Source organism: Mesorhizobium sp. AD1-1 (genome assembly GCF_020164655.1).
Lineage (GTDB): Bacteria > Pseudomonadota > Alphaproteobacteria > Rhizobiales > Rhizobiaceae > Mesorhizobium > Mesorhizobium ciceri.
Genome location: NZ_JAIUGP010000010.1, coordinates 166,539 through 221,562 on the forward strand (window position 1 = coordinate 166,539; position 55,024 = coordinate 221,562).

At 62.4% G+C, this 55,024-nt stretch carries 58 protein-coding genes, 1 tRNA gene and 2 pseudogenes (2 of these 61 only partly in view); 32 read left to right on the forward strand and 29 right to left on the reverse strand.

The features are described 5' to 3' along the window. The 8 genes from LB519_RS19815 to LB519_RS19850 form a co-directional block, all read right to left on the reverse strand. Positions 1-91, reverse strand: partial view of a BMP family ABC transporter substrate-binding protein gene (locus tag LB519_RS19815; protein WP_013531647.1) — the start only. It extends 977 nt beyond the left edge of the window; 91 of the gene's 1,068 nt are visible here — the first part of the coding sequence; its start codon is at positions 89-91; the stop codon falls past the left edge of the window. A 49-nt stretch (positions 92-140) separates the two neighbouring features. Then, complete coding sequence (locus tag LB519_RS19820) at positions 141-1,061, reverse strand: ABC transporter permease (RefSeq protein WP_224620922.1); 921 nt, start codon at positions 1,059-1,061, stop codon at positions 141-143. Beyond that, positions 1,061-2,191, reverse strand: a complete 1,131-nt coding sequence (locus tag LB519_RS19825) for an ABC transporter permease (RefSeq protein ID WP_013531649.1) — start codon at positions 2,189-2,191, stop codon at positions 1,061-1,063. Before LB519_RS19825 ends, LB519_RS19820 begins: the two co-directional genes overlap by 1 nt. After that, the gene (locus LB519_RS19830) at positions 2,188-3,765 is read right to left on the reverse strand and encodes an ABC transporter ATP-binding protein (protein WP_063168006.1); all 1,578 of its coding nucleotides are present in this window, start codon (positions 3,763-3,765) and stop codon (positions 2,188-2,190) included. The genes LB519_RS19825 and LB519_RS19830 overlap by 4 nt, the downstream gene beginning before the upstream one ends. Before the next feature lie 133 nt (positions 3,766-3,898). Further along, complete coding sequence (locus LB519_RS19835; RefSeq protein WP_013531651.1) at positions 3,899-4,876, reverse strand: quinone oxidoreductase family protein; 978 nt, start codon at positions 4,874-4,876, stop codon at positions 3,899-3,901. A gap of 57 nt (positions 4,877-4,933) precedes the next feature. After that, a complete protein-coding gene (gene pcsA / locus LB519_RS19840; protein WP_024503276.1) occupies positions 4,934-5,740 on the reverse strand; it encodes a phosphatidylcholine synthase in 807 nt (268 codons plus the stop codon). Positions 5,741-5,763: 23 nt separating this feature from the next. Beyond that, a complete protein-coding gene (locus tag LB519_RS19845) occupies positions 5,764-6,378 on the reverse strand; it encodes a DUF1326 domain-containing protein (protein WP_013531653.1) in 615 nt (204 codons plus the stop codon). 14 nt (positions 6,379-6,392) lie between these two features. Further along, positions 6,393-7,331 carry a DUF2182 domain-containing protein gene (locus LB519_RS19850; protein WP_224620923.1) on the reverse strand — a complete coding sequence of 313 codons (939 nt, stop codon included), beginning with the start codon at positions 7,329-7,331 and terminating at the stop codon, positions 6,393-6,395. A 70-nt stretch (positions 7,332-7,401) separates the two neighbouring features. Between LB519_RS19850 and LB519_RS19855 the strand changes: the two genes are divergently transcribed. Continuing rightward, a complete protein-coding gene (locus tag LB519_RS19855; protein ID WP_224620924.1) occupies positions 7,402-8,613 on the forward strand; it encodes a UbiH/UbiF family hydroxylase in 1,212 nt (403 codons plus the stop codon). Here LB519_RS19855 and LB519_RS19860 read toward each other — a convergent pair. Then, on the reverse strand, positions 8,590-9,552 hold the full coding sequence (locus LB519_RS19860; protein ID WP_224620925.1) for an AEC family transporter: 963 nt from the start codon (positions 9,550-9,552) through the stop codon (positions 8,590-8,592). The genes LB519_RS19855 and LB519_RS19860 overlap by 24 nt on opposite strands. A 125-nt stretch (positions 9,553-9,677) precedes the next feature. On the opposite strand from LB519_RS19860, the gene hspQ reads away from it, so the two are divergent. Then, positions 9,678-10,001, forward strand: a complete 324-nt coding sequence (gene hspQ, locus LB519_RS19865) for a heat shock protein HspQ (RefSeq protein WP_027161605.1) — start codon at positions 9,678-9,680, stop codon at positions 9,999-10,001. Positions 10,002-10,074: 73 nt separating this feature from the next. Here hspQ and LB519_RS19870 read toward each other — a convergent pair whose 3' ends face one another. Further along, complete coding sequence (locus tag LB519_RS19870; protein ID WP_013531658.1) at positions 10,075-10,704, reverse strand: invasion associated locus B family protein; 630 nt, start codon at positions 10,702-10,704, stop codon at positions 10,075-10,077. A 260-nt stretch (positions 10,705-10,964) separates the two neighbouring features. On the opposite strand from LB519_RS19870, the gene LB519_RS19875 reads away from it, so the two are divergent. Both LB519_RS19875 and LB519_RS19880 read left to right on the forward strand, forming a co-directional pair. Continuing rightward, complete coding sequence (locus LB519_RS19875) at positions 10,965-12,785, forward strand: extracellular solute-binding protein (protein ID WP_224620926.1); 1,821 nt, start codon at positions 10,965-10,967, stop codon at positions 12,783-12,785. Between the two features lie 17 nt (positions 12,786-12,802). Further along, complete coding sequence (locus LB519_RS19880; protein WP_224620928.1) at positions 12,803-13,483, forward strand: DsbA family oxidoreductase; 681 nt, start codon at positions 12,803-12,805, stop codon at positions 13,481-13,483. 38 nt (positions 13,484-13,521) lie between these two features. Here the strand turns inward: LB519_RS19880 and LB519_RS19885 are convergent, their stop codons facing one another. After that, a complete protein-coding gene (locus LB519_RS19885) occupies positions 13,522-13,950 on the reverse strand; it encodes a hypothetical protein (protein WP_224620929.1) in 429 nt (142 codons plus the stop codon). A gap of 590 nt (positions 13,951-14,540) precedes the next feature. Here LB519_RS19885 and LB519_RS19890 point away from each other — a divergent pair. Both LB519_RS19890 and mgtE read left to right on the forward strand, forming a co-directional pair. Then, a complete protein-coding gene (locus LB519_RS19890) occupies positions 14,541-16,433 on the forward strand; it encodes an ABC transporter ATP-binding protein/permease (RefSeq protein ID WP_224620930.1) in 1,893 nt (630 codons plus the stop codon). Between the two features lie 273 nt (positions 16,434-16,706). Next, positions 16,707-18,071 carry a magnesium transporter gene (gene mgtE / locus LB519_RS19895; protein WP_064993196.1) on the forward strand — a complete coding sequence of 455 codons (1,365 nt, stop codon included), beginning with the start codon at positions 16,707-16,709 and terminating at the stop codon, positions 18,069-18,071. A 60-nt stretch (positions 18,072-18,131) separates the two neighbouring features. Here mgtE and gor read toward each other — a convergent pair whose 3' ends face one another. From gor to rpiA, 3 genes are all read right to left on the reverse strand, one after another. Continuing rightward, positions 18,132-19,523, reverse strand: coding sequence for a glutathione-disulfide reductase (gene gor / locus LB519_RS19900; RefSeq protein ID WP_063167999.1), 1,392 nt, complete (start codon positions 19,521-19,523; stop codon positions 18,132-18,134). A gap of 116 nt (positions 19,524-19,639) precedes the next feature. Next, positions 19,640-20,242 (reverse strand): DUF2059 domain-containing protein, encoded by a 603-nt coding sequence (locus LB519_RS19905; protein ID WP_013531665.1) that lies wholly within the window; start codon positions 20,240-20,242, stop codon positions 19,640-19,642. Continuing rightward, complete coding sequence (gene rpiA, locus LB519_RS19910; protein WP_063172140.1) at positions 20,229-20,960, reverse strand: ribose-5-phosphate isomerase RpiA; 732 nt, start codon at positions 20,958-20,960, stop codon at positions 20,229-20,231. The genes LB519_RS19905 and rpiA overlap by 14 nt, the downstream gene beginning before the upstream one ends. Before the next feature lie 319 nt (positions 20,961-21,279). Here rpiA and LB519_RS19915 point away from each other — a divergent pair, with 319 nt between their 5' ends. Next, complete coding sequence (locus LB519_RS19915) at positions 21,280-21,963, forward strand: phosphoglycolate phosphatase (protein ID WP_063167998.1); 684 nt, start codon at positions 21,280-21,282, stop codon at positions 21,961-21,963. Between the two features lie 139 nt (positions 21,964-22,102). Beyond that, positions 22,103-22,177: transfer RNA gene (locus tag LB519_RS19920), tRNA-Val, on the forward strand. 403 nt (positions 22,178-22,580) lie between these two features. On the opposite strand, the gene LB519_RS19925 is transcribed toward LB519_RS19920, so the two are convergent. Beyond that, on the reverse strand, positions 22,581-22,934 hold the full coding sequence (locus LB519_RS19925; protein WP_013531688.1) for a hypothetical protein: 354 nt from the start codon (positions 22,932-22,934) through the stop codon (positions 22,581-22,583). Between the two features lie 311 nt (positions 22,935-23,245). On the opposite strand from LB519_RS19925, the gene LB519_RS31435 reads away from it, so the two are divergent. The 3 genes from LB519_RS31435 to LB519_RS19940 all read left to right on the forward strand — a co-directional run bounded on the left by LB519_RS31435 (position 23,246) and on the right by LB519_RS19940 (position 24,499). After that, on the forward strand, positions 23,246-23,479 hold the full coding sequence (locus LB519_RS31435; RefSeq protein ID WP_127224137.1) for a GcrA family cell cycle regulator: 234 nt from the start codon (positions 23,246-23,248) through the stop codon (positions 23,477-23,479). Positions 23,480-23,605: 126 nt separating this feature from the next. Next, positions 23,606-23,863: a PepSY domain-containing protein gene (locus LB519_RS19935; protein ID WP_063172137.1), complete on the forward strand. Its 258-nt coding sequence runs from the start codon at positions 23,606-23,608 to the stop codon at positions 23,861-23,863. A gap of 153 nt (positions 23,864-24,016) precedes the next feature. Further along, entirely contained in the window at positions 24,017-24,499 is a 483-nt protein-coding gene (locus LB519_RS19940; protein ID WP_164755311.1) for a hypothetical protein, read from the forward strand. A 3-nt stretch (positions 24,500-24,502) separates the two neighbouring features. On the opposite strand, the gene LB519_RS19945 is transcribed toward LB519_RS19940, so the two are convergent. Both LB519_RS19945 and LB519_RS19950 read right to left on the reverse strand, forming a co-directional pair. Further along, complete coding sequence (locus tag LB519_RS19945; protein ID WP_224620932.1) at positions 24,503-26,392, reverse strand: murein L,D-transpeptidase; 1,890 nt, start codon at positions 26,390-26,392, stop codon at positions 24,503-24,505. 210 nt (positions 26,393-26,602) lie between these two features. Further along, a complete protein-coding gene (locus LB519_RS19950; protein WP_013531692.1) occupies positions 26,603-27,349 on the reverse strand; it encodes a 3-oxoacyl-ACP reductase family protein in 747 nt (248 codons plus the stop codon). A 99-nt stretch (positions 27,350-27,448) separates the two neighbouring features. Between LB519_RS19950 and LB519_RS19955 the strand changes: the two genes are divergently transcribed. Both LB519_RS19955 and LB519_RS19960 read left to right on the forward strand, forming a co-directional pair. Continuing rightward, complete coding sequence (locus tag LB519_RS19955) at positions 27,449-28,063, forward strand: TetR/AcrR family transcriptional regulator (protein WP_224620933.1); 615 nt, start codon at positions 27,449-27,451, stop codon at positions 28,061-28,063. A 55-nt stretch (positions 28,064-28,118) separates the two neighbouring features. After that, positions 28,119-28,514, forward strand: coding sequence for a rhodanese-like domain-containing protein (locus LB519_RS19960; protein WP_224620935.1), 396 nt, complete (start codon positions 28,119-28,121; stop codon positions 28,512-28,514). A gap of 13 nt (positions 28,515-28,527) precedes the next feature. Here the strand turns inward: LB519_RS19960 and LB519_RS19965 are convergent, their stop codons facing one another. Further along, on the reverse strand, positions 28,528-29,436 hold the full coding sequence (locus LB519_RS19965) for an alpha/beta hydrolase (protein WP_027161593.1): 909 nt from the start codon (positions 29,434-29,436) through the stop codon (positions 28,528-28,530). A gap of 47 nt (positions 29,437-29,483) precedes the next feature. Between LB519_RS19965 and LB519_RS19970 the strand changes: the two genes are divergently transcribed. Then, positions 29,484-29,936: a MarR family winged helix-turn-helix transcriptional regulator gene (locus LB519_RS19970; RefSeq protein ID WP_013531696.1), complete on the forward strand. Its 453-nt coding sequence runs from the start codon at positions 29,484-29,486 to the stop codon at positions 29,934-29,936. A gap of 18 nt (positions 29,937-29,954) precedes the next feature. On the opposite strand, the gene LB519_RS19975 is transcribed toward LB519_RS19970, so the two are convergent. Next, entirely contained in the window at positions 29,955-30,566 is a 612-nt protein-coding gene (locus tag LB519_RS19975; protein WP_224620936.1) for a pyridoxamine 5'-phosphate oxidase family protein, read from the reverse strand. A 65-nt stretch (positions 30,567-30,631) separates the two neighbouring features. After that, positions 30,632-30,985, reverse strand: a complete 354-nt coding sequence (locus LB519_RS19980; RefSeq protein WP_224620937.1) for a gamma-butyrobetaine hydroxylase-like domain-containing protein — start codon at positions 30,983-30,985, stop codon at positions 30,632-30,634. A gap of 199 nt (positions 30,986-31,184) precedes the next feature. On the opposite strand from LB519_RS19980, the gene moaA reads away from it, so the two are divergent. The 12 genes and pseudogenes from moaA to LB519_RS20040 all read left to right on the forward strand — a co-directional run bounded on the left by moaA (position 31,185) and on the right by LB519_RS20040 (position 40,457). Beyond that, entirely contained in the window at positions 31,185-32,180 is a 996-nt protein-coding gene (moaA, locus tag LB519_RS19985) for a GTP 3',8-cyclase MoaA (protein WP_013531699.1), read from the forward strand. A 90-nt stretch (positions 32,181-32,270) separates the two neighbouring features. Continuing rightward, on the forward strand, positions 32,271-32,705 hold the full coding sequence (locus tag LB519_RS19990; RefSeq protein WP_224620939.1) for a hypothetical protein: 435 nt from the start codon (positions 32,271-32,273) through the stop codon (positions 32,703-32,705). A 119-nt stretch (positions 32,706-32,824) separates the two neighbouring features. Then, positions 32,825-33,184, forward strand: a complete 360-nt coding sequence (locus LB519_RS19995; RefSeq protein WP_013531701.1) for a hypothetical protein — start codon at positions 32,825-32,827, stop codon at positions 33,182-33,184. Between the two features lie 221 nt (positions 33,185-33,405). Next, positions 33,406-34,326 carry a DMT family transporter gene (locus LB519_RS20000; RefSeq protein WP_013531702.1) on the forward strand — a complete coding sequence of 307 codons (921 nt, stop codon included), beginning with the start codon at positions 33,406-33,408 and terminating at the stop codon, positions 34,324-34,326. Positions 34,327-34,381: 55 nt separating this feature from the next. Next, positions 34,382-35,008: a molybdenum cofactor guanylyltransferase MobA gene (mobA, locus tag LB519_RS20005; protein ID WP_224620940.1), complete on the forward strand. Its 627-nt coding sequence runs from the start codon at positions 34,382-34,384 to the stop codon at positions 35,006-35,008. Next, on the forward strand, positions 35,005-35,514 hold the full coding sequence (mobB, locus tag LB519_RS20010; protein WP_024503305.1) for a molybdopterin-guanine dinucleotide biosynthesis protein B: 510 nt from the start codon (positions 35,005-35,007) through the stop codon (positions 35,512-35,514). Before mobA ends, mobB begins: the two co-directional genes overlap by 4 nt. A gap of 157 nt (positions 35,515-35,671) precedes the next feature. Further along, positions 35,672-36,457 carry an ABC transporter substrate-binding protein gene (locus LB519_RS20015; protein WP_013531705.1) on the forward strand — a complete coding sequence of 262 codons (786 nt, stop codon included), beginning with the start codon at positions 35,672-35,674 and terminating at the stop codon, positions 36,455-36,457. Positions 36,458-36,537: 80 nt separating this feature from the next. Further along, the gene (locus tag LB519_RS20020; protein WP_024503306.1) at positions 36,538-37,257 is read left to right on the forward strand and encodes an ABC transporter permease; all 720 of its coding nucleotides are present in this window, start codon (positions 36,538-36,540) and stop codon (positions 37,255-37,257) included. After that, on the forward strand, positions 37,254-38,075 hold the full coding sequence (locus LB519_RS20025) for an ABC transporter permease (protein ID WP_224620941.1): 822 nt from the start codon (positions 37,254-37,256) through the stop codon (positions 38,073-38,075). The genes LB519_RS20020 and LB519_RS20025 overlap by 4 nt, the downstream gene beginning before the upstream one ends. A gap of 112 nt (positions 38,076-38,187) precedes the next feature. Then, entirely contained in the window at positions 38,188-39,057 is an 870-nt protein-coding gene (locus tag LB519_RS20030) for an NAD(P)-dependent oxidoreductase (RefSeq protein ID WP_024503308.1), read from the forward strand. Between the two features lie 9 nt (positions 39,058-39,066). Continuing rightward, positions 39,067-39,763: pseudogene (locus LB519_RS20035) on the forward strand (DNA alkylation repair protein). 124 nt (positions 39,764-39,887) lie between these two features. Then, entirely contained in the window at positions 39,888-40,457 is a 570-nt protein-coding gene (locus tag LB519_RS20040) for a DUF3299 domain-containing protein (protein ID WP_013531710.1), read from the forward strand. A 27-nt stretch (positions 40,458-40,484) separates the two neighbouring features. Here the strand turns inward: LB519_RS20040 and LB519_RS20045 are convergent, their stop codons facing one another. The 4 genes from LB519_RS20045 to LB519_RS20060 form a co-directional block, all read right to left on the reverse strand. Then, positions 40,485-40,976 carry an Lrp/AsnC family transcriptional regulator gene (locus tag LB519_RS20045; RefSeq protein WP_006205209.1) on the reverse strand — a complete coding sequence of 164 codons (492 nt, stop codon included), beginning with the start codon at positions 40,974-40,976 and terminating at the stop codon, positions 40,485-40,487. A 108-nt stretch (positions 40,977-41,084) separates the two neighbouring features. Further along, positions 41,085-41,765, reverse strand: a complete 681-nt coding sequence (locus tag LB519_RS20050; RefSeq protein ID WP_224620942.1) for a uracil-DNA glycosylase family protein — start codon at positions 41,763-41,765, stop codon at positions 41,085-41,087. Further along, the gene (locus LB519_RS20055) at positions 41,705-42,316 is read right to left on the reverse strand and encodes a glutathione S-transferase (RefSeq protein WP_024503312.1); all 612 of its coding nucleotides are present in this window, start codon (positions 42,314-42,316) and stop codon (positions 41,705-41,707) included. Before LB519_RS20055 ends, LB519_RS20050 begins: the two co-directional genes overlap by 61 nt. A gap of 43 nt (positions 42,317-42,359) precedes the next feature. Then, a complete protein-coding gene (locus tag LB519_RS20060; RefSeq protein ID WP_063167987.1) occupies positions 42,360-42,980 on the reverse strand; it encodes a thermonuclease family protein in 621 nt (206 codons plus the stop codon). Positions 42,981-43,055: 75 nt separating this feature from the next. On the opposite strand from LB519_RS20060, the gene LB519_RS20065 reads away from it, so the two are divergent. Continuing rightward, entirely contained in the window at positions 43,056-44,576 is a 1,521-nt protein-coding gene (locus LB519_RS20065; RefSeq protein ID WP_024503313.1) for a sensor histidine kinase, read from the forward strand. Positions 44,577-44,587: 11 nt separating this feature from the next. On the opposite strand, the gene LB519_RS20070 is transcribed toward LB519_RS20065, so the two are convergent. Further along, positions 44,588-45,583 carry a nicotinate-nucleotide--dimethylbenzimidazole phosphoribosyltransferase gene (locus tag LB519_RS20070; protein ID WP_063170237.1) on the reverse strand — a complete coding sequence of 332 codons (996 nt, stop codon included), beginning with the start codon at positions 45,581-45,583 and terminating at the stop codon, positions 44,588-44,590. Between the two features lie 197 nt (positions 45,584-45,780). Between LB519_RS20070 and LB519_RS20075 the strand changes: the two genes are divergently transcribed. Then, on the forward strand, positions 45,781-46,014 hold the full coding sequence (locus LB519_RS20075; RefSeq protein WP_024503316.1) for a DUF1289 domain-containing protein: 234 nt from the start codon (positions 45,781-45,783) through the stop codon (positions 46,012-46,014). Positions 46,015-46,021: 7 nt separating this feature from the next. Beyond that, positions 46,022-46,726: a TIGR02281 family clan AA aspartic protease gene (locus LB519_RS20080; RefSeq protein WP_013531717.1), complete on the forward strand. Its 705-nt coding sequence runs from the start codon at positions 46,022-46,024 to the stop codon at positions 46,724-46,726. A 10-nt stretch (positions 46,727-46,736) separates the two neighbouring features. On the opposite strand, the gene dusA is transcribed toward LB519_RS20080, so the two are convergent. Then, positions 46,737-47,735 (reverse strand): tRNA dihydrouridine(20/20a) synthase DusA, encoded by a 999-nt coding sequence (gene dusA, locus LB519_RS20085; RefSeq protein ID WP_224620944.1) that lies wholly within the window; start codon positions 47,733-47,735, stop codon positions 46,737-46,739. 115 nt (positions 47,736-47,850) lie between these two features. Between dusA and LB519_RS20090 the strand changes: the two genes are divergently transcribed. Beyond that, positions 47,851-48,912, forward strand: a complete 1,062-nt coding sequence (locus tag LB519_RS20090) for a site-specific integrase (RefSeq protein ID WP_224620945.1) — start codon at positions 47,851-47,853, stop codon at positions 48,910-48,912. Positions 48,913-49,886: 974 nt separating this feature from the next. On the opposite strand, the gene LB519_RS20095 is transcribed toward LB519_RS20090, so the two are convergent. Together LB519_RS20095 and traA are read right to left on the reverse strand one after the other, a co-directional pair. Continuing rightward, a complete protein-coding gene (locus LB519_RS20095; protein WP_224620946.1) occupies positions 49,887-50,090 on the reverse strand; it encodes a helix-turn-helix transcriptional regulator in 204 nt (67 codons plus the stop codon). A 129-nt stretch (positions 50,091-50,219) separates the two neighbouring features. After that, on the reverse strand, positions 50,220-53,267 hold the full coding sequence (gene traA / locus LB519_RS20100; RefSeq protein WP_224620947.1) for a Ti-type conjugative transfer relaxase TraA: 3,048 nt from the start codon (positions 53,265-53,267) through the stop codon (positions 50,220-50,222). 172 nt (positions 53,268-53,439) lie between these two features. Between traA and LB519_RS20105 the strand changes: the two are divergent. Further along, positions 53,440-53,765: pseudogene (locus tag LB519_RS20105) on the forward strand (conjugal transfer protein TraD). A gap of 1 nt (position 53,766) precedes the next feature. Beyond that, positions 53,767-54,024: a conjugal transfer protein TraD gene (locus tag LB519_RS20110; RefSeq protein WP_224620948.1), complete on the forward strand. Its 258-nt coding sequence runs from the start codon at positions 53,767-53,769 to the stop codon at positions 54,022-54,024. A gap of 5 nt (positions 54,025-54,029) precedes the next feature. Here LB519_RS20110 and LB519_RS20115 read toward each other — a convergent pair whose 3' ends face one another. Next, positions 54,030-55,024: the 3' portion of an amidohydrolase family protein gene (locus LB519_RS20115; protein ID WP_224620950.1), read on the reverse strand. 718 nt of this gene lie beyond the right edge of the window; the window shows 995 of its 1,713 coding nt (coding positions 719-1,713); its start codon lies off the right edge, out of view; its stop codon occupies positions 54,030-54,032.

The window sequence follows — 55,024 nt, forward strand, 5'->3', positions numbered from 1 at the left end:
AGCAGGCCTTCAGCTTGTCCGCGGCCTCGGCCGTCGCTGCCAGCGACATGGCGGCGGTCGTGGTCATCAGGGCAATAAGCAGTTTTTTCATCGTGTTACCTCTCTGAGTTAGCCTTGGAGCTTCCCGTTTGTTTTTGTTGTCAACGATCCGGAACGAATGGCTGCCCCAAGGAAGCCGGCGTGTTCATCATCGTCAGACGCTTGTTGCGCGAGATTAGAACGAGAACCACGACGGTTGCCAGATAGGGCAGCGAAGAAAGGAACTGTGAGGGCACTGGAATGCCAAAAGCCTGTGCATGAAGCTGGCCGATCCACACCGCGCCGAAGATGTAGGCGCCGGCCAGCACCCGCCATGGCCGCCAGGAGGCGAACACCACCAGCGCCAGCGCGATCCAGCCGCGGCCGGCGCTCATGTTCTCCACCCATTGCGGCGTGTAGACCAGCGAGAGATGGCCGCCGGCGAGACCGGCACAGGCGCCGCCGAAGATGACCGCGAAGTATCGGTAGCGGATGACCTTGATGCCAAGCGCATGCGCCGAGGTGTGGCTGTCGCCGATCGAACGCAGCGTCAGCCCGGTGCGGGTCTTGAACAGGAACCACATGACGGCGGCGGTCAGCGCGATCGAAATGTAGAAGATCGGATCCTGGCCAAACAGCAGCCTGCCGACCACAGGGATTTCCGTCAAGCCGGGAATGTCGAGGTTGGGCAGCCTTTCGCCGGGCTGGCCGACGAAGCTGGTGCCCATCATGCCGGACAAACCGAGACCGAGCAGCGTCAGCGACAGGCCGGTCGCCACCTGATTGGTGGCCAGCGACAGCGTCATGACGGCAAACAGCAGCGAGAACACCGCGCCCATGGCAATGGCCGCCAAAAGGCCGATCCAGGGCGATCCGGTGAGATAGGTTGCGCCGAAGCCGCCGACGGCGCCCATGATCATCATGCCTTCGACGCCGAGATTGAGTACGCCGGAGCGCTCGACCACCAGCTCACCGATTGCCGCGATCAGCAGCGGCGTTGCCGCGGTGGCGATGGTCAGAAGGATGTTTACGGTGATGTCCATCAACGGGCTTCCTTCAGCTTCGGTGCGGCTTCGAGTTTGGCCACGCCTTCTGGTTTGGTCAGCGCCAGGCCGACCAGACGTATGCGGTAGTGGATGAGCGTGTCGCAGCCGAGCACGAAGAACAAAAGCATGCCCTGGAACACCCGCGCCACCTTGTCGGAGATGCCGAGCGCGCTCTGCACTGCTTCGCCGCCGAGATAGGTCAGTGCCAGCACCAGTCCGGCGGCAACGATGCCAAGCGGGTTGAGACGGCCGAGGAACGCCACGATGATGGCGGTGAAGCCGTAGCCGGGCGAAATGACGGGCTGCAGCTGGCCGATGGCGCCCGAGACCTCCGAGATGCCGGCAAGTCCCGCCAGCGCACCCGACAGCAGGAAGGCAAAGAACACCATCCGGTTGAGGCCGAAGCCGGCGAAGCGTCCTGCCCGCGGGCTCGAGCCCAGCACGCGCACCTCGAAACCTTTCAGCATGCGGCTCATCAGGATCCAGACCAGCACCGCGGCGACCAGCGCGAAGACAAAACCCCAGTTTGCCCGTCCGGCATCCGGCATCAGTTCCGGCAACACGGCCGAATCGTTGAACTGGATGGTCTGCGGGAAGCCATGGCCCTGCGGATCGCGCCAGGGGCCGCGCACCAGCCAGTCAAGGAAAAGTTGCGCGACATAGACCAGCATCAGGCTGGTCAGGATCTCGTTGGTGCCGAAGCGCGTCTTGAGCAGAGCCGGGATCGCCGCATAGGCCGCACCTCCGACCATGCCAAGCAACAGCATCAACGGCAGCACCAGCGGGCCTTCGAACTGCGGAAACAGTACTGGAAGCATCGAGCCAACGATGCCGCCGAGGATGAACTGGCCTTCGGCGCCGATGTTCCAGATGTTGGCCTTGTAGCAAACCGACAGGCCGACGGCAATCAGGATGAGCGGCGCGGCCTTGATCGCCAGCTCATGCAACTGCCAGATTTGGCTGATCGGCTCGATGAAATAGATGTTGAACGCAGTCAGCGGATTGACGCCGAGCAGCGCGAACATGACGGCCCCGGCAATGATGGTCAGCGCGAAGGCGATGAACGGCGACAGGGCCGAAAACAGCATGGAGCGCTGCGGGCGTTTGACGAGTTCGAGGCGCATCATGCCGTCTCCAACGTGTGTTCGGCGTGACCGGGTTCGGCGCCACCCATCAGCAAGCCGACCTTCTCGAAGGTCGCCTCGGCGATCGGCATCGGCTTCGACAACTCGCCATTGTGCATGACGGCGATCGCATCCGAGATCTCGAACAGCTCGTCGAGATCCTGGCTGATCACCAGCACCGCCGATCCGCTGCGCGACAACTCGATCAAGGCCTGGCGGATGTGGGCGGCAGCGCCCGCATCGACGCCCCAGGTCGGCTGGTTCACCACCATGACGCTTGGCCGGCGGTCGAGTTCGCGGCCGACGATGAATTTCTGCAGATTGCCGCCCGAAAGAGCCGCGGCCTCCGGATCCGGCGCGCTCTTGCGCACGTCCATCGCCTCGATGATGCGTTGGGACGCGGCCTGGATGGCGGCGCTCTTGACCATTCCGCCGGAACCGACGAACGCCTTGCCGTCGGTGGCATGGCGCGACAGCAGCAGGTTTTCGGAAAGCTTCATGCGCGGTGCGGCACCGTGGCCGAGGCGCTCCTCCGGCACGAAGGCAGCGCCCAGCAGGCGCCGTCCGGTGATGGTGAGGCTTCCCGAATCCTTGCCGCGAATGCGCACCGAGGCGGCATCCTGCTGCAGCACTTCGCCTGAAACGGATTCGAAGAACTCGCCCTGACCATTGCCGGCGACGCCGGCGATGCCGATCACCTCGCCGGCGCGGACGTTCAGGTTGATGCCCTTGAGCGGGATCGAGAACGGCGTTGCCGGTTGGCGGCTGAGGTTGCGGATTTCGAGCAGCGGCTGCGCCTTGTCGATGCCCTCGACCGGCGCGCGCACCACGGCCTGCACCTCGTTGCCGACCATCATTCGCGCCAGCGAAGAGGCTGTTTCCTCACGCGGATTGCAATGGCCGACCACCTTGCCGTGGCGCAGCACGGTGGCGCGGTCGCAGATGCGTTTGACCTCTTCGAGCCGGTGCGAGATGTAGAGGATGGATTTGCCTTCCGAGCGCAGGCGCTCCAGCGTCTCGAACAGCTTGTCGGCTTCCTGCGGCGTCAACACCGAGGTCGGTTCGTCCAGGATGATGAGCTGCGGCGTCTGCAGCAGGCAGCGGATGATTTCGATGCGCTGGCGCTCGCCCACCGACAGGTCGCCGACCAGCGATTCAGGATCGAGCGGCAGGCCATAGCTGAAGGAAAGCGCCCTCGCCTTCGCAGCGATGCTGCTGATCGGCGAGCCGTCGTCCAGCGACAGCGCGATGTTTTCGGCCGCGGTCAGCGCCTCGAACAGCGAAAAATGCTGGAACACCATGCCGATGCCGAGCTTTTTCGCGACGCCCGGGCTGGAAATCCTGACGGCCTGACCGTTCCAGAAGATCTCGCCGGCATTGGGCTCCAGCGAGCCGAACAGCATCTTGACCAGCGTCGACTTGCCGGCGCCGTTTTCGCCGAGCAAGGCGTGGATCTCACCCCTGGCGATGTCGAGATCGATATGATCGCACGCCGTCAGCGTGCCGAATATCTTGGTGAGGCCACGCACCTCAAGCAGGTTCGTGCCGTCCTGATTTGCACTCACAGTGCCTCCCATCTGGTTAGCCAGACATGTTCTGTGTTCCCGCAGGCATGGTAGGCGCGGCCGGCTCTCATCGGAAAGCGGCACACGTCTTGAAAGAGCTTCAAGAATTTCAGCGGAAATTCAAGGGATAGCAAGGCAGAACGAACTAAGGGATGAGAATGGTCGTCCCTGTGGTCCTGCGGCCCTCGAGGTCGGAATGCGCCTTGCCGGCGTCCTTCAGCGCGTAGCGCTGGTTGATCTGGATCTCGACCGCGCCGCTGAGCACGACCTCGAACAGGGCGGCAGCAGAAGCGTCGAGGTCCTCGCGTTTTGCGTTGTAGACGAACAGTGTCGGCCTTGTTGCGAACAACGAGCCCTTCTGTGCCAGCAACGACATGCTGAACGGCGGTATAGGTCCCGAGGACTGGCCAAAGCTGACGAACATGCCAAGCGGCCGCAGGCAGTCGAGCGAAGCCGGAAACGTGTCGTTGCCGACCGAATCGTAGACGACATCGCATTTCTTGCCGCCGGTGATGGCGGCGACGCCGGCGACGAAATCCTGTTCCTTGTAGTTGATGACGTGATCGAAACCATGCGCCCTGGCGAGCTCGATCTTGTCGGACGAGCTGGCGGTGCCGATGACGGTGGCGCCGAGATGTTTTGCCCATTGGCCGAGGATCAGGCCGACGCCGCCTGCAGCGGCATGGAACAGGATCGTGTCGCCGGCCTTCACCTTGAACGTCCGCCGCAGCAGATATTCCGCGGTCATGCCCTTCAGCATCATCGCTGCGGCCTGTTCGTCGCTGATGCCATCCGGAACCTTGACCACGCGGCTGGCATCGATGACGCGTTCTTGCGCGTAAGCCCCCGTCGTCACGGCATAGGCGATGCGATCGCCCGGATTCAGCCAGTCGACGCCATGGCCGACCTCCAGCACCACGCCGGCGGCTTCGCTGCCTGGCACGAGCGGGAAGCCGCCGGGTGGCGGATAGAGACCGGAGCGATGGTAGACATCGATGAAATTGAGGCCGATCGCGGTGTGCCGGACCAGGATCTGCCCGGATCCCGGCTGGCCGGGATCAGCGTCCTCATAGGTCAGAACTTCCGGGCCGCCATTGGCATGAATGCGGATCGCTTTGGACATTGCTAGGCTTCCTGTGGGCTAGGCTTGTGGGGCCAGGCTCCCTGTGGGAGTGGCCGATCAGGCCTTTTTGGCACCGAGATTGGGAAAGAACTGCATGATGCCACCGATGCAGGCAAGATAAAGCCCGGTGATGGTGATGCCGATCTTGGTGAAGGTGCTGACCTGCTCGCCCAGCACGCCGATCTGATCGTAGAAGGCGGCGAGCGCCGCTTGGGCCAGGGCAAGCGCGCCGAAAGCGCACCACAATAGGGTCATCCCAAGGTTGATGCGCCGCAGCCGCACCACCCGCACCGGGTGGATGAAGTTGATCGGCACGAAAGTCAGGACGCCGGCCACCACCACCACCGCGAACGAAACCCATTGTCCGGGCTCGATGACGAACAGGGTGAACACCACCATGTTCCAGACCACCGGGAATCCCTTGAAGAAATTCTCCTTCGTCTTCATGCCGGTGTCGGCATAGTAGATGGCGCTGGAAACGACGATGATCGCCGCCGACAGGAATGACAGGCCCTCGCCCATGAAGCCGCGCTGATAGAGCGCGAAGGCCGGGATCAGCACGTAGGTCACGTAGTCGATGATGTTGTCGAGCAGTTCGCCCGACCATGTCGGCAGGATCTCCTTGACCTCGAGTTTTCTGGCGATCGGCCCATCGATGCCGTCGACGAACAGGGCCAGCCCGAGCCACCAGAACATTGCGGTCCAGCGCTCTTCACTTGCCGCCACGAGCGACAGGAAGGCCAGGAACGACCCCGAGGCGGTCAAAAGGTGGACGGAGAACGCCCTCGCCTGCGGCCAGGTGACCTTCTTCTTCGGGCGCGGAATCCGGTCCGTGATCTTTTTGGCGGCTTTTCGTGCTGCCAAATTCCTGGCCGTTGTGTTCTTGCTCACGGGCCCCGCCAATCCAGCTTGCAGATTTCGGCCGAACGGCCGGCGAAATTCCAGTTGCGGCCAAAAGCCCGCATCTTGCTCTTGTCGGACCTGGCCACGATGATCTCGGGCGCGATCCAGTATTCCGAATTGCTGATCACCGTATCCTTGTCACGGTCCTTGCCTTGGATGGGTGTGACCGCTCCGTCGATAATCCTGGGTATCTGGAAGATACGCGTTTTGTCACGCGTCTCATAGGTGATCGGCACCTGCTCGACACCGAGGAATTTGCCGACGAGGATTGAGAGCAGCGATGTGGTTCCACCTGCCTTGCCCGTGAAGATCTTTGTCAGCGCCTTGACCGCATAGACAGAGGCGCGGCTGTCGATGAACAGGCCCGCGGTCCAGTTGCCGCGGCTCATATAGCCTGGGATTTCCATGATCAGCCCAAGATTGAGCCCGGACAGATCGACCTCACCGAAATGGCCGGCATCGATGCGAAACCCGGCCCATGTCTGGCAATAGCCTTCGGTCGGCGGATGATTGCCAAGCGAGAGCACGCAAGGGCAAAAAACCGTGCAATTGCAGGAGAGTACGAGCTCTCCCTTCATCGCCCAGCTCTGGTCTGCCATCGATTTTCCCCCACTCACAGCGAGACTACTAGCAGCGCGGCTGCCCAGACAAGCAGTATCGCACCGGCCAGCCGGGTTGGAACCCTGCTGGCCGTTTGTTTTTCGATCAGGGTGAACAGGCCGATCAACGCCATCCAGAAAACGTTCATGACGCCAACGGCGAACATCACCAGCATCAAGGCCCAGCAGCAGCCCAGACACCACAGACCTTGCGCGACACCGAGCCGAAAGATGTTAAGGGGCCTTGCGCTCCAGCTCGCGAAAAGGATCGAGAACGGGTTCCTGCATTTCTTCAGGCAAGCTTCCTTCAGGCCGCTGAACTGGTAGAGGCCGGCAATCAGCAGAGCGAGCGCACCGGCAATGCCGATGACCGGATCGAGCATCCCGGCTGACGAAGCGAATGCATGGACGGCCAAGGTCAGCGCCGCGAACGCAATTGAAGCGGCGAGCCAGACGCTGAGATAGCCGGCGACCAGCAGCAGCGGGTGAACGACCGGTTCGCCCTTGATGCGTGCCGTGTCAGCGATCTCGCAATAGGTGCGTATCATCGGCGCCGCCGAAGGCAGCATCGTCGCGATCGCCATCAGGAACCACATCGAAACGAGCGCGCCGGCCCGCAAGCCGAGACCTGCGTCCAAAGGCACCGGTGAGAGGCACAGCACAAAGAACCGTTCCAGGAAATAGGGCAGCGGCAGTTGCGGCAGGCTGCGAAGGATCGTGTCGCCAGGGGCGCCGACGCCCGCAATCCCTGTTTCAGCCCCGCGGATTGCCATCGCCGCAAGAGACAGCCATGCAAGCAGGATGCAAGCGCCGACAACGACGTTTACCGTGACCCGGGGATTGCGCGCGATGCCGGCCATGGCGCGGCCGGCGCGGTCGAGATGGCTGAAGTCGTCCTGCTGGCCGGTCATGACATCCGAATGGGCCGAATCGCCGCGTTGATCAAGCGGCATGATCTGACCTATATGCTGATCGAACGGCAGGTCGGGTGGACCGCCTCGCATTGCAAGCCGGAAGCCGATCTTGGAGCATCAGCAAACTGCGCGGATACTGGTTGCCGGCACGGGGCCGGCAGGGCTGATCGCGGCACTGGGTTTTGCCGCCGAAGGTTTCCCGGTGACACTGGTCGGGCCGGAGGCCACCGCCCCCGATGGTCGCACGACGGCCCTGATGAACCCTGCCTTGAAAGTGCTCGACCGGCTCGGCGTGCTCGAAGCCGTCGTATCCAAGGCAGCGCCTTTGAAGGTGATGCGCATCGTCGATGCCACCAGCCGGCTGATCCGCAGCCCGGTCGTCACCTTCCGCGCCAGCGAGATCGACGAGGATGAATTCGGGCTGAATCTTCCCAACAGCGTCCTCACCCCGGCACTCGCCAGCGCCGTTGCCGCGCATGCCGGCATCGACTGGCTAAGGTCGATGGTGGCGAACTGGCATCTCGATGCCGAGCATGTCCGTGCCGGCCTCGCCGACGGCAGCTCGGTTGACGCATCGCTGGCGGTCGCCGCTGACGGACGCTTGTCACCGGCGCGCCAGGCGGCCGGCATCTCGACCTCGACCCGGTCCTACCCGCAGGCAGCTCTCGTCCTCAATTTCGGCCATAGCGGCGATCACGCCTTCACCTCGACGGAATTCCACACCGAGACCGGTCCGTTCACGCAGGTCCCGCTGCCCGGCAATCGCTCCAGCCTGGTCTGGGTGGTCAAGCCCGAGACCGCGACCGAGCTCGCCGCGCTGGACGATGCGACACTTTCTCAGCGGGTCGAACAGCAGATGCAGTCGATGCTGGGCCGGGTGGCTGTCGAGCCGGGCCGGCAGATCTACCCGCTATCGGCGGTGACGCCGCTGCGTTTCGCAAGGGATCGGGTGGCGCTGGTCGGCGAAGCCGCCCATGTGTTTCCGCCGATTGGTGCGCAAGGCCTCAACCTCGGCATCAGAGACATCGACGATCTAATTGGAATCGCTTGTGAAAATCGATCCGATCCGGGCGCAGCCAAGGCGCTTGCAGCCTACGATTTCAAGCGCCGCCCTGACATTCTGGCGCGCAGCAGCGCGGTCAACCTGCTCAATATGTCGCTGCTTTCCGACATGCTGCCGGCGCAGATGGCCCGCGTTGCCGGGCTCGGCGTGCTCGGAGGCTTCGCGCCGCTTCGGGCTTTTTTCATGCGCGAGGGGCTTCGTCCCGGCAGCGGTTTTGCCGCGCTTGCCGGCGGGTTAGGGAAACAGGTCCGGCGCTAGGATATTGTGCCGGATCAGGTAGAGCAGCCCGGTGACGGTCACCACCGACAGGCAGGTTGTGATCAGCACACTGGCCGACGCGCGCTGTACCCAGACGCCATACTGCTGGGCGATGACGAAGACGTTGGTTGCGGTGGGCAATGCCGCCAGAAGCACCGCCGAGAAGACCCATGTCTCAGAAAAATCGCCGATCCAGCTCAGCACGACATAGCAGAGCAACGGGTGCAGGATCAGTTTCAGCGCCGCAATCGGAACCATCTCATGCGGGACGCGATTGAGCGGCCTGAGCGCCAGCGTGACGCCCATGGCAAACAGCGCGCAGGGTGCGGCCGCCCGGGAAAGATATTCCAGAAATCGCTCCACCGGCACGGGCGGTCGAAAGCCGATATAGGCGGCGCCGACACCCAGGGCGGTTGCGATGATGAACGGGTGCAGCACGATCTTGCGCACCACACCCAGCGCAAGCCGGAGAGGAGTGGTCTTCTCGTCGCCCGACAGCGCCATCATCATGGGCGCGATGGCGAAATGCATGATGTTCTCGAAACAGAAGATCAAGGCGACCGGCACAGCCGCCTCCTCGCCGAAGGCCAGCAATGCCAGGCCCGGTCCCATATAGCCGATATTGCCATAGGCGGCCGCGAGCGCCTTGATGGTCGATTGCGCTATCTCGCCGCGCGAGGTCAGGACCGACCCCATGAACATCAAGGAAAATATCATGAAGGTCGAGACGACCGAGCCGAAGATGAAGCGCCATTCCGTCAGGTCTTCGAACGGCGTCTTGGCAAGCAGTTGGAAGAAAAGTGCCGGCAGCGCGACATAGACGATGAACGTGTTCATCCAGCCGAGCGCCTCCAGCGGCTGCCTGGTGATGCGCGCCACCAGAAACCCGACAAAAATCAAGCCGAAGAACGGAAGAACAAGACCGATGACGTCAGACATTTTTATGCTGGTCCGAAACCCTGGCGCCGGGCTAGCCCGTTGCTTAATAGGGCGTCAAGCGCCTCGGGATTGAATTGATGCGCGGTCTGCGCCAAATAAGCTCAAGGAATTCAGTGGTGAGTACGATGAAAACAGCCAAATTCGCAATCGGACAGGTGGTTCGCCACCGGCTGTTTCCATTCAGGGGCATCATTTTCGATGTCGATCCGCAATTCGCCAACACCGACGAATGGTACGAAGCCATCCCCGCCGACGTGCGGCCGCGCAAGGATCAGCCTTTCTATCATCTGCTCGCCGAGAATTCGGAGACCGAATACATCGCCTACGTCTCCGAGCAGAATCTGCTTGAGGATCAGTCGGGTGAGCCGGTCCGGCATCCGCAGATCAAAGAGATGTTCGACAAGAGGCCGGACGGCGGCTACCAGCCGAAACGGCAGTCCACGCATTAGCCTACTGGAAGACAATCACAAAAAAAGCGGGGCATGAACCCCGCTTTTTTGTTGGCTCGGCGATATCGGCCGATCAGTTGGCGGTCTTCGCCTTGTCCTGCTCTTCCTTGAGCTTCTTGGCGAAATCCTGGTTGTTCTTGGCGACGAAGTCCTGAAGCTTCTTCTGCCTGTCCTCGATGTCCGACTGCTGCAGCGCCGGGCCGTCATAGGCGCCGCTGAAGCCCTGCAGGGCGATCTTGATCGGATTGGGCTGGTTCTGGAAATTGACGGAAGTCAGCGTGATCGCCTGGCCTTTCTTGAATGCCGCGACGAGCTGATCGGTCAGCGGCACTTCGGCCACGCAACGATCCGGGAAGCAGATCACATAGTCGAGCTTCTGCGCCTTGCCGGTGTCGATCTGCAGGCCGATGCCGGGAGGCACCAGACGGCCGGTCGGAACCGTCACCTGGAACACCTTGCGGTTCACCTTGCCCTTGAGCTCGATCAGGCTGACGCCGGTGACCAGCTGGCCATTGCCGGCAGTGGTGATGTTCTGGACGTTGCAGATGTCGACGTCTTCCTGCTTGGTGCAGGCCTTGAACCAGCCTTGCGGAATCTGCTGCTGCTGCTGTGCGGAAGCGGCGGGAAGTCCTGCGCCGAGAAAGCCGACCACGCCAGCGGCCATGACCGACAGGCGGTACGCGTTGCTGTTCAGGCTCGTCATGTCGTGCACTTCCTCTCAAATGATCCCGGGACCGGCTTCTTCGTGCCGTGTGGTCCAGCTACCTGTTGCCGAAATGAGGCAACAGAATGACTTCGGAGGGCGTGTTACACTGCAAGCGAGGCCGAATCCAGCCCGGCGCCTGCGATTCTTGGCCGTGCGATTTGGGCCGTGCGATTTGGGCTGATGTATCTGGCCGGAGCGCGGTGGCGCCATGCTAGGGTGCAGTCCGAATCATCAAGCCGCCCAGTAAGGAGACGGTCATGGGCCGCGTTCTTGTTTGGCTGATCACCGCGATATCGTTTCTCGCCCTTTCGCATCAGCCGGCCGCATCGGAGCCGAAGCACGCCATCGCCATGCAGGGCGAGCCGGCGCTGCCGCCCGACTATACGCATTTCAACTACGTCAATCCCGACGCGCCGAAGGGTGGCTCGATCACCTATTGCGTCGTCGGCAGCTTCGACAATCTCAACCCTTTCATCCTGAAGAGCCTGCGCACCACGGCGCGCGGCATGATGGATACGATCTTCGGCAATCTGGTCTTCGAGCCGTTGATGCAGCGCAATGCCGACGAGGCTTTCACGCTCTACGGTTTGTTGGCCGACAGCGCCGACATGGATCCGGAGCGCAAGAGCATCGAGTTCCATCTCAATCCGAGGGCCAAATGGTCGGACGGTCAGCCGGTGACGCCGGAGGACGTGCTGTTCAGTTATGATGTCTACACCGACAAAGGCCGCCCGCCTTACAGCGACCGCATGGCCAGGGTCGCCAAGCTCGAAAAGACCGGCGACTACAGCGTGCGCTTCACCTTCAACGACAAGGCCGATCGCGAATTCCCGCTGATCATCGCGCTGACCCCGATCATCCCGAAGCACGCCTTCGACAAGGAGACTTTCGACAGGACGACGCTCAAGCCGGTGATCGGCAGCGGTCCGTATACGATCGCGCAGGTGCAGCCAGGCCAGCGCATCGTCTTCAAGCGCAACCCGGACTATTGGGGCAAGGATGTCCCCGCCAAGCGCGGTTTCGACAATTACGACCAGATCACCATCGAGTATTTCCTCAACGCCAACGCCAAGCTCGAAGCGTTCAAGAAAGGCCTCTGCGCCATCGATGACGACAGCGATCCGGTGAAGCGCGAGCGCGATCTCGATTTTCCGGCCTTCCACAAGGGCGACGTGATCGCCGAAACCTTCGACACCGGCATTCCGCCGGTGGTGACCGGTTTCCTGTTCAACACGCGGTTGCCGAAATTCGCCAACCCGGTCGTGCGGCGCGCGCTCGGCATGCTCTACGACTTCGAATGGGCCAACAAGAACCTGTTCGGCGGCAAATACACGCGCACGATGAGTTACTGGCAGAATTCCGAGCTTTCCGCGCTCGGCCATCCGGCCGACGACAGGGAGAAAGCGCTTCTGGCGCCCTACCCCGGCCGCGTGCCGGCCGATGTCATGGACGGCACATGGCGGCCGCCGGTGACCGACGGATCGGGCCAGGATCGGCGCGTCTTGAAGGCAGCTTTCGATCTGCTGAAAAGTGTCGGCTACCACGTGCAGAATGGAACGATGCTTGATCCCGAAGGCAAACCCTTCGGCTTTGAGATCCTGACCGCTTCGCAGGACGAGGAGCGCCTTGCCGGCATCTATCAGCGCACGCTGGAGAAGATCGGCATCAATCTCACCATTCGCAGCCTCGACGGCGATCAGATCCAGTCGCGCAAGCAGCGCTTCGATTTCGAGGTCTTGGTCGGATCGAGCGGCTTCAACAATTCGTTGTCACCCGGCATCGAGCAGAGCGGGCGCTGGAGTTCGACTGCCGCCCGGACGGAAGGCTCGTTCAATCTCGCCGGCGTCGCCGACCCGGCTGTGGACGCGACAATCGAGGCGATGCTGCGCGCCCGTTCCAAGGAGGATTATGTTGCCGCCGTTCGCGTTCTCGACCGGCTGCTGATCTCCGGCAACTACATGGTGCCGATGCAGTACAACACGCAGCAATGGATCGCCTACTGGAACTACCTGGAACATCCGCAAAAGACGCCCATATTCGGGTATCAACTGCCAACATGGTGGCGCAAACCCAACTGAGGGATCAGGAGATCGAGATGAGCGAATTGAACGCCATCACCGTCGATGTGGTGTCCGATGTCGTCTGCCCCTGGTGCTTCATCGGCCAGAAGCGGCTCGACAGGGCAATCGCGGCCGTCGGCGATGTCGACGTGCATGTCCGCTGGCGGCCGTTCCAGCTCGATCCGACCATTCCGCCCGAAGGCAAGGACCGGCGCGAATACATGCTGGCAAAATTCGGCAGCGACGAGCGCATCCGCGAAATTCACGCCCGCATCGAGCCGCTGGGCGAAGCGGAAGACATTTCCTTTGCCTTCGACGCCATCAAGGTGGCGCCGAACACGCTGGATGCGCACCGGCTGATCCGCTGGGCAGGGGCCGCCGGCGAAGCCATTCAGAACAGGCTTGTACGGCGGCTGTTCCAGCTGAATTTCGAGGAAGCCGCCAACATTGGCGATCATGCCGTGCTGGTCGAGGCGGCGCGCGAGGCCGGCATGGATGCGTCCGTGGTCGCCTCGCTTTTGCCGACCGAGGCCGATGTCGAGGCGGTGCGCACCGAGATCGCCACCGCGTCGCGCATGGGCATTTCTGGTGTGCCGTGCTTCCTGCTCGAGGACAAATACGCCGTCATGGGCGCGCAGGATGCCGATACGCTGGCCGATGCCATTCGCCAGGTTGCGACCGCCAAGGCGCGCGGCGAACTGGACAAGGCCGGCTGAGGCCGGCCGCCCTCTCCTCACCGCGACGGCAGCAAACGTTACTTCACCGTCGCTTTGGCCTTGCTGATGAAAAATCCATGGCCGTTCGTGGCCGTGCAGGTCAGTCCCTTGGTTGACGACTGGCACGAGAACGGCCCGGCGCTCCAGCTGTTGCCGTAGCCAAGCTTGTCGACATCGCTGCAGCAGCCCTGCTCGCCTGGGTTCTTGATCAGCGTTGCTGGCCCCTTTGGACCCAGGATAATCGTAAGGTAGCTCGGCTCGACGCGCGAGCAGCTCAGCTCCGGGCCGCCATCCCTCGGCTCATAGGTGCCGGTGCCGCCTTTGGGCGTGTAGATGCAGCCGATGTTGCCGGACGGCGTGTTGAACTCGATCTGGCCCTCGGCGCTGGCCGGAATGCTTTGCTCGCCGGCATGCGCCAAAGGTACAAAGGCAAAGAGGGACAGGATTGCGGCCGCGCGTGCAAGCATTGGGAGCTTCCTTGTTGAAGAACCGGACATGCATGAGTGTCGCCGATGCCGGGCAAGGTTCAATCCCAGGCGGATGAATTCCCTCAGCCGATCCGACAAGACGGAACGCGCCGCTCGATCGATTCTCCCGTCGATTCCTGCCCCCGGCAAGGACGACCACGGCATTCCTGGCGAGTCATGAACCGCAAATTTTCGAGCTCTCTGAGCCGTCCGCAGTGAGAAAACCGATCGCTCGACACGATTTCGAGTTCACGAAACCGTGTGAAAGCCTTCCCTAAGGGAAGCCGCATCAGCGTCACGACTCGATAGATCAAGCGATTGAAATTAAAAGCAATATCTGGCTTTTTGCCAACCGTTGTCGCTATATTTCAGCATGTAATCTGTTGCCTCACGGCAACGGCTGCCGGGGCAATCCGGTCGGCCAGGTTTTAAATTAATGGAAAATGATCAATTGGTGTTACCATCCGTAACAAAAGAAAAAAGGTTTGGGCGGGATAGTGATTCGGGTCGGTAGACCATCGCAAGAGTCAGTACCGGAAAAAACATCTCGCGATGCCGCAGGGCGATCGCTTCTGACGCCGGTGTCGTCGATGCGCAGCTTCTGGGGCCTGATGCGGGCCTACTGGGTTTCCGACCGCTGGAAGGAAGCCTGGACGCTGACGCTGGTGATCGCGCTGCTCACGGCGTTGTCCAGCAAGGCCGGTGTCTGGTTCGCCGAAGCCTCGGGCGAACTGGTCAATTCCATCGCCTTCTTCCATGACGCCGCCAACACCACGCCGCTTCGCTCGCTTTTGGTCAATGCCGGCGTCCTCGTGCTGCTGGTCGTACTCAAGGACGCTGGCTTCACCGGCATCCGCAACCTTGTCTCGGCGACGTTGCACCGCAAATGGCGCGGTTGGCTGGACAGCCGCTTCAATGAAGCGCTGCTGGACGGCAATCATACGCATTTCCATGCCCAGCACGCGTCGACCGGCAGCGGCGCACCGGCCCCCGACAACATCGACCAGCGCGTCCAGGAATCCATCAAGGACATGACCGGTGGCGCCATCGGGCTCGCCATGGGCGTGCTTGGCGTTGCCACATCGCTCTATTTCGTCGGCCAGAAGCTGCTCGAAAACTCCGTCGAGGTGAAGGGGCTGGAATTCCTCGGCAGCTATGGCAGCGCCATCCTCGCCTTCCTGGCCGTCGCCACCTACGTGCCGCTGAACACTTGGATCGCGGTCAAGCTCGGCGGCCTGCTCGAGCGCCTCAACGTCAGGATGCAGCAGGCCGAGGGCAGCTATCGCGGCGAGCTGACGACATTCCTGCGGCGGTCCTTCCACGTCGCGGCGTCTCAGGGCGAAGGCGTGCAAAGGACCATGCATGGCCGGCTTTATGTCGACATCGACGGCACCTGGACGCGGCTGAACATCGTCAACACCGTCTACATGTCGTTCGAGCTGATCTACAATTTCATCGGTGCCCGCATTGTCGCCTACGGACCGGGCCTGGTGCCGTTCATCCATAACGGTCTCGACCTCAAGGGCTACATAACCGGCTCCGAACTGGTCAATTCGCTGATCGGCCAGTGTTCGTGGTTCATCCACGTCATGCCCGCCATCGCCACGTTGCGCGCCAACAGCCAGCGTGTCACCGAGCTGGCCAATGCGATCGAGAATGTCCAGCATCCGCAGGAATTCTACAGCCAGACCGGCCGCTCCGACTTCCACTATGCCAGCCAGAACCCGGTTTTCGGCCTGACCATCCAGAAGCTCGAACTGGCGCATCAGGGCGAGGACGCGACGCCCTTTCTCAGCGCCGCCAATCTGCGCTTCCGGCGCGGCGAATGGACTTTCCTGAAAGGCGAGTCCGGTTGCGGCAAGACCTCGCTGATCAAGGCGATCAACGGCCTGTGGCCCTATGGCCGCGGCACCATCGTCTTCCCCGAGGGCGTCAAGAGTTTCTATGCCGCCCAGGAGGTCAAGCTGCAGCCTGTGTCGCTGAAACAGTTGGTCTGCCTGCCGGGCTCCGAGCACGACCATGGCGATGCGCAGGTGGCGTCGGCGCTGCACAAGGCGGGGCTCGGCGACTTTATCGAGCACATGGCCGGCGAAAGCCGCGAAGGCAAAAGCTGGGACCAGGTTCTGTCGGGCGGCCAGAAACAGAAGCTGGTGGTGGCCCGCATCGTGCTGCAGCAGCCGGGATTGCTGTTCCTCGACGAGGCGACCGGCGCGCTCGACCCCGATGGCAAGGTCGCCTTCCACCAGGCCATCAAGGACAACTGCCCCGATGTCACGGTGATCTCCGTCATGCACGAGGCGGTGGCGCCGAGGTCGATGACGGGCAGCGAGTTCTATCACAGCATCGTCGCGATCGCCGACGGCGTCGCCACCAAGAAGCCGCTGGTTCCGACCCTGCCCGCCGAACTCACCACCATTCTGGTGCAGCCAAGGCCGGTCGAGGACAAGTGGCTGCGCTTCTCGCGCCGGCTGAAGCAGAAATAACGGTTATTCCGCCCTGGTCTGCCTGGTCGAACGGCGGCCGGTGATCACAGTCTCGCGATCTTGCCCGCTCGTCGGCATTTTCCCTCCTCACCGCGATTGACACGGCAAGGCGCGCTCCTATGTTGCGCCCGCTTGCAGATAGTAAAAATGCGAACCCGCAAGCGGAAAGGTCACCGCGCCATGCCTGGCGACAGTCACAGTCGAACGCAACAGCCGTCCGCCCTGACGTGACCTCACATGGTTCATGTCCTGCCGGACGGCAAGGAGTGAGCCATGAACGAATTTACCACGGTGGCAAGCGACGAGGCCGTCGCGATTGCCCGTATCCTAGCCAACGATCACGTCGCCGACATTGTCGAGGCCCTGAACAGGGAGCCTCGAGAGACCGCGACGGAACTGCTCTGTGAAGTGACGTTCGAACGTCTGGTCGAGATCTTCGATCAGCCGGAACTCGACGGCGCGTCGGAACTCATGGAGGCGCTGCCGCGCGCCAAGGCGGGCAAGCTGCTCACCGCCATGTCGGTCGACCGTGCCGCCGACATTTTGCGCGAGCTCGACGAGCCGGCGCGTTCCGAGCTGCTCGGCGGACTTGCGCCGCCGCTGCGCGCAACGCTGCTCTCCATCCTCGGCTATCCCGAAGGCAGTGCCGCATCGATCATGACGACGGAGTTCGTCAGCGTGCCCTCGGACTGGAGCGTCGGGCAAACGCTCGACTACATCCGCAAGGTGGAGCGGACGCGCGAGACCGTCTATGCGATCTATATCGTCGATCCGCAAACGCACCTGCTTGTGCGCTCGACGGGCCTGCGCCGGCTGATCACCGGTGAGCCGGACGATTCGATCATGACGGTGGCGCCGGATCATCTTCCGGTGACGGTCGGCCCGCTGACCGATCGCGAAACGCTGGCGCAGACGATCTCCAAATACGATCTGCTCGCCGTTCCGGTCGTCGACCATGGCAAGATCCTCGGCATCGTCACCATCGACGACATCATCGACACGATGATCGCGGAGACGACCGAGGACGTGCACCGTTTCGGCGGCATGGAGGCGCTGGACGAGCCGTACATGAAGATGAGCTTCCTCGCCATGATCAGGAAACGCGGCGGCTGGCTGTGCGCGCTGTTCATCTCGGAGATGCTGACGGCCAACGCCATGCAGAGCTATGAGGGCGAGCTGGAGAAGGCGATCGTGCTGACGCTGTTCATCCCGCTGATCATGAGCTCCGGCGGCAATTCCGGCTCGCAGGCGACCTCGCTGGTCATCCGCGCGCTGGCCTTGCGCGAGATCGGCCTTGGCGACTGGTGGCGGGTGGCGCTGCGCGAGCTACCCACCGGCCTGGTGCTGGGCGCCATGCTCGGTGTGGTCGGCGTCTGCCGCATCGCGCTCTGGCAGTATATGGGCTTCTACGACTATGGCCCGCACTGGCCGCTGATCGCCACCACGGTGGGTGCTGCACTGGTCGGCATCGTCACCTTCGGTTCGCTGTCGGGGTCGATGCTGCCGTTCGCCTTGAAGCGCATCGGCTTCGACCCGGCCAGCGCATCGGCGCCGTTCGTTGCCACGCTGGTCGATGTCACCGGGCTGGTGATCTATTTCTCGGTGGCGCTGGTGATCCTGCGCGGCACGCTTCTGTAGCAACCATCTCCGCCGTGGCATGACCTTGCCGCGGCGGAGTTCCTCAACCAGGATTTGCCGTCAATCGACCCGCTCGCCGTCCTTCACGCGATAGGTCGGCTTGTACATGGTGACCAGTTCTTCCGCCGCTGTCGGATGCACGGCCATCGTACGGTCGAAATCGTCCTTGGTCAGGCCGGCCTTCAGCGGGATGCCGAGAAGCTGCGCCATCTCGCCGGCGTCCGGCCCCAATATGTGGGCGCCAAGCACTTTCTTCGACGCGCCATCGACCACCAGCTTTATCAGCATCTTCTCGTCGCGCCCGGACAGGGTGTGCCGCATCGGCCGGAATGTGGCGCGGTAGATCTCGATGTCGGAAAAGCGTTTGACGGCGTCGTCCTCCGACAGGCCGACAGTGCCGATCTCGGGCTGTGAAAAGACGGCGGTCGCGATCGTCTCGTGATCGGGAGCGGTCGGATTTCCCTTGAAGGCGGTTTCGATGAAGCACATCGCCTCATGGATCGCCACCGGCGTCAGCTGCACGCGGTTGGTGACGTCGCCGATTGCCCAGATGTTGTCGACATTGGTGCGGGAATATTGGTCGACGGCGATGGCGCCGGTCTTGGTCATCTCCAGTCCGATGCCTTCCAGGCCCATATTCTCGGTGTTGGGAATGCGGCCGATGGCCAGCATCACCTGGTCGACGGTCAGCACCTCGCCACCGCTGACCAGCGCGTCGAGCCGGCCGTCCGGCCGCTTGCGGATCCATTCGGACACGGAATGGCAAAGGATCCTTATCCCCTTCTTTTCCATGGTTTCGTGCAGCATGCGCCGCAGGTCCATGTCGAACCGGCTGAGGATCTCCTTGCCGCGATAGACCAGCGTCGTGTCGACGCCGAGACCATGAAAAATGTTGGCGAACTCGACGGCGATGTAACCGCCGCCCTCGATCATGATCGCCCTGGGCAATTCCTTGAGGTCGAAAGCCTCGTTGGAAAAGATGCAATGTTCGTGGCCGGGCAGCGCCGGATGCGCCGCCGGGCGGCCGCCGGTGGCAATCAGGATCTGGTCTGCTGTGACGGTGCGATCCTCACCCAGGAGATGCACGACATGCGGATCGACGATCATGGCGCGCGAGTGGAAGGTCTCGCCGCCGGCGCCCTCGACGTTCCTGACGTAGATCGCCTCCAGCCGGCTGATCTCGCGATCCTTGTTGGCGACCAGCGTCTGCCAGTCGAAACTGGCTTCCGGCACCGTCCAGCCATAGCCGGCGGCGTCGGCGAAGTGCTCGGGAAATTGCGAGGCATAGACGTAGAGCTTTTTCGGTACGCAGCCGCGGATGACGCAGGTGCCGCCATAGCGGTATTCCTCGGCGATGCCGACACGCTTGCCGAGAGCCGCGGCGACGCGGGCCGCCCTCACCCCGCCCGAACCGCCGCCGATGACGAAAAGATCGTAGTCGTAACCAGCCATGACGCGGCTCCCAGGCTTCAGAAATGTGTCAGACAGGTAGGCCGCAAAACGGCAAAAGAAAAGCCCGGACAGGCCGGGCTTTCGCAGTAGGCCGCAAGGCCATTTGAAAATGCGGGTCAGTTGTTGTCCGCGGGGGCCGCACCGTCGGCGGGCGCTGCGCCATCGGCCGGAGCGGCGGCTCCGTCGGCGGGCGCGGCAGGTGCTGCCTGCGCCTTTGCCTTGGCGGCTGCGGCCAGCGTTTCGCCGACCTGCTGGGCGAGATCGCGGCCGAGGCCGTTCTGCCAGATGTCGGCTGCCTTGACCAATTCGCGGGTTACCGTCGGGCCGCTATCGAGCAGCTTCTTGCCCGAATCGGAATTGTAGAAGGCGGCGATGTCGGTCAGTTCCTTTTCGGAGAACACTTTCGCGTAGGCGAGTGCTGCTTCCTTCTCGAGGTCGGCGCGGCGCGAGGCCAGCGCCAGAGCCTTCTCGTTGATGGTCTTGCCGATCAGTTCCTGCATGTCCGGGTTCTTCTGGATCAGCTGCGATTCGAGCGCCGCGGCTGCCTGCGGCAGGATGTTGTCGAACGGGTCGGTCGCGTGGATCGCAGCGACCGCCGCGCGGGCGGCCTTCAGGTGCGCTTCCGTGACATCCTGCGAAAACGCCGGCGACGAGAAGGCGAAAACGGCCGAGGCCGCCAGAAGGACGGAAAGGCTGCGAACCCGGTTATGCAACGTCATGATCGGTAGAACTCCCTGGTTTTCGGGCGGCATGGACGGTTTGGATACCGTCGCCGCCGGCGATGATGGCCGCTGAAGCCAGCCCGATGAAAAGACCATGCTCGACCACGCCCGGAATGGCGTGGAGAGCATTCGAAAGCGCTCTTGTATCCGGAATGCGGCCAAAAGATGCATCGAGGATAAAATGGCCGCCGTCTGTAACAAAAGCCTGCCCGCCCGTCATCCTCAATGTGACCGGTCCGGAAAGACCGAGCTTTTCAGCCGCCGCGGCAACCGCGATTTCAGTGGCGCGCAGGCCGAACGGATTGACTTCGATCGGTAGGGGAAAACGGCCGAGCGTCTCGACCATCTTGGAGCGGTCGGCGATGACGATCATGCGCTGGGACGCCGCGGCGACGATCTTCTCGCGCAGCAGCGCGCCGCCGCCGCCCTTGACCAGGGTCAGTTCCGGGTCGACTTCGTCGGCACCGTCGACGGTGAGATCCAGCTCTGGCGTTTCCTCCAGCGTCGACAGCGGCACGCCAAGCTCGCGGCACAGCAACGCGGTGCGCTCCGAAGTCGGCACGCCGATGATCGCCATGCCGGTTGCAACCTTTTCGGCAAGCAGCCGCACGAACTCCTCGGCCGTGGTGCCGGTGCCGATGCCAAGTCGCATGCCGTCGCTTACATGGGCGAGTGCTGCCCGCGCGGCTTCGACCTTCAACTGCCTTGCATCCATGTCGGTTATTGCCCCGGAAATTCGCTGTCGGGCTCGTAGCATTTTTGCCGGTCCGGTCAAAGCCCCAGGCGGCGGGTCCCCAGGTGATCCGGCGTAGGAATTATTTCCTTGACCGGTGAGTGCAGCTATGCTACATTTTTGCCCATGGTGCTGATTTGCGCCAACAGCCCGCCGTCGAGGCGGGTTTTTTAATAGCGGCGTCCAGCCGCGAATGCCCGGCCTGATAAGCAGGCCCCGCCTGAACGAGCCGGCCCAGCGCTTGCCTCGACGCGCCGCAGCCGCTATCGCCTGCCCATTGCACACCTGCCCAGGACAGACCATGACCCGACCGATCATCGTGTTCGACCTCGACGGTACGCTGATCGACACAGCACCGGACCTGCTCGACAGCCTGAACCACAGCCTGGCCGCCAGCGAGATCGCGGCGGTCGACGAAGCCGGCTTCAGGCGTTTTGTCGGTCACGGCGGCCGGGTGATGATCGAGCGGGCGCACGCCGCCCATCAGCGATCGCTTGCCGTCGAGGAGCACGACCGGCTGCTGAAACTTTTCCTCGACCACTACACGCTCAACATCCCCGGCAAGTCACGCCCCTACCCCGGTGTCGTCGAGGCGATCGCGCGCTTCGAGGAGGCCGGCTATACCCTCGCCATCTGCACCAACAAATACGAAGCCAACTCGCTGGCGCTGATCGAGGCGCTCGGCCTGACCAAACATTTCGCGGCGATCGCCGGCCAGGACACGTTCGCCTTCCGCAAACCCGACCCGCGCCATTTGATCGAGACCATAAAGCTGGCCGGCGGCGACCCTCACCGCGCGCTGATGGTCGGCGATTCGCAAACCGACATCGACACGGCGAAAGCCGCCGGCATTCCGGTGGTGGCGGTCGATTTCGGCTACACCGACCGCCATGTGCGCGAGTTCGAACCTTCGGCGGTGATCTCGCATTTCGACGCCCTGACGCTCGATCTGGCGCAAAGGCTGATTGCCGCTGCCGGAAACTGACCGGGAAGCGGCCGGCATCGCGTCGGAGGCAGGCGGAAACGGCCGCAAATCCGATCCGTGTCAGAACGCCGGACAGCGCCTTGACTTCCCGCACCCGCCTCCCTTATATCGCGGCTCGCTTGGCCTTCGGGCAACGAGCGGGCGATTAGCTCAGCGGGAGAGCACACCCTTCACACGGGTGGGGTCGCAGGTTCAATCCCTGCATCGCCCACCATCGGCCTTCCTGAACGCCGCACCCCAAAATGCCTAGCAACTACACCCCGCCCCTTGCCCGCCAAAAATTCTTCTGGGCGAATTCCACGCGCTGCTGTAGCTCGCATATCTCTGGAACGGGCAGACGTCGGAGCCGTTTCGGACCTTCATCTGTTCGCGATCCCAAAACGACACCCTCGATGCGGTCGTCGGCGCAAAAGACCGTATAGCGTTGTTCCGGCTCAGCGCTCGGGCTTGCTCCATGGGCCGGGCTTCATCGAGCGCCACTTGCCCGACAGGTCGCTGACCGCTTCGTCCGTTAGCCAAAGATGCGTAGTCGCAGCAATGGAAGGCGGCGAGATAGTCGCCGCGCATGAACTCCTGTCGATGGGGCCAAACTCTGCCCTACGCCGGTCGAGCCGCGATCAGCGCTTCATCGCGTGCAGGATGGCCTGCATGTGCTCTTCCAGGTCGAGTTCGCCCCGAGCCTCGGCGGTCAACAGGTAATCGGCCTTGGCCCGGCGGTCGCCTCGGCTGATCGCAGGATAGGAGCAGATGGCAAGCAATGCTTCCTGTTCAATCCGGTCTGCCCTCTTGCGATCGTGGCTGCTGCTGCCCGCTTGATGAACAACCCTGTGAAGCCCGACATAGCTGGCTTCATGGGCTCCGATCAGCGCCCGCAATTCGGGTGAGGCCCCTTCCGCTTCGGCAAATGTCGGTTCAACAACCGAGGCCACGGCGGTGAACGCAAGAAGTGTACGGCGTGTGATTTCGGGCATGCCTCATATCCCTGCTGTCTGATCATGCAGGCACACCATAGCACCGGCGCAACGGTTCGAAGAGATGCTCCTGGACGCGACCGCACTGTCTGCTGACAAAATGTACTCGCTCCCGTAGCTCGCCCGCCCAGCAGCCAGTGTGGCCTTAAGTCGCAAGGATTGGCTTGCGAAAGCGGGGTTTCGGCCTTCATTGACGCTGCGATCGACACCATATGGTGATCCACAGCCCTCCAAACGAGAGAAGCTCGCTTGGCGCGGTCGCATAGCGGCCGTCAGCCGGCAATGGCTATGAACCAGGAACCTGAAAAACCATGCCTGAAAATGTCAGACCAATTTCGAAAGACGTCCCCCTCATTCAGCTAGGCGTCTATCAGTGCCGCTTCCCGGTAAGCGAAGACCGGTCGGTACCCGGCGGTTATCGTTTTTGTGCCGGGCCAACTTCGGCGGATCGCGTCTATTGCGATCACCACCACAGCATCGTGACCGCCGTCGACCCTCGCCGAACCCGTTCAGGTCTCCACCCCGCTCAACGACGCGCCGCTTAAGTCAAGCGGGCGGCGGCCCCTCGTTCGGGCAGCTGCAAATCGGCGGACCAAATCGTCATCTGTTCCAGTTGCGGAACAAACCGGCGCGCCAGCGAGTTTCTCCCCGACGAAACTTGAGGGAAAGCCATGTCCAGATTTCTGCTGGCGACCAGCGTCGCCGTTCTTCTCGCCGGCGGGCCGGCCTTGGCCGCGGACGACAAGCCGCTGCCGCCGCCCAATGCCAAGAAGCTGTCGGAGATCATCGCCAAGGTCGAGCAGCGCGACGGCTTTCGCTATGTGGACGAGGTCGACTGGGACAGCGGCGCCTACACCGTCACCTATTACACGGCGGACAAGGCGAAGGTCGAAATCACCTATGATCCTGTGACGGCGGAGCCGAAATAGGGACGCTCCGACGCGAATTCGTTCTCGGCTGCGTCACAGGCTCCCGGCGCCAACTTCGGCGATCGCCCTGGCGCGGGCGCCTCCCCTTGCGTCAGTCGTGCTTTGATGGCTGACTGTCGTTCCCTGGAATAGCTCCGGGCGCCGCATTGGGGGATGGGGATGGCGACGGCAAAGCACGTGATGAAGCGCATATTGATGATGTTGGCCGGCTACTTCGTATCGGTGCTGGTCGGCCTGATCGCCGTGGCGGTGATCTATGGCGTGCTCAGTTCCTTGCCCAATGCGCCCAACTATTTCGACGTCATGGGCGTTTCGCCGATCGCGGTGCTGCTGGTGCCGCCGCTCGGCATGTTCGTCTATTTCCTGACGATCGTGGTGACCGCGCTGCAGACGTTGATCTTCGCGCTGATTGCCGAGTTCTTCTCGTTGCGCAATGTCCTGCTGCACATGGTTTTCGGCGCCGGCGCCGCAGTCGGCGGCTTCGCCTTGATCTGGCCGAGCGCACCGGAGGACATGGACCCGGCGCGTTGGGTCGACATCGGCATCATTGCCGCTGCCGGCCTTGTCGCCGGGTTGCTCTATTGGCTGATCGCCGGGCGCGACGCCGGCTTCCGACGGCCGCTGTTCGAGCGCTAAAAATCAACTCGAAGGCGAACGCACCGCCTCCGTGGCATCCAGGGCCTGCTTCAGCCGCGAGTCGCGGTCGTAGACGTCGCCGAAATATTCGACCTTGCCCGACAGATCGGGCCAGGCGGTGAAATAGGCGACATAGACCGGGATCGTGCGTGTCACGTTCTCGGTCGCGTGGCCGTGCTTCAGCTTCTCGGCGATATAGTCCACGGAGGTGCCAAGCACCGCCGCCGCCATGCCGCGCGGATCCTGCAGCCGCACGCAGCCATGGCTGAGCGCGCGCATATCGCGCTGGAAGAACGATTTCTGCGGCGTGTCGTGCATGTAGATCGCATGCTTGTTGGGGAACAGGATCTTCAATTCGCCCAGCGCGTTGGCCTCGCTCGGCTGCTGGCGCACGCTGTAGGGGATGTTCGAGCCATAGGCGCCCCAGTTGACCGCCGACGAAGGAATGCGCTTGCCGCGCGAATCCGTCACCTCATAGCCGGCCCGGTCGAGATAGCCCGGATCGTTGCGCAATCTCGGCAGCATCTCGTTGACGATGATCGACTGGGGCACGCCCCAATAGGGATGGAAATCGACCTGCTTGATCTGGTCGTAGAAGAAGGAGGTCTGGTTGGTGGTCCGGCCAACGACGACACGCGTCTTGAGCTTTTCCTCGCCATTGTCGATGTAGCTCGCGGTGAAGGCCGGCTGGTTGATGAAGACGCGCGGGCTGCCGAGATCGGAGGGCAGCCAGCGCAGTTCCTCCAGCGCCACTTCCACCTTCAGCAGCTTGTCGGCCTTGGATGTTCCGGCCAGCGTCGCGACGGTGCGCGGCCCGATGACGCCGTCGCCCTTCATGCCTGCCTTCTGCTGCACGGCCTTGATGACCGGGACCAGTTCCGGGTCATAGACCTCGCTGGTGGCCAGCCTGGACAGGATCTCGCCATAGGCGCCGCCCATCTCGTCGTCGAGATTGCGCGCGATCAGGGTCAGCAGCTTCGGCAGTTCGGGGCTGGTTTCGCCCGGCTTCAGCAACAGTTTGGGGTCGACGACGATTTCGTTTTCCGCACTGGCCTGCAGCGCTTCCAGTTCGACGCGCAGCGCCTGGTATTCCGCATTCTGCGGGTGCCGCGATTCGAGATAGGTGCGCACCTGCTGGGTATGAGCCAGCGTTTTCAGCACGCCTTGCAGATCGAGCGGCTTGGCCGGGAAATCATAATAGCCGGTCATGCGGTTGGGATCGACGCGGCCGTTCTGGGCGTCGTGGGCATAGCGCAGCACACGCGCCGAAAGCGACATCTCGAAACGGACGAGCTCTTTCAGTTGCGCATTGGCGTCGGTCGTCGATGCGCCGGCAGCGGGCACTTCGACCGTATAGTCGGCGGGCGTGAGGCCATAGCTTGAAGCCTCGCCAAGCACCCGCACCGCATCCTGCGCACGGCTGTTGAGGCTGGTTCCGCTTATCCAGATGAAATCCGGATTGGCCGAGTAGTACGCGATCAGCGCCTTGGCGATGTCGGGCTCGGCTAAGAGTTCGTAGTCGCCCAAGCTGGCAACCGCATCACGAAAGGCGGCACCCGTAGCCGACGGGACGAAGGCGGCGTCCTGCGGTGTCGCCGGCGCCGGCGTCGCGGCCAATGCCGAGAAGTCGACGCGAACCAGCCGGTCGGCCTTGTAGGTGTAGTAGGACGGGCTGCTGATCTTCACATTGCCGCCGCCGCCACCGGACACTTTCGGCTTTGGCTTGTTCTTCGGTGGCGGGGGCGGAAACTCGCCTTTCGGCGCATGCCTGACGCCGCCGCCGAAAAGCATGTCGAAGAGCCCCTGCGCGCCTGCCTGGGGTACACCGAAAGCCAGCGTCGCCGTGATTGCCATCAGCGGCATCACGGTTGCTTTGTTTCCGAGGAATTTCATGAATCACCCGCTCCGGCCGCAACCGGTTCCCGTTCCGCACGCTCGATCGTCCCGCTCACCGCATGGCGGATGTAAGGCGCGACTATACTGATTCATACCGATTTCGTTAAGCTTTCATAAATTTTGGAAAGCCTGTTGCAGAACGGTTTCACAAGATCGTGACGGCTGGAGCGGAGGGTGGTTCCGCCCCAGCCGGAAATCCCCGCGGGATCAGGCGTTGGCGCCGCCATCGATGGTCAGGGCAGCGCCGGTGACGAAGCGGCCTTCCGGGCCTGCGAGCCAGGCGACCATGCCGGCAATGTCGTCGGCCTTGCCGAAGCGCGGCGTTGCCATCTTCCGGCGCTGATGCTCGGCATGCGGGCCGTCGGCCGGGTTCATGTCGGTGTCGGTCGAACCGGGGTGGACGACATTGGCGGTGATGCCGCGCGGGCCGAGGTCACGCGCCAGCGCCTTGGTCAGGCCGACCAGCGCCGCCTTGCTGGCTGAATAGGCCGTGAGGCTGCCGTCGGTCGCCCGCTCGGCAAGGTTGCTGCCGATCGAGATGATGCTGCCGCCCTCACCCATATGGGCGGCCGCGGCCTTGGAAGCGATGAACGGGGCCCGGAGATTGACCTCCATGGTCTCGTCGAAATCGGCGAGCGACAGCGTGTCGATTGGGGCGGCGCGCCAGATGCCTGCGCTGTTGACCAGGATGTCGAGCCGGCCAAAGGCGGTTACGGCGTCATCGACCGCCTTGTCTAGGGCGACCGCATCGCGGTTGTCGGCTTTAATCGCGATGGCGCGGCCGCCCTTGGCCTCGATCTCGGCGACGACAGCGCGGGCCTGTTCCTCGCCATGCACATAAGTCAGCGCGACGCTGGCGCCATCGGCCGCCAGCCTCCGCGCAATCGCTGCGCCGATGCCGCGACTGCCGCCGGTGACGAGCGCGGCCTTGCCGTTCAATCTGCTGGAAGACATCGAATTCTCCTTTTATGTAATGATCGATACATAAATATCTGTCAGCCTTGCCCGCTGGCGTCAACTAAATTATGTATCGATCAACACAGAAAGAGCGTCATGTCGGAACGAGGCCGTCCCCGCACCTTCGATCGAACCGCAGCCCTGCGCCGCGCGATGCAGGTGTTTTGGGCGCGTGGTTACGAAGGCGCATCGATGAGCGAGCTGACCGCCGCCATGGGCATCAACTCGCCCAGCCTCTACGCCGCCTTCGGCAGCAAGGAGGCGCTGTTCCTGGAGGCGACGGATCTTTACTCGCACACCGAGGGTGCCGACATCTGGCTGGCACTGGACGAGGCTCCGACCGCGCGGCAGGCGATCGAACAATTCCTGTGCCTGACGGCGAAAGCCTATGCGCAGAGCGATCGCCCGCAGGGCTGCCTGATCACGCTGGGCGCACTGCATCAGGATTCGAGCCGCGGCGCCATCTGCGACGATCTGCGCCGCCGTCGTGCCGAAAACCACACCGCCCTGCAAAAACGTCTGGAGCGCGGTATTGCCGAAGGCGAATTGCCGGCGGATTTCGACGCTAGCGCCGCCGCGACCTTCTTCGCCACGGTCCAGCACGGCATGTCGATCCAGGCGCGAGACGGCGCGTCGCACGCTGCCCTGCTGGCGACGGTTGCCGGGGCCATGGCTGCCTGGCAGACGTTGGCCGGCGGCAACGCGGCGTGACAAACGCCGGCTGGTGTGCTCGAAATCCGCCAGCAAGGCCGGGAGGGACGAGAGCGTGAAAAAGGGTTATCGCGAGCTGCTGGACGAGGCGAACGCCGTGATCGAGGTGGTTTCGCCGGAGGAAGCGGCCGGGCTGCTCGACGATGAAGGCACCATCTTCGTCGATCTGCGCGATCCACGCGAAGTGGAACGCGACGGCCGGATTCCGGGCGCCAAGCATGTCACGCGCGGCATGCTGGAATTCTGGATCGACCCCGAAAGCCCTTACCACAAGCCGTTCTTTGCCTCGGGAAAGAGCTTCGTGTTCTTCTGCGCCGGCGGTTGGCGCTCTGCCCTGGCCACAAAGACGGCGCAGGATATGGGGCTTTCGCCGGTCAAGCACATCCTTGGCGGCTACACCGCCTGGAAGGCCGCCGGACTGCCGGTCGAACCCGGCGAGAAGAAGAAATAATCTCGACCGCCGCTCAATGCAGCAGCAATGGCTCGCGATGCGTCACGAAGCCGACCGCGCGTTCGACCACGCCCTTGTCGGCAAGAATGCGGCGATGGCCAAGCCCGTCGGCCCAGTAGAGCCGCACATGGCCGCCGGCGCCGGCATAGCGCCTTGCGTGATCGGCCGAGACTTCGCGGTCGTCCGGCGCGTGGATGACCAGGGTCGGCACCGGTGCCTGGGCGAGCTGGCGGTCGCCGGTGAATTCGTGCAGCGGCCGGCCGGAAAGATGCTCGACCCGGTCCGCCATGGCGGCTTGCGAGCGCGGGCCGACATTCAACATATGACTGAAGTCGGCAAAGATCGCCGGCAGGGAACTTGGCGCCGCGATCAGCACAAGGCGTCCCGCCGCCAGCGGCGGGATGTTCTTGACCGAGCCGGCGATGGCATTGGCGGCGACGGCGCCGCCGAAGGAATGGCCAACCGCCGCCGCGAACGGGCCGAACCATTCGCCGGCAACCCGCACCGCATCCACCGCATTGACCATGTTCAGGCGCCGGCCCTGCGACTGGCCGTGGCCAGGCAGGTCGAGCGAAACGACCCTGTAGCCGGCGGCGCGATAGCCTTCGATCAAGGCGCGCATATATTCGGTGCGCGAGCGCCAGCCATGGACGACGAGCACCGTGCCGACGGCCGCCCTGCCCGGCTCGGGCCGGAACTCGTGCACCATGACGCAGCCGGTCGCGGTCTTCAGCCGGTGATGACGCGCCTCGGTCATGAACCCCGTCGCACGCTCGACAGCGCGGCGCTCGCCATCGCTGAGCGCCTTGACATTCGGGGTGCGGCAGAACAATTCGAACGCCGCGCGTCCGCTGAGCCGTGGCGCGACACGCTCTGCCGCACCGAACACGCCCCGGATGACCTTCAGCCCGAATGATGCCATAGTGAGAATCCATCCATACGTTCAAGCATGAACATAATAGTTCAAAGATGAACAATAAACAAGAGCTGCCTTGGGACAACCCGCGTTTCCGCAACTGGGTCGCGGTGGCGCGCGCCTGCCATGTGCTTGAGCGCACGCTGGCGGTGAAACTTGCGCCGCTCGATTTGAAACCGGCGCAGCTCGACGTGCTGATGAACCTCTATCGCCACCCCGGAATGTCGCAGCACGATCTTGCCCGCAAGTTGCTCGTCGGCCGCTCCAACATCACCATGCTGTTGCCGCAGCTGGAAGCGCGTGGCCTGCTGCGCCGCGAGGGTGATGAGAAGGACAAGCGCATCTTGCGTCTCGCCCTGACGGAAGCCGGCGAGGCGCTGCTGATGCAGGCGCTGAAAGTGCATATGGCGCTGATCGAGAAGGCGATGAGCCAGTCGACGCCGGAGCAATGCGACATGATCGGCGAGCAGATGCGCAAGATCTATGATGTGCTGAATGAGGCTTGAGCGCCCTTCAGCCCAACCCTACCACATCGTCTTCTTCGCCCGTTCCGGCCATTCCTTGTCGTAGGTTTCGCCGTCGATGTTCTTGCGGCTGGTGATTTCCAGGATCTGTCCGGGCGTCGGCAGCGACTTCGGCTCGACATGCCTTGCCGGGTTCCAGAGCTCGGAGCGGACGATGGCCCGGGCGCATTGGAAATAGACCGCATCGATGTCGACGACGGTTACCGATCGCGCCGCCTTGCCGTCCACCGCAAATGACGCGCACAGCGCTGTATCCGTTGTGATGTGGGCGCGACCGTTGACGCGCAGCGTCGTACCGGAGCCCGGCACCAGGAACAGCAGGCCGACGCGTGGGTCGCGGATGATGTTTTTCAGCGAATCGGAGCGGTTGTTGCCGCGACGGTCCGGCATCATCAGCGTTTTCGGATCATGGATGCGCACGAAGCCGGCGAGATCGCCGCGCGGCGAACAGTCCAGCCCCTCCGGCCCGCTGGTCGCCAGCGCGACAAAGGGCGAGGCTTCGATGAAGGCAGCATATTCGGGAATGATGTGGTCGAGTTCCTTGACCAGCGAGGCCTCGCCTGGAACGCCATAGAGTGCCTCGAGCTGCTCGACCGTGGTGATGACGGACATGTTTTCGCCTCCAAACCTTTGCCGGCGCTACCCCAGATCGATGACATCTTCACGACAGCGATGCCCTAGCGGTCCCGGCTCAATCCCTTTTCCGCAAGCTCCGCGAGATAGGCTTCCCAGCGCGCATCCTTCTCGTGGCCGAGGGTATGCAGGTAGTCCCAGGTGAAGATGCCGGTGTCGTGGAAATCGTCGAAGGTGATGCGCACGGCGTAGTTGCCGACCGGCTCGATCTTCAGGATCGCCACATTGCGCTTGCCGGGGACCGTCACCCGCTGATCCGGCGAATGGCCCTGCACTTCGGCCGATGGCGAGGCGACGCGCAGCAGTTCCGCCGGCAGTTCGAACGGATGGTGGTCGGGAAAGGTGACGGACAGAAGTTTGCGGTCCTTGGAAACCCTGAGTTCTTTCGGTGCGGTCATGCTGTTCGATCCCGTGTCATCCGCCCTTCCCTACGCCGCTTCGCCAAACGGGAAAAGGTCTGATGAGACCGACCGACATGCGATGTCGGCTGAGAGATGTTACCAAAGATCGAGAGGCGCTATCTTGAACAGCAGGCCGGATCGTATCACATAGCGGTATATAACGAAGCCGTTCACGGCCACGGGAAGCGCTTGAAGCATGGACATGATTGATCCTTTCGGCCGCACGATCAGCTATCTCCGCGTGTCGGTTACCGACCGCTGCGATTTCCGCTGCACCTATTGCATGGCCGAGGACATGGCCTTCCTGCCTAAGAAGGACCTGCTGTCGCTGGAAGAGCTCGACCGGCTGTGCACGGTTTTCATCGAAAAGGGCGTCAGGCGATTGCGGCTGACCGGCGGTGAGCCGCTGGTGCGCAAGAACATCATGCATCTGGTGCGCCAGCTGTCGCGGCATCTCGAAAGCGGCGCGCTGGAAGAACTGACGCTGACCACCAACGGCTCGCAGCTGTCGCGCTTTGCCGCCGAACTCGCCGATTGCGGCGTCAGGCGCATCAACGTCTCGCTCGATACGCTCGATGCCGACAAATTCCACAAGATCACCCGCTGGGGCCATCTCGACAAGGTCATGCAAGGCATCGATGCCGCGCAGGCGGCCGGGCTCAAGGTCAAGCTCAACGCAGTGGCGTTGAAGGATTTCAACGACGCCGAGCTGCCCGAGATGATGCGCTGGGCGCATGGCCGCGGCATGGACCTGACGGTCATCGAAACCATGCCAATGGGCGAGATCGATGCCGACCGCACCGACCAGTATTTGCCGCTGTCGCTGCTGCGCGCGTCGCTCGAACGCCAGTTCACGCTGACCGACATTCCCTTCAAGACCGGCGGCCCGGCGCGCTACGTCCAGGTCGCCGAGACCGGCGGACGGCTCGGCTTCATCACGCCGATGACGCATAATTTCTGTGAGAGCTGCAACCGCGTCCGGCTGACCTGCACCGGCACCCTCTATATGTGTCTCGGCCAGGAAGATGCCGCCGATCTGCGCGCGCCCTTGCGCGCCTCGGAAGGCAACGAGCTGGTCGCCGAAGCTATAGACGAAGCCATCGGCCGCAAGCCCAAGGGCCATGACTTCATCATCGACCGCCGCACCAGCCGCCCATCGGTGTCACGCCACATGAGCGTCACTGGCGGCTGATCTTTCCGTGAAATTCATGCAATATCGCTTCGGGATCATGACTTCGAGGCGAGCATGCGGCTGCACTCTTCATTCCTGGTCATTGCGACAATGGCAGCAACCAGTGCGGTCGCCGCGCCATTCACCTATGTGAACGATCGCTTCGGCACTGTCTGCACCTTTCCCGACGACGTCTTCACCGATCGCCAGCCGGAGCCCGACAATGGCGACGGACAGCAATGGCTGAGCGCCGATGGCGCCAGCCTGATCTGCTCGGGCATCCTCAACGTCGACGACGACACGCCGAAAGGCTTTGTCGCGGCGGAGAAGGCGAGCAAGGAGCCGGGCTACAAGATCACCTACAGCAAGGCCGGAAAGGACTGGGCCGTGCTGTCGGGCCTGAGGGATGGAAAGATATTCTACGAGCGACGTCTGTTTGGGAAAGACGGTATCATCCGTACGGTCTGGGTCGACTACCCGCCGGCGCTGAAGTCGAAATACGATCCGCTGGTCGGCGCCATCGCCGGCAGTCTCAAGGGGCCATGACGGTTTCGAACCACACCCCAGAAAAAGTCTTGTTCGCGAACCGCAGCCGGATTTACGGCCAGTCTGTTCCAGCCTAGCCTTCCCCTGGAAGCTGCTCTTCGCTCACAGGGGGATACACCATGCGCAAACTCGTTCTTTCTCTGGCACTGCTTGGCCTCGCGGCCGTGCCCGCGGCGGCGCAGTCGATCGGCGGCACCTATACGGTCGCCGGCACCAACTTCGACGGCTCGGCCTATGGCGGCGAAGCCACCATCACGCTGACCAGCGGGACGACCTGCGCGATCCATTGGGAAACTGGTGGCTCATCTTCCGACGGCATCTGCATGCGCAACGATGATGCCTTCTCCGCCGGCTATGTCATGGACAAGGACATTGGCCTCGTCGTCTACAAGGTGGCGGCGGACGGTTCGCTGCACGGTCTTTGGACGATCGCCGGCAAGGAAGGCAATGGCACTGAGGTGCTTACGCCGAAGAAGTAAGTTCGCCATCGCAGGCGATATTCCGGGCCACAAACAAGGCTGTGGCCCAGTCCTTTGCTGTTGCTGTTTCATGCCCGACTGTTACAGGCTTGCTGCCTAAAGCGCGTCGCGTTTGAACGGATTCAGGCCACGCGCTTCAGGTCTTTGTTTCTTATGCATGTCGTTTCCCCAAAACCGAGGTCACTTTTGGGCGATATGTATTAGCAGAACCGGTAGCCGTCTTGCCCCTGTCTCCAAATCTTCGCGGCGCGTTGTTCATGATGGTGGCGATGGCCGGCTTCACCCTCAACGACGCCATCACCAAATACTCGTCGCAATCGATGAACATGGCGCAGGTCATGTTGATCCGTGGGGCTTTCGCTTCGCTTTTCGTCGGCCTGCTGGCCTGGCAGCGCGGCGCTCTCGCCCGCCCGGGCTCGATGCTGCAGCCTCTGGTCGCCTTGCGCGTGATCAGCGAGGCCGGCGCAACGGTGAGTTTCCTCGTCGCCCTCGCCCATCTGCCGATCGCCAATGTTTCGGCGGTGCTGCAGGCGCTGCCGCTGGCGGTGACGATGGGAGCGGCACTTGTCTTTGGCGAGACTGTCGGCTGGCGGCGTTGGCTGGCCATCGCCATCGGATTTGCCGGCGTGCTGATCATCGTGCGGCCGGGCTTCGAAGGGTTCAGCGTCTACTCGCTGTCGGCGCTGGCCAGCGTCGCCTGCTGCGCGGTGCGCGATCTCGCCACCAAGCGGATCCCCAAGGCCATTCCGACATTGCTGGTGTCGACCGCGACCGCGCTTGCCATGACAATCGTCGGCGCGGCGCTGTTGCCGGCAATGGGCGGCTGGACGCCGATGACGGGCAACAGCACGGCCCTGCTGGCCCTGGCTGCTGTGCTGGTGATTATCGGCTACCAGTTCATCATCATGGCGATGCGGGCGGGCGACATCTCCTTCATCGCGCCGTTCCGCTACACGGCCCTGATCTGGTCGATCCTGCTTGGCCTGTTCATCTTCGCGGACATTCCCGATCTGCCGATGATCGTCGGCGCCACCATCATCATCGGCTCCGGCCTCTATGCGCTCTACCGCGAGCGGGTCGTCGGCCGGCGCAAGATCGTCGCCGAAAGCACGGGGCCAAGCATGGTTCCGGACGGAATCTAGCCAGATCATTGAAGGTTCTTGTGATTTCCGACGGCTGGCGTACAGACTTCGTGGCATGAAGCGAGACATTGCGGGGATTATTCTGGCCGGTGGCCAGTCGAGGCGGATGGGCGGCGGCGACAAGAGCCTGTTGCCGCTTGGCGATGGCTGCCTGCTTGACCAGGTCGTGTCGCGCTTCGCCCCGCAAATAGAATCGATGGCGCTCAGCGCCAATGGCGACCCTGCACGATTCCTGCGCTTTGGACTGCCGGTGCTTGCCGACAGCGTGCCCGGCTTTGCCGGTCCGCTCGCCGGAATCCTGACCGGCCTCGAATGGGCCGCGGCCAACAGGTCTTGCAAGGCGATCGTCAGCGCTGCCGGTGACACGCCTTTCCTGCCGTTGGACCTTGTCGAGCGTCTGGCAGGGGCCGCCGATCAAAGCCCCGGTTCTATTGCCGTTGCCCGCTCGGCCGGCAAGCGGCATCCGACCTTCGCGCTTTGGCCGATCGGCTGCCGCGATGCCTTGCGGCACTTTCTGGTCGATGAAGATATCAGGCGGGTTTCGGCTTTCATCGACCGGCAGGGTTTTGTCGAGGTGGAGTTCCCGGTTCCGCCATCGGCGGGGATCGACCCTTTCTTCAACATCAACGAGCCGGACGATCTTGTGTCTGCCGAGCGTCTGTTGCAGAGCATCAAGCCATGAACAGACGTGTCTTCGGCATCACCGGCTGGAAGAATTCCGGCAAGACGACTTTGACCGAGAGGTTGGTCAGCGAATTGGTCCGGCGCGGCTGGAAGGTGTCGACGGTGAAACATGCCCACCATGACTTCGACATCGACAAACCTGGCGCGGACAGCTTTCGCCACCGGCAGGCCGGCGCCACCGAAGTCGCGATCGTCTCCGGCGTTCGCTGGGCACTGATGCACGAGCTGCGCGGCGAGGATGAGCCGACATTGGAGACTGTCCTGTCGCGGCTTGCCCCTTGCGACCTCGTGCTGGTCGAAGGCTACAAGCGTGAAGCCCACAGCAAGATCGAAACCCGCCGGCTGGATGCGAAGGACCGCACGCCGCTTTCAGCGGAGGACCCCAACATCGTCGCTGTCGCCGCCGATTTTGCCATTGAAGGCGAGCTGCTGCCGGTATTCGATCTCGACGATGCAAAATCGATAGCCGACTTCATCGAGCGCACCACCGGGCTCGTTGCTTGAGCGCTGACGCAACGGCAGAATAGCCTTGCCCATTTTTATGGTTTTGCAGTTGCTTTTTTCTTGGAAAGAGTGGGAGTATCGCGCCAGCGGGCGGTCAAAAGCACCGCCCCACAGAGCCGTTCGGAACGACGGCCGGGACCATAAAGAGAGGACCATCATGCGTATTTCACTGCGTATCGCGCTTGCCGCATCGGCCGCGCTGCTGACGCTCGGCGTCGCCCAGGCCCAGGAAAAGACCCTGAGGATCGGCACCGAAGGCGCCTACCCGCCCTTCAACAACCTTACCGCCGATGGCCAGCTCGTGGGCTTCGACATCGACATCGCCAAGGCGCTTTGTGATGAGATGAAGGTCAAGTGCACCTTCGTCGCCCAGGATTGGGACGGCATCATTCCAGCCCTCCAGGCCGGTAAATTCGACGCCATCGTCGCCTCGATGTCGATCACGCCGGAGCGCAAGGAGAAAGTCGACTTCTCGAACAAATACTACAACACGCCCTCGGCGATCGCCGTGCCGAAGGACAGCACGCTGAAAGGCGTGACCAAGGAAGATCTAGCCGGCAAGACCATCGGCGTCGCCACCACCACCACGCATTTCAACTATGCCTCGAAGACCTACACCGACAGCACCGTGAAGGGCTATCCGAGCAGCCCCGAGGAGCAGGCCGATCTTGCCAATGGTCGCCTCGACGCCATCGAGGACGATATCGTCGTGCTGCAGCAGTTTCTGGACTCGCCTGACGGCGCCTGCTGCAAGATCCTCGGCCAACCTTCGCCGCAGCCGGTCGAGATTTTCGGGCCTGGTGCCGGCATTGCCGTACGCAAGGGCGAAACTGACCTGGTCAACAAGCTCAATTCGGCCATCGCCGCCATTCGCGCCAATGGAAAATACAAGGAAATCAACGACAAGTATTTCAAGTTCGACGTCTACGGCGCCGAGTCCTGATAAGCCAGTTCAAGACGGCGGGGAATTTCCCCGCCGTCTTTCTATTCGTCTTGGGAATGCCGTGGGGATAAGACCGGTCGATGCCAGCCCAGAGCATATGGACACTTCTCAGTTGGGGACCTGAAGGCTGGCTTGACGATATTGCCTATGGCGCACTGATCACCATTGCGTTGGCGCTTGCCACGCTGCCCATCGGATTGACGATCGGCTTTTTCATTGCACTCGCCAAGCAGTCCGAAGAACCGTCGCTGCGCCTTGCCGCCAACATCTACACCACCGTCTTTCGCGGCCTGCCGGAACTGGTGACGCTGTTCCTGTTCTTTTTCGGCATGCCGATCCTGCTGCAGCATCTCGTCAGGTATTTCCGGCCTGACGTCACCATCGACGTCAACAGCTTTGTCGCCGGCATGATCGTGCTTGCACTGATCTTCTCCTCCTATGCCAGTGAGGTTTTCCTTTCCGCCTTCCGCGCCATTCCCAAAGGCCAGTATGAGGGCGGCTACGCCATCGGTCTTTCGAACTGGCTGACCATGCGCAAGGTGATCGTGCCGCAGCTGCTGCGCATCGCGTTTCCTGGACTGGAGAACTGCTGGCTCAGCCTGCTGAAGGACACGTCGCTGGTGTCGGTCGTCGGCCTGGCCGAGACGCTGCGCAATGCCAGCATTGCGGCCCGCGTCACCAAGCACGCTTTCCTGTTCTTCGGCGTCGCCTCGCTGGTCTTTCTTGGCCTTGCCGTCCTGTCGTCCTTCGCCACCAATGCGATCCTGCGCTCGCTTGGCCGGCGGGAGGCGCAGCGATGAGCGCCACGGCCACCATGGTCGAACGTCCGCCGCCACGGGCGCGCGGCTGGCCGCGCAGGCGTATCGCCGGTTACGCGCTGGTGGGCCTATGGATTTTGTTCGGTATCGGCATCGTCAGCTATCTCTTCCTTGCCTGGAATCCCGATTTCTTTGCCAAATATGCGCCGGCTTATCTGAGCGGGCTTGGGGTCACGCTGGCGCTGGTTTCCATATCGATGGTACTCGGCGCGATCCTGTCGGTGCCCGTCGCTTACGGGCGCATGTCCAGCAACCGGATCCTGTCCGGCCTCGCCTATTGCTACGTCTATTTCTTCCGCGGCACGCCGCTGCTGGTCCAGACCTATCTGGTCTACTACGGATTGGGCTCGTTCCGCGTCGAACTCCAGTCGGTCGGCCTCTGGGATTTTTTCAAGGGCGCGTTCAATTGCGGCGTCTTTGCCTTTGCGCTCAACACGGCCGCCTACCAGGCGGAGATCCTGCGCGGCGCCATAGAGAGCGTGCCAAGAGGGCAATGGGAAGGGGCGGCCTCGCTTGGCCTGCATAAACTGCAGACGTTGCGCAAGATCATCCTGCCGCAAGCCCTGATCGTTGCCTTGCGGCCCTATGGCAATGAACTGATCCTGATGGTCAAGGCGTCCGCCATCGTCGCCATCATCACGGTCTATGATCTGATGGGCAATGCCAAGCTCGCCTTCGCCAATTCGTTCGACATCCAGGCCTATATCTGGGTCGCCCTCGTCTATCTGGTGATGGTCGAGATCTTGCGGCATGGCGTCGAATGGATCGAGCGCCGGATCACCGTTCACCTGAAACGCTGACGATTTTCAATTCGGCTGCACCAGTCGATCAGGCTATACGCGTCTTGACGAATTGAGCGCAGAGCCTAGAGCTTTCGCAGCAAATTCCGTTTCCATTCTGAAGGGCAAGCTCATGGCATCTGTGGCATTTCTCGGTCTTGGCGTGATGGGCTATCCGATGGCCGGACACTTGAAGAACAAGGGCGGCCATGACGTCACCGTCTACAACCGCACCAAGGCCAAGGCCGAGCAATGGGTTGGCCAGCATGGCGGTAGCCTGGCGGCGACCCCTGCGCAGGCCGCCGAGGGCAAGGATTTTGTGTTCTCCTGTGTCGGCAATGACGACGATCTGCGTTCGGTGACGACCGGTCCGGAAGGCGCCTTCAAATCGATGAAGAAGGGTTCGGTCTTCATCGACAACACCACCGCCTCGGCCGAGGTCGCTCGCGAGCTGGCGGCGGCGGCGCTAGCCGGCGGGTTTTCGTTTCTCGATGCGCCGGTCTCGGGCGGCCAGGCCGGCGCCGAGAACGGCGTGCTGACCGTGATGGTCGGCGGCGAGCAGGACGCTTTCGACAAAGCGAAGCCTGTCATCGACGCTTTTGCCCGCATGGTCGGCTTGATGGGGTCGGCCGGTGCCGGCCAGCTCACCAAAATGATCAACCAGATCACCATAGCCGGTCTCGTCCAGGGCTTGGCCGAAGGCATCCATTTCGGCAAGAAGGCCGGGCTCGACATCGAGAAGGTGATCGAGGTGATTTCCAAGGGCGCCGCGGGCTCCTGGCAGATGGAGAACCGCCACAAGACGATGAACGCCGGCAAATATGATTTCGGCTTCGCCGTCGACTGGATGCGCAAGGATCTCGGCATCTGCCTGGCCGAGGCCGACCGCAATGGCGCCAGACTGCCGGTCACCGCACTCGTCGACCAGTTCTACAAGGATGTGCAGGCGATGGGCGGCAAGCGCTGGGACACGTCCTCGCTGCTCGCCCGTCTCGAAAAATAGGTCTCTGCCGTGGCAGAGCTCTCGCCTCAATCCAGTGCCGCGGAAATCGTCGCCCATCTTCGCGCCATCGGATCCGAGCAGAACCGCCTCGGCATGTTGCGCTACGGCATCAAGATCGACCGTGCACTTGGCATCTCGCACGGTATGCAGCGGCAGATCGCCAGGAAGATCAAACGCAACCACGAGCGCGCCTTCGAGCTGTGGGACACCGGCATCATGGAGGCGCAGTTCATTGCCTCCGTCACAGCTGACCCGAAACGGTTTTCTGCTGAAGATGCAAGGCGATGGGCGGCTAGTTTCGACTCCTGAGACATCGTCGACGGCGTCTCGGATCTCTTTGTCGATACGGACGCCTGGAAAGAACTGATCGCCGAGTTTGCGGCCGACGAGCGGGAGTTCGTTCGGCGCACGGCCTTCGCCATGATGGCCTGGTCTGTCGTCCACCGGAAGCAGGAGCCAGGGGCGACCTTCCTCTCCTTCCTGCCGATCATCGAAACGCACGCGAACGACAGCCGCAATTTCGTGAAGAAAGCCGTGAACTGGGCGCTTCGGTCGATCGGTAAGCGACATGCACGGTGCCGCCCTGGCTGTCGCCGAACGACTGGCGCAGTCGGCAGACAAGACGGCGCGCTGGATCGGCAAGGACGCCGTAAGGGAGCTGACCAATGCCGAGACGCTCGCGCGGATCGCCGCCAGGAAAGGCTGACGGCGCGCGTTCCGCCATGTCAGGATCTCGCCGACATGTGAAGTGGCTGCCGACATGTGATGTGCCTCGAGCGTTGACGTCTTTGGCAGCGGCGTCTTTACTTGAGGCTCAAAGGAAGCGGCCGATGAGCAATCCTCTAAAATCAACCCTGGCGCTCGCTGCCGCTTTGTTTGTGTCCGCTGCCGCCGATGCCTCGGCCGAGACTGCGCACATATTCTGGAAGGATCTGCGTCCGGCTACGCAATCCGCCGCCGAAAACGTCGGGCTGCCGATGATCGCGGCAAAATTGCCCGACCATGGCGAAACGCTGTCCGTCAATCTTCAGGACAAAAGCATTCAGCTAGCCGGCTACGCATTGCCGGTCGATCGCGACGGTGATCTTGTCTATCAGTTCCTGCTGGTACCCTGGACGGGTGCCTGCAGTCACATGCCGACGCCGCCGCCCAACCAGATTGTCTTGGTTACGCCGGCCCGTCCCTACAAGATGTCCGAGGCCTATCAGCCTGTAGCGGTCACCGGCGCGCTGAAGCCGGACATGGAGAAGAGCCAGTTGTTCATCCTCGACGGCGTCAGCATCATCCAGTCTGGCTACAGCGTGCGCAAGGCAGATGTGGTGAGCGTCGAGACCGTGCCGGATACGATCACTCTGCCGGTGAACTCACCCTGGAGTTTCCTCAACAAAAAGAAGAACTAAGCGGGATGACTTTATGTGACGTTCAGCTCAGGCAGCGTTGGCACCCGATTCCTTGTCCAGAACCATGTAGTCGAGCGGGATTTCGGTCGTGTACTTGATCTGCTCCATGGCGAAGGACGACGACACATCACGGATTTCGATCTTGGCGATCAGCCGTTTGTAGAAGGCGTCATAGGCGGCGATGTCGGGCACCACGACGCGCAGGAGATAATCGACGTCGCCGCTCATGCGGTAGAACTCGACCACCTCGGGAAACTCCTGGATGACTTCCGAGAAACGCCGCAGCCATTCATGGCTATGCGAATTGGTGCGGATCGACACGAAGACGGTGACGCGCACATTGACCTTTTCATGGTCGAGAATGGCAACGCGCCGCTTGATGACGCCCTCTTCCTCGAGCTTCTGGATGCGTCTCCAGCAAGGCGTCGTCGACAGCCCGACTTTCTTGGCGACATCGGCGACCGCGAGTGTCGCGTCCTCCTGCAAGAGGCGGAGAATTTTTCTATCGAGGCGATCCATATCGTGCTCCCAAAGGAATAGAATGCCTATACTCTGCCTTATCCAGGCCTTTCACAAGAAAGAAATTCTGCTGATCGGGCAAAAAGCGAGTGATTTCTTGCTGGAAGGTCAGCCGAGACGATAGCGGATTTCCGAACGCAGAAAAGGCAGCAAATCCATTTCAAACCACGGATTCTTCTTCAGCCAGCCCGTGTTGCGCCACGAGGGATGCGGCAGCGGCAGCACTTTCGGACCGACGGAATTCTCCCAGATGGAGCGCCAGTCCATGACCGTTTCGGTCAGTGAGGGCCGGCGCGCCGCACCCATGTGCCAGGACTGCGCGTAGATACCGATCGTCAGCACCAGATCGATCCGTGGCATAGAGGCCATCAAAGGTGCGCGCCAGGCCGCCGCGCATTCGCGCCTCGGCGGCAGATCTCCCCCCTTGGCATCCTGGCCGGGAAAGCAGAAGCCCATCGGGACGATGGCGAATTTTTCGATGTCGTAGAATTCGTCGCTCGTCACGCCAAGCCAGCTGCGCAGGCGGTCGCCGGAAGCGTCGGTGAACGGCATGCCCGACAGATGCACCTTGGTGCCGGGCGCCTGGCTGGCGATCAGGATCCGGGCGGTGGATGATGGGCGCAGCACTGGTCGCGGCTCATGCGGCAACGGCTTGCCGGCCGGATTTTCCACGCAGATGCGGCAGGCGCGGACCCTGGCGACGAGGTTTTCGAGTTCGGCAGTCATTCTCAGGCTGATGCGCTCGGCCGGCTGGAAACGGCTTGATGCCAGCGCAACACATTCGCGCACTCATCCGGTACCTTGATGCGTGCCGGCTTCATGAAATCGACAGCGATCAGGCCGGTGATGTCGGCGATCGAATAGCTGTCACCGGCGATGAACTCCCGGCTGCCCAGTTCGCCGTCCAGCAGCCTGAGGAACGCCACGGCCTTCGGCTTGTTGGCCTCACCCCATTCAGGGACCTGCGGGATTTCCCATTCCTTCATGGCCGGATGGATGTGCCGGAAGGCCTGCGTGACGCAGCTGAGTAAATTGAATTCCATCCGCCTCTGCCACATCTCGACCTGCGCCTTGCCGAGTGCGCCACGCCCGAACAAAGCGGGCTCCGGATGCAGTTCCTCGAAATAGCGGCAGATGGCGACGGATTCGGTGATGACGGTGCCGTCGTCGAGTTCCAGCACCGGCAGACGCTGCAAGGGGTTGCGCGAGCTGACCGCCTGTTGCCTGTGTTCCAACGCGCCCATATCGATGGGCACCTGCGCAACCTCGATGCCTTTCTCGGCCAGGAAAACGCGGACCCGCCTTGGATTGGGCGCCCGGCCACCGTCGAAGAGCTTCATTCCATCCTCCTGTTCGTCCTCGGTTCCAGTTCCAGGATGCGCATCACCAGAAGCGAAAAATCTCGCGCACGGCATCGCCGATCGACGCCAGTGTGCCGTGCTTCTTCTCGACGACTTCGCCGTGATGGCTGTCTCGCCAATTCTGCGGCTGATCGAACGTTCCCGCCCAGATGCCGGCCTTTGCCGCGCGGGCGATGGCTTCCTCGCTCTCGAAGTCGCCATAGGCAACCGCCCAGCCCGCCTCGACCTGCGCGCGGTTGAGATCCTTGCCGCCGGCGGTGCAGTCGCCGAGCAGCCGGCCATAACGATCACGCTGCCAGCCGGTACAAGAGACGGGCTTGCCGGCGATCAGGCGAACGAGCGACTGACGCGCAAGCGTGCCGCAGGAATAGTCCGCGCCGTTCTTGCGGCAGGTCTGCGTATATTCCGGAGCATCGATGCCGCGCATGCGGATACGCTCGGTGCCAAGCGTGATCGAATCGCCGTCGTTGATGATTGCCACGCCTTGCGTCTTGCGTGTCTCCACCCGGTCGAGGCGGGCCGCCAGCAGGATCAGCAGTCCGAGGATGATGACGGCAAGCCCGTAATCCACCAGCCGGCGCCACAGGCTTCTGGGGCGCGCAACGTATCGCCGGCGCGGCCTCGGCGACCATGAACGGCTCATATGGCAAACGGTTGGTTAATCATTCGAACGTAGCTTAACACTTGGAAACCGCTGCTCGCATAAATTGAAGTTTTGATGCCCTTGCAACGCTCGAACACAGCGGACAAGTTCATTGTGGACCGCAGGAAACGCCATCGCAACAGCGATGTCGCGCGCGCTGTGCGCAAGACGCGTGACCGTCTTTCGCAGCAGGCCGGCAATCCCGATTTCGATCGCGAACTGCTGAAGCTGCACGCCCGAGCGATGACAAGCGGCGCCATCGCCATCCCGCTTCTCGTGCTGGCGATTGCCGCGGGTGGCCGGCTGGCCGGAATCGGCAATGAGATCGGGCTTTGGGCGCTGTTCACGCTAACCTGCTACACTATCGTTGCCTTCATGGCGCGGCGCATCGAGCGCACTGAAGCTTCCGAGCTCAACCCTTTGCAAGCACGGCGGGAATTCCTGATCGGCCATTTCCTGTGCGGTCTCGGCTGGGCTTGGTTCGTGTGGCTTGGCTGCAGCGTCTGCGAGGTCGATCCGTTCCACATCGTCAAGGCCGTGGTGCTGTTGTTCGCCATGGCGGCGACCGCGGTGATGACCTCGTCTCTGCGGGGCGCGCTGCTGGCGACCTTTGCCGTTCCCGTGGCGCTCTACGCCTATGCCGGCGCCAAGCTATGGATGCCGGTCGAGGCGATCATGGCCGCGCTGCTGGTCGTGTCGCTGCCGTTCTTCGCCTATGTGGCCCGTCATCTCAACCACTCGTCCCTGATGATGCTGTCGTTCCGCTCCGAAAAGGATGCGCTGATCGCCGAACTGGAGACGGCGAAATCGATGTCGGACGAAGCGCGGCGGCGGGCCGAGGACGCCAATCTGGCGAAATCGCGGTTCCTCGCCTCGATGAGCCACGAATTGCGCACGCCGCTCAACGCCATTCTCGGTTTTTCCGAGGTGATGTCGAACGAGGTGCTGGGACCGATGAGCAATCCCACCTATCGTGACTACGCCCATGACGTGCACGAATCCGGCCAGCATCTGCTCGACCTGATCAACGAGATTCTCGACCTGTCACGCATCGAGGCCGGCCGCTACCAGCTCAATGAAGAGCCGGTGATGCTGCTTGGTATCGTCGAGGACTGCTGTCACATGATGGAGTTGAGGGCGCGCAACAAGGATATCCGTGTCGTCCAGGATTTCGAGCACGAGCTGCCTCGGCTGTTCGCCGATGAACGGGCCGTGCGGCAGATCACGCTCAACCTTCTGTCGAACGCGATAAAATTCACCGCCACCGGCGGCGAAATCCGTGTCCGTGTCGGTTGGACGGCGGGCGGCGGACAATACATTTCGATCAAGGACAATGGCCCGGGCATACCGGAAGACGAGATCCCGATCGTGCTTTCCGCCTTCGGCCAGGGCTCCATCGCCATCAAGAGCGCCGAGCAAGGCACCGGGCTTGGCCTGCCGATCGTGCAAGGGCTGCTCGCAATGCATGGCGGCGAGTTCGAACTTCATTCCAAGCTGCGCGAAGGCACCGAGGCGATCGCCATCTTCCCGCTGAGCCGGGTGATGGAGGAATTGCCAGCACTGCCGACAGCAGCGGTGGCGGCTCGACGGCGGTAATACCTCAAGCCCTAACCGCGTACCGCCGCAGCCATGCCCGAACTGGTCAGCGCGGCGGCCTTGACCAGACCCGCGGCAAGGGCGGCCCCTGCCCCTTCGCCATGGCTGATGCCCAGATCAAGCAACGGGCGCAAGCCGAGCCGTTGGGCGGCGCGTGCATGCGCGGGTTCCGGCGACAGGCTGGCCAGCAGGCAATGGTCGAGCGCGGCGGGATTGACGCCATGCAGTACCGCTGCGGCTGCCGTCGCCGCCAATCCGTCGAGCAGCACCGGGATCTTCTGCATCCGCGCGGCCAGAATGGCACCGGCGATCGCCGCGAATTCCCGGCCGCCGACCCGGCGCAGCGCCTCGAGCGGGTCGCCGAGATGGCCGCCATGAAAAGCCAGCGCCGCATCGACCACGTCCGCCTTGCGTGCCTGCATCGCCGTATCGGCGCCTGACCCCGGGCCGGCCCAGTCGGCGCCCCCGCCCCCGAACAGCGCCGCAAACAGGGTGGCGGCGACGGTGGAGTTGCCGACGCCGAGATCGCCGAGACACAAAAGATCGGTGCCGCCGGCGATCGCTTCCATGCCGAAGGCCATGGTGGCGGCACAGCCACGCTCGTCAAGCGCGGCCTCTTCGGTGATGTCGGCGGTCGGGATGTGCAGGGCAAGATCGAAAACCTTAAGCCCGAGATCGTAGGCAATGCAGATCTGGTTGATCGCGGCACCTCCGGCGGCGCAAAGTTCGACCGCGTTGGCGGTCGCCGCCACCGGCCGTGGCGAAATGCCGTGGCGCGTGACGCCGTGATTGCCGGCAAAGACCGCCATCAGCGGTCTTGTCACCGCGGGCGGAGCCCGCCCGCTCCAGGCGGCCAGCCAGGCGGCGATGTCCTCGATGCGGCCAAGCGAATTGCCCGGTTCGGCCTTGGCAAACAGCGTGCGCACGCGGGTCTCGGCTGCCGTGTCGGCCGCCGGCAGATTGGCCAACAGGTTGCGAAAATCGTCGAAAGGCAGTGCGCTGGTCATCTTGTTATCGATCATTCCCTGGATTTGGTAAGCGGCATAGCCGCCTTGCGGGGTTGGCACAACCTCTGGGATGATGGGCCTGCATTTGCCGCAAAGCCGGCCCCGAAGGGCGCAATCGCGAGGGCTTGCATTGGCTTTGCCGTTGCACCATGTGGAGGTGGAACAAGGGATTGCGGATGGAAGCCCAAGAGAAAGTCATGACGGCCATCGAATCCCCGTGCATCCTGGTCTGTTCGATCGACATGAAAACCGGCTTCTGTTTCGGGTGCGGCCGCACGCGCGAGGAAATCGGCGCCTGGATCGGGATGACGCCGGAAACGCGCCGCAGCGTCATGGCTGAATTGCCGGCCCGGCTGGAAACGGTCGAGCGCCGGCCGCGCCGGGAAACGCGCCGCACCCGCATGGCGCGCGAACGCGACGCGCTGTCGTGAGGTGCGGATGAGCCGGTTGTTCTGGATATTGATGGCCGCGATCGGGGTGGGAGCAGTCCTGCTCATGCTCAACGATTCCGCCGGCAGCACCCTCGGCGTGGAGAACAACGATTTCAGCCGGCTGATCTGGCTCGGCGCCTTTGGCGCCCTTATCGGCGCCGGCCTGCTTCGCTCGGGCCGACCCCTGGGCGCCATGGCCCGCAATCTCGGCGCTTGGGCAGCCATCGCGCTCGCGCTGATCGCCGGTTACCAGTACCGCTACGAACTGCAGGATGTCGCCAGCCGGGTGACCGCGGGCCTTGTTCCCGGCAGTCCGCTGGCCCTGGGTATCGAAGACGGTCACGCCACCGTAACGCTCGACAAGGCGGACAACGGCCATTTCGAAGCGCGCATCCTGGTCAACGGCAACCCGGTCCGGGCCGTGGTGGATACCGGCGCGACCAGCACCGTGCTGACGTCCGAAGACGCACAAGCCGCCGGATTCAATCCAGCGGCGCTCAACTACACCATACCGGTTTCGACCGCCAACGGCATGGCACGCGCCGCGGCCGTGAAAACCGATCAGATTGCGATCGGCGGCATCACGCGCAGGGATATGTCGGTGATGATCGCCGCACCCGGCATGCTCAGTCAGAGCCTGCTCGGCATGAACTTCATCGGTTCATTGTCGGGTTTTGACGTGCGCGGCGACCGCATGATCCTCAGGGACTGATCCCCGAATCTCAAGCCGCTTCGGCTGCCGCTCCGCCGAGCTCGACGGCCGCGAAAGCCGCCTTCAGCACGTCCGGGCCGGCGCCGGGTTTTGTCGCGTCGGTGGACAGTATCTGCCGGTAGCGGCGCGCGCCGGGCAAGCCATGGAACAGTCCGACCATGTGGCGGGTGACATGTCCAAGCCGCCCACCCTGCTCGATATGACGTGCCGCATAGTCCGCCATCGTATCGATCAGCGCGGCGAAATCGAACGGCTCGGACTGGACGCCGTAGAAAGCGGCATCGACGCCAGCCAGAATGCCGGGCGTGTGGTAGGCGGCGCGGCCAAGCATGGCGCCATCGACATGGTCGAGATGCGCCAACGCCTCTTCGATCGTCTGAATGCCGCCATTGATGCCAATGAATTCGTTATGTTTTCTTGCCTTCAGCCGATAAACTCTGTTGTAATCGAGCGGCGGGATGTCACGGTTTTCCTTGGGGCTCAGCCCTTCCAGCCACGCCTTGCGTGCATGCACCCACAATGCGTCGGCGCCGGCGTCGAAAACTCCATCCGCCAACGCATCGAGGGCCGGCTCCGGATCCTGCTCGTCGACGCCGATGCGGCATTTGACGGTCACGGGAATTGTCACCGCCGCCTTCATCGCCGCGACACAGCCGGCAACGAGGTCCGGCACCTTCATCAGGCAGGCGCCGAACGTGCCCGACTGGACGCGGTCTGACGGACAGCCGACATTGAGGTTGATCTCGTCATAGCCAAAGGCCTCGCCGATGCGCGCCGCCTCGGCAAGTTTTTCGCGATCCGAGCCGCCGAGCTGCAGCGCGACCGGATGTTCTGACGCATCGAAGCCGAGCAGACGCTCGCGTGCGCCATGGATGACGGCGTCGGCCACCACCATCTCGGTGTAAAGCAGCGCATGGCTCGTCAACTGGCGGTGGAAGAACCGGCAATGCCGGTCCGTCCAGTCCATCATCGGGGCCAAAGCGAGTCTATGCTCTTGATATTTCAGCATTTTTTCTTTATCATCAATTTGTTAGTCGCCATCGCCGCTACGCCACTTTACGCCAGAATACGACCCTTTTCGCCACGTTTCGATCTCTCAGTGCACACGGAGCGCACACGAAAAAATGGCCACCTATACAAAACTCTCATCCGGTTCCTGGCGCGTCCAAGTCCGTCGCAAAGGTCGCTACGTCAGCGAGACCTTCCTGCGCCGAGACGACGCCCGGCGTTGGGCCACCGAAACCGAGCGCCAGGTCGATCGAGGTGAGACGCCGACCAAGTCCCGCATAGCGCGCCTCAAAACCTTCGGCGAACTGATAGACCTTCATATCGACGACATGTGCGATGTAGGCAAGTCCCCTCGCCGCTCCAAGGCCGCGGCCCTCGATATGCTCCGACGGCATTTGGGGAAGTGCAACCTAGCAGCGCTCGATCGCGAGCGGCTCATTCGTTTTGGTCGTGACCGCGCCGACCAAGGTGCCGGACCGATGACCCTCGGTATCGACATCGGCTTTATAAAACTTGTTCTTACCCACGCCGCTGCGGTCCACGGCCTGCCCGTCAAGGTCGAACCGGTTGATTTCGCGCGTGTCGCGCTTACGAGGCTCGGTCTCGTAGGCAAAGGCCAACAGCGAGATAGACGACCGACACAGGATGAACTCGACAAGCTTATCGCGCACTTCGAGGCAAACCCTCGCCAGATTGCACCGATTAGCCTGATCATTCGATTCGCTATCGCAACCGCGATGCGCCAGGAAGAGATCTGCAAGGCGCGTTGGTCCGATTTGGATTCTCGCACGCGGATGCTCCTTGTCCGCGACAGGAAGGACCCTCGAAACAAGAACGGTAACAACCAGCGCATACCGCTGTTCGCAGCCACTGGCTATGATGCGTGGGCCATTGTTGAAGAGCGGCTGACAAAGCGCAGCAATGACGACGATCGAATCTTCCCGTTCAACCATCGGTCAGTTGGAACTGCCTTCCGTCGAGGATGTGCTGACCTGGGAATCCACGATCTTCATTTTCACGACTTGCGGCACGAAGGAACGAGCCGCCTTTTTGAAGCTGGGTTCACAATCGAACAGGTAGCGCTGGTCACGGGGCACAAGGACTGGAAGATGTTGCGGCGCTATACGCACCTCAAGCCGGAAATGCTCCACACTATCCACGCGGCGAAGGCTGCATAGTTAGCGGGAGTACGCCTTCTTAGGCTTAGGTTGCGGTCGAAGTATTCATCGCCCCAACCCAATCGTGATCTGTCATCTTTGCGGCAGTTTAGCGACATTGCATGTATGGACTCAAGCTTTGATTGGGGGCATTCTCCGGTTGGGGAGGTGTCCAGTCGGCAAAGGGCAGCAGAATAACGCCAATAGGCGATGGCGCCAGGCGATGGCGCCGCAGGATATGGCGTCTTGAGTATCTGTTCGCGTTGAACGTTGTGCCTGCAGCCGTGTTCATCTCGCAGAGCCCCGAAATCATTGGCGCGGCTCCAGCCTCATGCATCTGACAGCCTTACACCTCCCAGCGCCTCTCTGGTCCCGCAGCGAAACAGAGGCGCGCGGCCGGCTGGTGCAACGCGCGCCGATAGGATGCTGACACGGCGCACTCTGCAGAAGTTGATCAATACCGCTGCAGCCCACGTGCCAGGCGACCACGAGATCATGACCCCAGCGGCCAAGGTGAAGGCGGCACCACGATGCTCCTGCCAAAGTCGATCGGCCGTTCGGCTTCACGAAAGCTAGCATCGCGAAGACCTGCGACGTGCAAAGAGACGCGCCCCATCAATCATGCAATTGCATGCCTCAGTGTGCGCATCGGTCATGCGCCCACTTGATGAGGTTGGACGGCGTGGTGGTTTCGCCACAGCGTATACTACGAGCTCGTTGCTCGGCGTGGCCGAGCTTTTTTCCAACCTGCTCCAATCCGCAGCATTCTCGGGGAGTGATGCCGTAGCCTGGAGGCCCGCGTCATATGCGGCTACGGGAGGTTCACAAAACAGGAGCATTCCGCTGGGATTCCTCGTACGAAAGCGGCAGAGAGCGTGGAGTTCACTAACGGCAATCATCCGGGCCTTAGACTGCGGCGACCCTGACCGACAACGCAGCGGCATTGAATTCATTCCAGAGAATGGCGGCGGCCCCGGCGTTCGTCTGTCTCGCAATCAGAACTGACGCTCTTTTCGCCATGCAACGGGATCAGCGATCCACCGATTGATATCGGATTCGCGCCAACCGGCCCCGTTAATGCTGATCTTGATCTGGGCCGGGAACGTGCCTTCGGCGATCTTGCGATAGATGGTTGGACGGGACAGGCCGGTCCGGGCAAGGACGGTTTTGAGGCGTACAATACGATCTGACTCGGGCATAGCTTGCCTGCTTCTCAGTGGTTGTTGCTGGTATCTACTGGGACAGACAGGACGGACCGAATGCTGGACGCAATCAGTTTGTCGCTTCAGCCGTCTGCAGCGTGAAAACGGCGGCAAATCGGAGGGGTGTCAGAGCCCAAGGCCCCGCCCCTTACCGATGCCGTGGCTGAACGCGAGTTCCGCGCCCAGGCGACGACCCGAATCCACGTTGATGCCAAGCTCGCGCTTGCGGTTTGCCAGTAGGGATTCAAGCTGCGGATCGCGTTCGAGGCTCTCGGCCATATCGGACATTGCCGTGCGCGTTGACTTGTAGCCGGACATGTCGCCGGCCTGGTATTGCTCCCGCCCCGTCTGATCGAGCTTTTGCCAACGTTCGACGAACCGGTCGGCGCGGCGGCCGGGATCGAGGTCCATTCCGGTACGGATTTCCGTTTCAAGCTGGAGAGCAAGCACGACGCGGCTGACGCGGCCGGCGCTCGCCTCACGAACAAGCTCAGGATTTTTGACGTAGGCGGCTTCGGCATCGCGCCAGCCATGAGGCCGAACCTTCTCGAAAGCGCCACGGGCATCCCTCAATTCGCGCATCTCCTCGGGACTGCCCTGCCCGTCCGCATTTCCAGCACTGAGGATCGCGTCGAGAGCGCGCGCGTGACGCACAAGCGCCTTGGTGCGAGCGCTGCGCAACGCCGCTTCCGCGTCCACCGGCGTATCCGTGTCGCGCGGCACTCCGGTGGCGAGATTTCCTCTGCCGAGCGTCGGGCCAGCATTTCCGATTTGCGCGCCCTCATATCTCCTTTCCGGTCTTCGCCCACCTTCCTGGCTGGACTCGGCGTCTCCGGGCGAGCGCAACCCGTCCAGCAGTCCACCGATCCTGTCGCGCAACTTCTCCGGAACGATCCGGCGCACGATCTCGACTACACGCTGTCGGAAGCTGATCCCGCGCCGCTCGGCATAGCTCTGCGCCGGGTCGACCTGCTCGTAATCCGACGCCATGTCCTTGGCGCGGTCGCGTGAGAGCGTGCGGTCCAGCCGGTCCCGCGTGCTGAAGTCATCACCGCCATAATGCAGCTCCATCCCGTCTCGATGACGCGACAGGGCGACGTAACTGCCATGCGCATCCATTCCCGGCGTTGCGAGCACGTGGGTGCGGTCTACGGTCATGCCCTGCGCCTTGTGGATTGTCGCGGCATAGCCGTGGTCAAAGTGGCTATAATCTTTCAGGTCGAAGCTCACCGACCTGCCGTCGTCAGTGCGCACGGTCATGCTCTGCCCGCTGACGTCTTCAATCATGCCCAACGTGCCGTTCTTGACGCCAAGCCCGCGCTCGTTGCGCAGGAACATGACGCGGTCGCCGCTGGCGAAGTTTCTTGGGCCGCGTTCGACATTCACCTGAACCTCGTCGCCGAGATCACCAGCAGCGCGCATGCGCTCGCGCGCTGCCTGGTTCAGGGCGCGCACCTCGTCGTTTGTGTGGGTGAGGATGATACGGCTTGCCTCTGGATGCGCCTGCCTGTCGCGATCCCAGCGCTCGACGAGTTCACCCCGCGCCTCATTGCGGGTTGCAGCCTGATGCACCATGCCTTGCGCGTCGTAGACGTCGATCGCGGCGCCGATCATGCCGGTTGCCAGATCGCGCGTGGCATCACGCTGCCAGTCCTCGCGCTGACGGCGCACCTGGCCGATTTCGACACCGCCGTGTCGATCATGAATCGAGCGGAATGCAGCGCCGGCTTCGATTGCCTGCAACTGCTGCGGATCGCCGACGAGGACGACTTTTGCGCCAGCGTCCGCCGCATGGGAGAGCACGCGCTCCAACTGGCGCGTGCCGACCATGCCGGCCTCATCGATCACCAACACATCGCGTGTGGTGAGCAGATCCCTGCCCTGTCCCCAGCTATGTTCCATACTGGCGATGGTGCGAGACGAGATGCCTGAACCGCCTTCAAGATTCTCGGCGGCAATGCCGGAAAGTGCCGCGCCGCGAACCTCGAAGCCCGCCGCTGCCCATGCCTGGCGCGCGACACCCAGCATAGCGCTTTTGCCCGTCCCGGCAAAACCGACAATGACACCAAGTCCGCGGCCATCGGTGATGTGCGCAAGCGCATCGGTCTGCTCGCCCGAAAGGACAAGCCCGCTTTGCGCAGCCCGCGCCAGCGCTGCCTCGCGATGTGCGTTGCTCACAGCGTGCCGCTCGTCCAAATCGATCCGCTCCGCAGCGCGGTGAAGGCGCTGTTCTGTCTCGATCATCTGCCTTGTGGTGAAGCGGTCTTCGTCGCGTCCGTCCTTGCCGAGTTCGACCAGATCGGGTGCATGGCTGATGGCTGCCACGACCTTGTTGAACTGCTCCATTCCGTCGCTGTGGCGATGCGAGAACTTCGCAATGTCCTTTCGGGTGAAGGTCGATTGCTGATGGGTCATGGCGTCCAGCGCCACGGATGGATCGGCAATGATGCGCGCGCCATTGTTGCGCGCGATCTCGCGATGCAGTTCGGCGCGATCTGCTTCAATGTCGCCAGCAGCAAGGCCGCCGCCCTCGATGCGTTGAGCCGGTGCGCCAATCTGGGTTTGCGGCTCCAGGGCAATGCCCTGCGCTTCCAGACTGCGATGATCGATGCGCGCGTCGATGTCGAGTTCGGCCAGGCGTTGATTGGCCAGTTCCGCCCATCGCTCGCGCCAGCGCTCGACCAGCTGGGTAGCGTTCCAGTCTCGGACCTTTGCGCCAAAACCATTCTCGTCCACGGACCGCATGGTCAGCATGACATGAGCATGCGGTTTGGGACTGCCATCCTCTGCCCTGTCCCAATGCACATTGAGATCGGCGACCATGCCCCGACTGACAAACTCGGTTTGAACGAAGTCGCGCGCCAGTTCGATGCCTTGCGCCTGGCTGAGTTCACGTGGCAGCGCAAACTCCACCTCGCGGGCAAGCTGGGCATCCTTGCGCGCCTCGAAGGCTTCGACATCGTTCCACAGCCGTTCGCGGTCGCGCCAGGCCGCCGGGGCATCCTCCGGCAACATCACCTCGGAATGGACGACACCGCGTTTGGCCGAGAAGTCGTGAACACGATCGATCCGCTCGTCGCGCAACCGCGACGCCGAACGGTAGGCGGCGGACGCGACAGCGCTGCTCCCAGCCTTGCGGCCAATGACCTTGACGTGAAGATGATAGATCGCCATCGCGACCAAGTCATTTGCACGTCAAAGCGCACGTCGGCACGACGTATAAGCGCGCCCTCCCTCGAAAAAATCTCCGGATGGACCAGCCCGTCCCGGGCTGTCTCGGCAACCCTGAAGCCTTCCGGCAGGCGCTCCCCTATCATCCTCCGATCGACAACCGATGGAGACAGCCATGCGCAAACCACGCGATTTCGATACCGAACTGAAGGCGCTGGAAGAAAAAGCGCGAGAACTCAAACGCGAAAGGTGCGGCAACTTGGCGAGCTGGTGATCGCCACTGGCGCCGATCAACTCAGCACCGATGAACTGGCCGGCGCGCTGGTCGCAATCGCTGAAACGAAAGACATTTCAAAGCGTGAGGCATGGGCCAAGCGTGGAGTAATGTTTTTCGAGAGCCGGTCCCGGCGAGCTGCTCCGGCATCTCAGCGCAACCCTCGCGGCGCTGAAGCACAACCGGGCGGCACACAATCGCCGGCAGGCGGCACAGGCTCGCAATGACATGAGGACGTGGCAGGTCGAGCGTCGCAAGCGCACGCGACATCTGATCGAACTCGGCGGCCTCGTGGTCAAGGCGGGCATCATCGAACTGACCAATGACAATCGCGCTGCCATCTACGGCGCGCTGCTTTGGATCGCCGCCAAACTGCAGAGCGATGAAGGCGAGCGTGCGCGCAACCTATGGACTGCGAAGGGTACGCAGGCGTTCGATGCCGAACGGCGTGAGGAGGGGATGGGAAGGTGTGCTGCTAGCCCGTAGGGCTGCTAGTCCGCGAAAAAGTCTGCCAGGAACCGTGTGTTCGGCGCTGGCAAGCGAGACGCATCAAGCCCATGCTTTTGATAGTATGCCAGCAGGCGGTTGCGCCCGCGGCTGCCGCGTTCCAGCGGAAGAAATCGCATTGCATTGCGTCGGAAAATCTTGTCGCAGGCATCGTTCGACAAGTGGCAGTCGGTTCGCAGGAAGGCGTTGATGCTCTCTACGTAGTGCTCGTAGCCGGCTTCTCTGCCAAGCATGATCCAATCGCTGCCATAAAGGATGTGGTCACAGTCGGGGTCAAATTCCGCCAACCAGCGTCGGAAGGCGGAAGCGAGTGACTGTCTGACATCAGCCTTGGCTGTCAGGACCTCCGAGAAATAGCTGATGTCGGTAACGACATTCTGACGCGGTTTCGACTTGATGAACTCGCCGAGTCGCCACTCCCAGCTGCCCTCCGGCAGCGGCATGCCTTCGCGCCCGGCAGATCGGGCATCGAAGCGGCCAAAATGGGCGAGGCAAACGCGCAAGGCCGGAAACTGCTGGAAAATTGGAATCCAATAAGCGGGATCGCCGCGTTTTGCATAGTCGGGGCCTGACCCATTCGAAGCATATCCATGGGCAAGGATTGGGGCATCGAGTTCGACGCACAAAGCATAGAGAGACCGAAGGGCTGCATCTAGCTGTGTACTGGGATCGAAGCCAAGCAGCTTGACCGTCCGCACCGGATAGGGTGACTTGTTGCCCGAGGCGCGAAATCCCATCGGCGGGTAGAGCTTGGCGCCAATAAAGCCGTGCTCTGTCAGGGCGGCGCGGACCGTTGCCAACGAACCGGTGGTGCTTTTACCGGCGTTATATGCAACCTCGCGAAGCGGATCGAAACCCATATAGCCATGCAGCACTGATCCGGTCTTCGCCATCCGCCGCGAGATATGATCCATCACCACCATCTGCCGCTTCAGCGGTGAGACATCCACATCCTCGTAAAGCCATTCGTCGTAGTCGA

What these genes read in the sequence shown, in the direction of transcription:
- mgtE (WP_064993196.1), top strand. Translation starts at nt 16,707, where the DNA reads ATGAACGAATTTACCACGGTGGCAAGCGACGAGGCCGTCGCGATTGCC.
- LB519_RS19870 (WP_013531658.1), bottom strand. Translation starts at nt 10,704, where the DNA reads ATGACGAGCCTGAACAGCAACGCGTACCGCCTGTCGGTCATGGCCGCT.
- LB519_RS19850 (WP_224620923.1), bottom strand. Translation starts at nt 7,331, where the DNA reads ATGCCGCTTGATCAACGCGGCGATTCGGCCCATTCGGATGTCATGACC.
- LB519_RS19935 (WP_063172137.1), top strand. Translation starts at nt 23,606, where the DNA reads ATGTCCAGATTTCTGCTGGCGACCAGCGTCGCCGTTCTTCTCGCCGGC.
- LB519_RS19915 (WP_063167998.1), top strand. Translation starts at nt 21,280, where the DNA reads ATGACCCGACCGATCATCGTGTTCGACCTCGACGGTACGCTGATCGAC.
- LB519_RS31435 (WP_127224137.1), top strand. Translation starts at nt 23,246, where the DNA reads ATGCCTGAAAATGTCAGACCAATTTCGAAAGACGTCCCCCTCATTCAG.
- LB519_RS19965 (WP_027161593.1), bottom strand. Translation starts at nt 29,436, where the DNA reads ATGGCATCATTCGGGCTGAAGGTCATCCGGGGCGTGTTCGGTGCGGCA.
- LB519_RS19880 (WP_224620928.1), top strand. Translation starts at nt 12,803, where the DNA reads ATGAGCGAATTGAACGCCATCACCGTCGATGTGGTGTCCGATGTCGTC.
- LB519_RS20030 (WP_024503308.1), top strand. Translation starts at nt 38,188, where the DNA reads ATGGCATCTGTGGCATTTCTCGGTCTTGGCGTGATGGGCTATCCGATG.
- LB519_RS20055 (WP_024503312.1), bottom strand. Translation starts at nt 42,316, where the DNA reads ATGAAGCTCTTCGACGGTGGCCGGGCGCCCAATCCAAGGCGGGTCCGC.
- LB519_RS19940 (WP_164755311.1), top strand. Translation starts at nt 24,017, where the DNA reads ATGGGGATGGCGACGGCAAAGCACGTGATGAAGCGCATATTGATGATG.
- LB519_RS19905 (WP_013531665.1), bottom strand. Translation starts at nt 20,242, where the DNA reads ATGACGTTGCATAACCGGGTTCGCAGCCTTTCCGTCCTTCTGGCGGCC.
- LB519_RS20015 (WP_013531705.1), top strand. Translation starts at nt 35,672, where the DNA reads ATGCGTATTTCACTGCGTATCGCGCTTGCCGCATCGGCCGCGCTGCTG.
- hspQ (WP_027161605.1), top strand. Translation starts at nt 9,678, where the DNA reads ATGAAAACAGCCAAATTCGCAATCGGACAGGTGGTTCGCCACCGGCTG.
- LB519_RS20040 (WP_013531710.1), top strand. Translation starts at nt 39,888, where the DNA reads ATGAGCAATCCTCTAAAATCAACCCTGGCGCTCGCTGCCGCTTTGTTT.
- LB519_RS20080 (WP_013531717.1), top strand. Translation starts at nt 46,022, where the DNA reads ATGAGCCGGTTGTTCTGGATATTGATGGCCGCGATCGGGGTGGGAGCA.
- LB519_RS19950 (WP_013531692.1), bottom strand. Translation starts at nt 27,349, where the DNA reads ATGTCTTCCAGCAGATTGAACGGCAAGGCCGCGCTCGTCACCGGCGGC.
- LB519_RS19890 (WP_224620930.1), top strand. Translation starts at nt 14,541, where the DNA reads ATGCGCAGCTTCTGGGGCCTGATGCGGGCCTACTGGGTTTCCGACCGC.
- LB519_RS19845 (WP_013531653.1), bottom strand. Translation starts at nt 6,378, where the DNA reads ATGGCAGACCAGAGCTGGGCGATGAAGGGAGAGCTCGTACTCTCCTGC.
- LB519_RS19820 (WP_224620922.1), bottom strand. Translation starts at nt 1,061, where the DNA reads ATGGACATCACCGTAAACATCCTTCTGACCATCGCCACCGCGGCAACG.
- LB519_RS19955 (WP_224620933.1), top strand. Translation starts at nt 27,449, where the DNA reads ATGTCGGAACGAGGCCGTCCCCGCACCTTCGATCGAACCGCAGCCCTG.
- LB519_RS20060 (WP_063167987.1), bottom strand. Translation starts at nt 42,980, where the DNA reads ATGAGCCGTTCATGGTCGCCGAGGCCGCGCCGGCGATACGTTGCGCGC.
- LB519_RS19835 (WP_013531651.1), bottom strand. Translation starts at nt 4,876, where the DNA reads ATGTCCAAAGCGATCCGCATTCATGCCAATGGCGGCCCGGAAGTTCTG.
- LB519_RS19830 (WP_063168006.1), bottom strand. Translation starts at nt 3,765, where the DNA reads ATGGGAGGCACTGTGAGTGCAAATCAGGACGGCACGAACCTGCTTGAG.
- LB519_RS19945 (WP_224620932.1), bottom strand. Translation starts at nt 26,392, where the DNA reads ATGAAATTCCTCGGAAACAAAGCAACCGTGATGCCGCTGATGGCAATC.
- LB519_RS20045 (WP_006205209.1), bottom strand. Translation starts at nt 40,976, where the DNA reads ATGGATCGCCTCGATAGAAAAATTCTCCGCCTCTTGCAGGAGGACGCG.
- LB519_RS19825 (WP_013531649.1), bottom strand. Translation starts at nt 2,191, where the DNA reads ATGATGCGCCTCGAACTCGTCAAACGCCCGCAGCGCTCCATGCTGTTT.
- LB519_RS19970 (WP_013531696.1), top strand. Translation starts at nt 29,484, where the DNA reads ATGAACAATAAACAAGAGCTGCCTTGGGACAACCCGCGTTTCCGCAAC.
- LB519_RS20090 (WP_224620945.1), top strand. Translation starts at nt 47,851, where the DNA reads ATGGCCACCTATACAAAACTCTCATCCGGTTCCTGGCGCGTCCAAGTC.
- LB519_RS19860 (WP_224620925.1), bottom strand. Translation starts at nt 9,552, where the DNA reads ATGTCTGACGTCATCGGTCTTGTTCTTCCGTTCTTCGGCTTGATTTTT.
- LB519_RS19975 (WP_224620936.1), bottom strand. Translation starts at nt 30,566, where the DNA reads ATGTCCGTCATCACCACGGTCGAGCAGCTCGAGGCACTCTATGGCGTT.
- LB519_RS20070 (WP_063170237.1), bottom strand. Translation starts at nt 45,583, where the DNA reads ATGACCAGCGCACTGCCTTTCGACGATTTTCGCAACCTGTTGGCCAAT.
- mobB (WP_024503305.1), top strand. Translation starts at nt 35,005, where the DNA reads ATGAACAGACGTGTCTTCGGCATCACCGGCTGGAAGAATTCCGGCAAG.
- LB519_RS20065 (WP_024503313.1), top strand. Translation starts at nt 43,056, where the DNA reads ATGCCCTTGCAACGCTCGAACACAGCGGACAAGTTCATTGTGGACCGC.
- LB519_RS19885 (WP_224620929.1), bottom strand. Translation starts at nt 13,950, where the DNA reads ATGCTTGCACGCGCGGCCGCAATCCTGTCCCTCTTTGCCTTTGTACCT.
- gor (WP_063167999.1), bottom strand. Translation starts at nt 19,523, where the DNA reads ATGGCTGGTTACGACTACGATCTTTTCGTCATCGGCGGCGGTTCGGGC.
- moaA (WP_013531699.1), top strand. Translation starts at nt 31,185, where the DNA reads ATGGACATGATTGATCCTTTCGGCCGCACGATCAGCTATCTCCGCGTG.
- LB519_RS20020 (WP_024503306.1), top strand. Translation starts at nt 36,538, where the DNA reads ATGCCAGCCCAGAGCATATGGACACTTCTCAGTTGGGGACCTGAAGGC.
- rpiA (WP_063172140.1), bottom strand. Translation starts at nt 20,960, where the DNA reads ATGGATGCAAGGCAGTTGAAGGTCGAAGCCGCGCGGGCAGCACTCGCC.
- mobA (WP_224620940.1), top strand. Translation starts at nt 34,382, where the DNA reads ATGAAGCGAGACATTGCGGGGATTATTCTGGCCGGTGGCCAGTCGAGG.
- LB519_RS20075 (WP_024503316.1), top strand. Translation starts at nt 45,781, where the DNA reads ATGACGGCCATCGAATCCCCGTGCATCCTGGTCTGTTCGATCGACATG.
- LB519_RS20110 (WP_224620948.1), top strand. Translation starts at nt 53,767, where the DNA reads ATGAGGACGTGGCAGGTCGAGCGTCGCAAGCGCACGCGACATCTGATC.
- LB519_RS20025 (WP_224620941.1), top strand. Translation starts at nt 37,254, where the DNA reads ATGAGCGCCACGGCCACCATGGTCGAACGTCCGCCGCCACGGGCGCGC.
- traA (WP_224620947.1), bottom strand. Translation starts at nt 53,267, where the DNA reads ATGGCGATCTATCATCTTCACGTCAAGGTCATTGGCCGCAAGGCTGGG.
- LB519_RS20095 (WP_224620946.1), bottom strand. Translation starts at nt 50,090, where the DNA reads ATGCCCGAGTCAGATCGTATTGTACGCCTCAAAACCGTCCTTGCCCGG.
- LB519_RS19995 (WP_013531701.1), top strand. Translation starts at nt 32,825, where the DNA reads ATGCGCAAACTCGTTCTTTCTCTGGCACTGCTTGGCCTCGCGGCCGTG.
- LB519_RS19990 (WP_224620939.1), top strand. Translation starts at nt 32,271, where the DNA reads ATGGCAGCAACCAGTGCGGTCGCCGCGCCATTCACCTATGTGAACGAT.
- LB519_RS19925 (WP_013531688.1), bottom strand. Translation starts at nt 22,934, where the DNA reads ATGCCCGAAATCACACGCCGTACACTTCTTGCGTTCACCGCCGTGGCC.
- dusA (WP_224620944.1), bottom strand. Translation starts at nt 47,735, where the DNA reads ATGCTGAAATATCAAGAGCATAGACTCGCTTTGGCCCCGATGATGGAC.
- LB519_RS19875 (WP_224620926.1), top strand. Translation starts at nt 10,965, where the DNA reads ATGGGCCGCGTTCTTGTTTGGCTGATCACCGCGATATCGTTTCTCGCC.
- LB519_RS19980 (WP_224620937.1), bottom strand. Translation starts at nt 30,985, where the DNA reads ATGACCGCACCGAAAGAACTCAGGGTTTCCAAGGACCGCAAACTTCTG.